The 57,671-nt window shown below is 53.8% G+C and carries 52 protein-coding genes (1 of these 52 running past the window's edge); 33 read left to right on the top strand and 19 right to left on the bottom strand.

Annotation, left to right across the window (positions count from 1 at the left end; all coding sequences use genetic code 11):
• From BLR44_RS26075 to BLR44_RS26110, 8 genes are all read right to left on the bottom strand, one after another.
• Nucleotides 1-503, bottom strand: a 503-nt coding sequence (locus BLR44_RS26075; RefSeq protein ID WP_176956219.1) for a CRISPR-associated endonuclease Cas1, incomplete at its 3' end; no start/stop codon positions are given.
• A gap of 67 nt (nt 504-570) precedes the next feature.
• A complete protein-coding gene (locus BLR44_RS26080) occupies nt 571-1,134 on the bottom strand; it encodes a CRISPR-associated protein Cas4 (RefSeq protein ID WP_089688005.1) in 564 nt (187 codons plus the stop codon).
• A 290-nt stretch (nt 1,135-1,424) separates the two neighbouring features.
• Complete coding sequence (locus BLR44_RS26085; RefSeq protein ID WP_089688008.1) at nt 1,425-2,480, bottom strand: CRISPR-associated protein Cas7; 1,056 nt, start codon at nt 2,478-2,480, stop codon at nt 1,425-1,427.
• Between the two features lie 25 nt (nt 2,481-2,505).
• Complete coding sequence (locus BLR44_RS26090; protein ID WP_089688009.1) at nt 2,506-3,840, bottom strand: hypothetical protein; 1,335 nt, start codon at nt 3,838-3,840, stop codon at nt 2,506-2,508.
• Nucleotides 3,841-3,843: 3 nt separating this feature from the next.
• A complete protein-coding gene (locus tag BLR44_RS26095; RefSeq protein WP_089688011.1) occupies nt 3,844-6,078 on the bottom strand; it encodes a CRISPR-associated helicase/endonuclease Cas3 in 2,235 nt (744 codons plus the stop codon).
• Nucleotides 6,075-6,635 carry a hypothetical protein gene (locus BLR44_RS26100; protein ID WP_089688013.1) on the bottom strand — a complete coding sequence of 187 codons (561 nt, stop codon included), beginning with the start codon at nt 6,633-6,635 and terminating at the stop codon, nt 6,075-6,077. The genes BLR44_RS26095 and BLR44_RS26100 overlap by 4 nt, the downstream gene beginning before the upstream one ends.
• Nucleotides 6,636-6,652: 17 nt before the next feature.
• Nucleotides 6,653-7,321, bottom strand: coding sequence for a CRISPR-associated endoribonuclease Cas6 (gene cas6 / locus BLR44_RS26105; protein WP_089688015.1), 669 nt, complete (start codon nt 7,319-7,321; stop codon nt 6,653-6,655).
• A gap of 72 nt (nt 7,322-7,393) precedes the next feature.
• On the bottom strand, nt 7,394-8,293 hold the full coding sequence (locus BLR44_RS26110; protein ID WP_218127197.1) for a helix-turn-helix transcriptional regulator: 900 nt from the start codon (nt 8,291-8,293) through the stop codon (nt 7,394-7,396).
• A 370-nt stretch (nt 8,294-8,663) separates the two neighbouring features.
• Here BLR44_RS26110 and BLR44_RS29445 point away from each other — a divergent pair, with 370 nt between their 5' ends.
• Complete coding sequence (locus BLR44_RS29445) at nt 8,664-9,023, top strand: DUF1016 N-terminal domain-containing protein (protein ID WP_218127198.1); 360 nt, start codon at nt 8,664-8,666, stop codon at nt 9,021-9,023.
• A 32-nt stretch (nt 9,024-9,055) separates the two neighbouring features.
• Here BLR44_RS29445 and BLR44_RS29100 read toward each other — a convergent pair whose 3' ends face one another.
• Nucleotides 9,056-9,499, bottom strand: coding sequence for a hypothetical protein (locus BLR44_RS29100; RefSeq protein WP_218127199.1), 444 nt, complete (start codon nt 9,497-9,499; stop codon nt 9,056-9,058).
• A 27-nt stretch (nt 9,500-9,526) separates the two neighbouring features.
• On the bottom strand, nt 9,527-10,066 hold the full coding sequence (locus tag BLR44_RS29230; protein ID WP_245706178.1) for a Riean_0653 family protein: 540 nt from the start codon (nt 10,064-10,066) through the stop codon (nt 9,527-9,529).
• Nucleotides 10,067-10,807: 741 nt separating this feature from the next.
• Between BLR44_RS29230 and BLR44_RS26125 the strand changes: the two genes are divergently transcribed.
• Nucleotides 10,808-11,668 carry a helix-turn-helix transcriptional regulator gene (locus tag BLR44_RS26125; protein WP_245706179.1) on the top strand — a complete coding sequence of 287 codons (861 nt, stop codon included), beginning with the start codon at nt 10,808-10,810 and terminating at the stop codon, nt 11,666-11,668.
• 7 nt (nt 11,669-11,675) lie between these two features.
• Here the strand turns inward: BLR44_RS26125 and BLR44_RS26130 are convergent, their stop codons facing one another.
• Nucleotides 11,676-12,176 carry a cupin domain-containing protein gene (locus BLR44_RS26130; protein WP_089688022.1) on the bottom strand — a complete coding sequence of 167 codons (501 nt, stop codon included), beginning with the start codon at nt 12,174-12,176 and terminating at the stop codon, nt 11,676-11,678.
• A gap of 320 nt (nt 12,177-12,496) precedes the next feature.
• Between BLR44_RS26130 and BLR44_RS26135 the strand changes: the two genes are divergently transcribed.
• The 4 genes from BLR44_RS26135 (at nt 12,497) to BLR44_RS26150 (ending at nt 16,819) form a co-directional block, all read left to right on the top strand.
• The gene (locus tag BLR44_RS26135) at nt 12,497-13,237 is read left to right on the top strand and encodes a helix-turn-helix domain-containing protein (RefSeq protein ID WP_089688192.1); all 741 of its coding nucleotides are present in this window, start codon (nt 12,497-12,499) and stop codon (nt 13,235-13,237) included.
• Nucleotides 13,238-13,286: 49 nt separating this feature from the next.
• Entirely contained in the window at nt 13,287-14,231 is a 945-nt protein-coding gene (locus tag BLR44_RS26140; RefSeq protein ID WP_176956223.1) for an NAD(P)-dependent alcohol dehydrogenase, read from the top strand.
• Between the two features lie 254 nt (nt 14,232-14,485).
• Nucleotides 14,486-15,382 carry an NmrA family NAD(P)-binding protein gene (locus BLR44_RS26145; protein ID WP_089688026.1) on the top strand — a complete coding sequence of 299 codons (897 nt, stop codon included), beginning with the start codon at nt 14,486-14,488 and terminating at the stop codon, nt 15,380-15,382.
• A gap of 186 nt (nt 15,383-15,568) precedes the next feature.
• Nucleotides 15,569-16,819, top strand: coding sequence for an alkene reductase (locus BLR44_RS26150; protein ID WP_218127200.1), 1,251 nt, complete (start codon nt 15,569-15,571; stop codon nt 16,817-16,819).
• Nucleotides 16,820-17,041: 222 nt separating this feature from the next.
• Here the strand turns inward: BLR44_RS26150 and BLR44_RS26155 are convergent, their stop codons facing one another.
• The 3 genes from BLR44_RS26155 to BLR44_RS26165 all read right to left on the bottom strand — a co-directional run bounded on the left by BLR44_RS26155 (nt 17,042) and on the right by BLR44_RS26165 (nt 19,750).
• Nucleotides 17,042-17,962: a helix-turn-helix domain-containing protein gene (locus BLR44_RS26155; RefSeq protein ID WP_089688028.1), complete on the bottom strand. Its 921-nt coding sequence runs from the start codon at nt 17,960-17,962 to the stop codon at nt 17,042-17,044.
• 93 nt (nt 17,963-18,055) lie between these two features.
• Nucleotides 18,056-18,862: an SDR family oxidoreductase gene (locus tag BLR44_RS26160; protein ID WP_089688030.1), complete on the bottom strand. Its 807-nt coding sequence runs from the start codon at nt 18,860-18,862 to the stop codon at nt 18,056-18,058.
• Between the two features lie 51 nt (nt 18,863-18,913).
• Nucleotides 18,914-19,750 carry an SDR family oxidoreductase gene (locus tag BLR44_RS26165; protein WP_089688194.1) on the bottom strand — a complete coding sequence of 279 codons (837 nt, stop codon included), beginning with the start codon at nt 19,748-19,750 and terminating at the stop codon, nt 18,914-18,916.
• Nucleotides 19,751-20,122: 372 nt separating this feature from the next.
• Between BLR44_RS26165 and BLR44_RS26175 the strand changes: the two genes are divergently transcribed.
• The 7 genes from BLR44_RS26175 to BLR44_RS26205 all read left to right on the top strand — a co-directional run bounded on the left by BLR44_RS26175 (nt 20,123) and on the right by BLR44_RS26205 (nt 25,926).
• A complete protein-coding gene (locus tag BLR44_RS26175; protein WP_089688035.1) occupies nt 20,123-21,037 on the top strand; it encodes a helix-turn-helix domain-containing protein in 915 nt (304 codons plus the stop codon).
• 96 nt (nt 21,038-21,133) lie between these two features.
• Nucleotides 21,134-21,874, top strand: coding sequence for an SDR family oxidoreductase (locus BLR44_RS26180; RefSeq protein ID WP_089688037.1), 741 nt, complete (start codon nt 21,134-21,136; stop codon nt 21,872-21,874).
• 37 nt (nt 21,875-21,911) lie between these two features.
• Nucleotides 21,912-22,664, top strand: coding sequence for an SDR family oxidoreductase (locus BLR44_RS26185; RefSeq protein WP_089688039.1), 753 nt, complete (start codon nt 21,912-21,914; stop codon nt 22,662-22,664).
• Between the two features lie 100 nt (nt 22,665-22,764).
• On the top strand, nt 22,765-23,088 hold the full coding sequence (locus tag BLR44_RS26190; RefSeq protein ID WP_089688042.1) for a nuclear transport factor 2-like protein: 324 nt from the start codon (nt 22,765-22,767) through the stop codon (nt 23,086-23,088).
• A 158-nt stretch (nt 23,089-23,246) separates the two neighbouring features.
• Nucleotides 23,247-23,990: an SDR family oxidoreductase gene (locus tag BLR44_RS26195; RefSeq protein WP_089688044.1), complete on the top strand. Its 744-nt coding sequence runs from the start codon at nt 23,247-23,249 to the stop codon at nt 23,988-23,990.
• A gap of 95 nt (nt 23,991-24,085) precedes the next feature.
• The gene (locus BLR44_RS26200; RefSeq protein ID WP_089688046.1) at nt 24,086-24,859 is read left to right on the top strand and encodes an SDR family NAD(P)-dependent oxidoreductase; all 774 of its coding nucleotides are present in this window, start codon (nt 24,086-24,088) and stop codon (nt 24,857-24,859) included.
• A 296-nt stretch (nt 24,860-25,155) separates the two neighbouring features.
• Nucleotides 25,156-25,926 (top strand): outer membrane beta-barrel protein, encoded by a 771-nt coding sequence (locus BLR44_RS26205; protein WP_176956224.1) that lies wholly within the window; start codon nt 25,156-25,158, stop codon nt 25,924-25,926.
• 580 nt (nt 25,927-26,506) lie between these two features.
• Here BLR44_RS26205 and BLR44_RS26210 read toward each other — a convergent pair.
• The 3 genes from BLR44_RS26210 to BLR44_RS26220 all read right to left on the bottom strand — a co-directional run bounded on the left by BLR44_RS26210 (nt 26,507) and on the right by BLR44_RS26220 (nt 30,732).
• Nucleotides 26,507-29,140: an FtsX-like permease family protein gene (locus tag BLR44_RS26210; protein WP_089688051.1), complete on the bottom strand. Its 2,634-nt coding sequence runs from the start codon at nt 29,138-29,140 to the stop codon at nt 26,507-26,509.
• On the bottom strand, nt 29,137-29,475 hold the full coding sequence (locus BLR44_RS26215; RefSeq protein WP_089688053.1) for a PadR family transcriptional regulator: 339 nt from the start codon (nt 29,473-29,475) through the stop codon (nt 29,137-29,139). The genes BLR44_RS26210 and BLR44_RS26215 overlap by 4 nt, the downstream gene beginning before the upstream one ends.
• 381 nt (nt 29,476-29,856) lie before the next feature.
• Nucleotides 29,857-30,732: an SDR family oxidoreductase gene (locus BLR44_RS26220; protein WP_089688055.1), complete on the bottom strand. Its 876-nt coding sequence runs from the start codon at nt 30,730-30,732 to the stop codon at nt 29,857-29,859.
• A 168-nt stretch (nt 30,733-30,900) separates the two neighbouring features.
• Here BLR44_RS26220 and BLR44_RS26225 point away from each other — a divergent pair, with 168 nt between their 5' ends.
• The 4 genes from BLR44_RS26225 to BLR44_RS26240 all read left to right on the top strand — a co-directional run bounded on the left by BLR44_RS26225 (nt 30,901) and on the right by BLR44_RS26240 (nt 36,479).
• Nucleotides 30,901-31,317: a winged helix-turn-helix transcriptional regulator gene (locus BLR44_RS26225; protein WP_089688057.1), complete on the top strand. Its 417-nt coding sequence runs from the start codon at nt 30,901-30,903 to the stop codon at nt 31,315-31,317.
• Between the two features lie 434 nt (nt 31,318-31,751).
• The gene (locus BLR44_RS26230) at nt 31,752-32,309 is read left to right on the top strand and encodes a TetR/AcrR family transcriptional regulator (RefSeq protein WP_089688059.1); all 558 of its coding nucleotides are present in this window, start codon (nt 31,752-31,754) and stop codon (nt 32,307-32,309) included.
• 12 nt (nt 32,310-32,321) lie between these two features.
• Nucleotides 32,322-33,197 carry an alpha/beta fold hydrolase gene (locus BLR44_RS26235; protein WP_089688062.1) on the top strand — a complete coding sequence of 292 codons (876 nt, stop codon included), beginning with the start codon at nt 32,322-32,324 and terminating at the stop codon, nt 33,195-33,197.
• 897 nt (nt 33,198-34,094) lie between these two features.
• On the top strand, nt 34,095-36,479 hold the full coding sequence (locus BLR44_RS26240) for an ABC transporter permease (RefSeq protein WP_089688063.1): 2,385 nt from the start codon (nt 34,095-34,097) through the stop codon (nt 36,477-36,479).
• Between the two features lie 865 nt (nt 36,480-37,344).
• On the opposite strand, the gene BLR44_RS26245 is transcribed toward BLR44_RS26240, so the two are convergent.
• Nucleotides 37,345-39,789: an ABC transporter permease gene (locus BLR44_RS26245; RefSeq protein WP_089688065.1), complete on the bottom strand. Its 2,445-nt coding sequence runs from the start codon at nt 39,787-39,789 to the stop codon at nt 37,345-37,347.
• A gap of 1,064 nt (nt 39,790-40,853) precedes the next feature.
• Here BLR44_RS26245 and BLR44_RS26250 point away from each other — a divergent pair.
• The 9 genes from BLR44_RS26250 to BLR44_RS26295 all read left to right on the top strand — a co-directional run bounded on the left by BLR44_RS26250 (nt 40,854) and on the right by BLR44_RS26295 (nt 49,273).
• The gene (locus tag BLR44_RS26250; protein WP_089688067.1) at nt 40,854-41,399 is read left to right on the top strand and encodes an alpha/beta hydrolase; all 546 of its coding nucleotides are present in this window, start codon (nt 40,854-40,856) and stop codon (nt 41,397-41,399) included.
• An 81-nt stretch (nt 41,400-41,480) separates the two neighbouring features.
• Entirely contained in the window at nt 41,481-42,032 is a 552-nt protein-coding gene (locus tag BLR44_RS26255) for a dihydrofolate reductase family protein (protein WP_089688069.1), read from the top strand.
• 307 nt (nt 42,033-42,339) lie between these two features.
• A complete protein-coding gene (locus BLR44_RS26260; protein WP_089688071.1) occupies nt 42,340-42,675 on the top strand; it encodes a hypothetical protein in 336 nt (111 codons plus the stop codon).
• Between the two features lie 96 nt (nt 42,676-42,771).
• Nucleotides 42,772-43,386, top strand: a complete 615-nt coding sequence (locus tag BLR44_RS26265) for a hypothetical protein (protein ID WP_143017484.1) — start codon at nt 42,772-42,774, stop codon at nt 43,384-43,386.
• An 851-nt stretch (nt 43,387-44,237) separates the two neighbouring features.
• Nucleotides 44,238-44,555 (top strand): hypothetical protein, encoded by a 318-nt coding sequence (locus BLR44_RS26270; RefSeq protein ID WP_089688074.1) that lies wholly within the window; start codon nt 44,238-44,240, stop codon nt 44,553-44,555.
• 530 nt (nt 44,556-45,085) lie between these two features.
• Nucleotides 45,086-45,592: a hypothetical protein gene (locus BLR44_RS26280; RefSeq protein WP_143017485.1), complete on the top strand. Its 507-nt coding sequence runs from the start codon at nt 45,086-45,088 to the stop codon at nt 45,590-45,592.
• 4 nt (nt 45,593-45,596) lie between these two features.
• Nucleotides 45,597-45,959: a hypothetical protein gene (locus BLR44_RS26285; protein WP_143017486.1), complete on the top strand. Its 363-nt coding sequence runs from the start codon at nt 45,597-45,599 to the stop codon at nt 45,957-45,959.
• Nucleotides 45,960-46,804: 845 nt separating this feature from the next.
• Nucleotides 46,805-47,452 (top strand): hypothetical protein, encoded by a 648-nt coding sequence (locus BLR44_RS26290; RefSeq protein ID WP_089688083.1) that lies wholly within the window; start codon nt 46,805-46,807, stop codon nt 47,450-47,452.
• Nucleotides 47,453-47,500: 48 nt separating this feature from the next.
• Nucleotides 47,501-49,273: a hypothetical protein gene (locus BLR44_RS26295; protein ID WP_089688085.1), complete on the top strand. Its 1,773-nt coding sequence runs from the start codon at nt 47,501-47,503 to the stop codon at nt 49,271-49,273.
• Between the two features lie 3 nt (nt 49,274-49,276).
• On the opposite strand, the gene BLR44_RS26300 is transcribed toward BLR44_RS26295, so the two are convergent.
• Nucleotides 49,277-50,554 (bottom strand): J domain-containing protein, encoded by a 1,278-nt coding sequence (locus tag BLR44_RS26300; RefSeq protein WP_089688088.1) that lies wholly within the window; start codon nt 50,552-50,554, stop codon nt 49,277-49,279.
• Nucleotides 50,555-51,090: 536 nt separating this feature from the next.
• On the opposite strand from BLR44_RS26300, the gene BLR44_RS26305 reads away from it, so the two are divergent.
• The 7 genes from BLR44_RS26305 to BLR44_RS26345 form a co-directional block, all read left to right on the top strand.
• Complete coding sequence (locus BLR44_RS26305) at nt 51,091-51,429, top strand: hypothetical protein (RefSeq protein WP_089688090.1); 339 nt, start codon at nt 51,091-51,093, stop codon at nt 51,427-51,429.
• Nucleotides 51,430-52,012: 583 nt separating this feature from the next.
• Nucleotides 52,013-52,540, top strand: a complete 528-nt coding sequence (locus BLR44_RS26310) for a hypothetical protein (protein WP_143017487.1) — start codon at nt 52,013-52,015, stop codon at nt 52,538-52,540.
• Between the two features lie 395 nt (nt 52,541-52,935).
• On the top strand, nt 52,936-54,117 hold the full coding sequence (locus tag BLR44_RS28755; protein WP_143017488.1) for a tyrosine-type recombinase/integrase: 1,182 nt from the start codon (nt 52,936-52,938) through the stop codon (nt 54,115-54,117).
• Nucleotides 54,118-54,198: 81 nt separating this feature from the next.
• Nucleotides 54,199-54,477: a type II toxin-antitoxin system RelE/ParE family toxin gene (locus BLR44_RS26325; protein WP_089688098.1), complete on the top strand. Its 279-nt coding sequence runs from the start codon at nt 54,199-54,201 to the stop codon at nt 54,475-54,477.
• An 84-nt stretch (nt 54,478-54,561) separates the two neighbouring features.
• Entirely contained in the window at nt 54,562-54,852 is a 291-nt protein-coding gene (locus tag BLR44_RS26330) for a HigA family addiction module antitoxin (protein ID WP_218127203.1), read from the top strand.
• 898 nt (nt 54,853-55,750) lie between these two features.
• Nucleotides 55,751-55,984 (top strand): site-specific integrase, encoded by a 234-nt coding sequence (locus BLR44_RS28995; RefSeq protein WP_176956225.1) that lies wholly within the window; start codon nt 55,751-55,753, stop codon nt 55,982-55,984.
• Nucleotides 55,985-56,841: 857 nt separating this feature from the next.
• On the top strand, nt 56,842-57,671 hold the 5' portion of the coding sequence (locus BLR44_RS26345; protein ID WP_089688107.1) for an ArdC family protein. Its footprint extends 340 nt past the window's final position; the window shows 830 of its 1,170 coding nt (coding positions 1-830); its start codon is at nt 56,842-56,844; the stop codon falls past the right edge of the window.

Below are 57,671 nucleotides of genomic sequence, written 5' to 3' on the forward strand. Positions count from 1 at the left end.
CCTTCCCGCTCCATCATCTCCAAAGCCAGCTCGGCCGCCGTCTGGGCAGCCCCGCTCAGGCGGGGCACGTAGTACTTGATCACCCGTCCGATGTTAAACAGGGAAGCCTCCACCAGGGCGCGAGCCAGAAACAAGCGCCAGGGTCCGCGGAGGTAATGCCGTACCTGCTCGACGCGCAGCCGCCCCGAGAGCTGCGATTCTCGAGGATAGAGTGCCGCCGTGAAATGGCCGTAGTAGTCGTAGAAGAAGGCCGGAATGCCGTGCTGTCCCAGGAAAGTGACCAGCTTGGAATTGAGGTCGATCTCGCCGAACAGGTAAAGGCTTTCTACCGCTTCTACCGGGAAGGGCACCCGATCGGTGGGATGGTCCGGTGGACAGGAGGGCAGGCCTTCGTCCTCAGGGGCATCGTCGGGAGCGCGCGCTCCGGAGGCTCGCTCCAGGGCCAGCGTGTTGTGCCGGCGTTTGAGGCGTCCGCTGGAAAACAGATAGTAAGGTCGTTTCATCGCGTCAAAGGTCTAACGTCTCAGGGCGCAGGAGACCATCGGTACCCCGGATCTCCGTCTCCCCGCTTTATGCATAGCACAAGTCTTCAAAGGCGCACTTCTGACAGAAGCGCCGGCGCGTCAGGCGGGCCGGGGGCGTGTGCTGCTGGGTCAAGAGCTGAAGTTCCCGTGTCCAGGTGGCCAGTTGCCCTTCCTGCGCGGCAGTGAGCGTGACCGGTTCGGTGCGGCGCAGCAGGGGATAGTCCAACTGGCCGGTGAAGGCCGCGCCGTCGGCGCGGGTCACCCCGTTGAGGCGTAGGAGCCAGAGGTAAAAGCGCACCTGCCACCGGTGAGCCTCCTCACAGGAGCGTCCCTTTTTGGTTTCGTGCAACACCCCCTGTCGCAGCTGCGCGCGGTCGAGCTTGCCCACCAGCAGGTGCCCGTCGGGCGTTTCCGCTTCCAGGTGCAGGTGTTTCTCGCTGCGGCTGTAGCTGGTCTGATCCAGCAATCGCCCCAGCGCCACGGTGTCGGACTCCTGTTCCATCCACAGGCCCCGCAACGAGAGCCAGGCTTTGCGGGGGCAGATCAGATAGTAGCCCAGCAGCATGCCCCCGATGCGGAGCGAAGAGGTAACGGTAGCGAACGAATTCATAAAGCTTCAAAGTCAAGAGAGACCGCGGGTGGTGATCACTTCTGTCTACGCATCGCCTCGATTTCCCTGACCACCGCTTTCCCAAACCGATCAGGTATCACCATGCGCAGGTGTGTTTCGGCTTGCGCCAGGACTTCTTCAACAGAGTTGGTATCCTCGTTGCCAACACATGCCCCCGGCATCTAGGGTCATTGTGAAGTAATCGACTGGACTATCCTCGTCCAGACCGAGTTGAATGTCGTCGTGGTTTACGCACCACCAGGCCAGGTAGGGATGTGGGTCGGAGAAGGTCATACCTCATATTCAAAGGCCTTCAATTGTTCCGTTAGATCATGTTCAGCGTTTGCCAGTGCCTCTGCCGAACCCATCACACCGGGTACGTAGCCTTTGGCAGAGAGCGCTATATACAGCTCCGCACCACGTACTTTTTCAAGTACTGGGTCTGCTTTCTTCCCCTCTTCCCGTAGATCGGCACGGATGGCCGCCGCCAGTAAGTTTGCGTTGTCCGAGATGGCTATGGCCAACGTCGGTTGCGGACTGTAGGTACGGCTCTGGTTGCTGGTGATGCGCCAGTTGATCAACGCGTGTGCCAAGGCGGGAATGATCTCTTCACGACGGTCCGCTGGGCACACCAAAAATTCACCCTTCTCGATCCAACCTTCCTCACGTAATTCCGCCTCCTTCGCTTCCGTCAGTTCTGGATCGTGACGGTTAGTCGACACTTTGAATAAACGCCGTAGATCAATAGCCACATCGTACACGAAGAGGCCTTCTGCGCGCGAGCCGACTTTATCGCTCGGAATCCAGTGACGTCGCGGAAGCGAACGGGTATTTGAGCGAAGAAACTCATTGACCGCTTCGTCGGAAAGCAGCTCACCCTCGGCGTTGCGCACCCTGACGGGGTTATGGCTGGGGTTTTCGCTGCGATCAAACGTCAAACTCTCTTCACTGGTCCGAGCCAGCGTAGGATGCAGAGGGCGCATGGCCGAGATAGAAAGCGGGCTGCGTCTTTTGAGAGTAAGTTCGGAGGACTGAGCCCGCATCCACCCACCGATTAACTGATCGGCATGAAGGGGATCGCAAGGACTCCACGGTTCCTTCTGAGCAAGGCTATCCTTGCCATCTTTCCCACTGGTGATTTGATAATTAAACGTAATGGGCGCCCGCTTTTCATCTTCCATTGTTTCCACCATTGCATCGAGGATGGATCGTTTGACCTGTTGACCGCTCGAATAGGGGAGACGATTGTTGAAAATAGGATCCCAATAAGTCTTCTGACCGTTCTCGACAGAAAACACCGTGTGGTCCATTTGGCGTAAGCCACGGAGATACAGATATGGTTTCATCAAAAATTACATTAAGGGTGATAAGTTATTTTGAAACGTAGACGAACTTAAAGCGTAACAGCGTGAGAAAAAGAGGTACGTTACTCTCCGGCATCGTAACCACCTCATGGACGAGGCGATTGAATAGCTCCTTATGGGTACCGTCTTCTTCCTCTAGGATGGGGGTGAGCGCTTCGACAAACTGCCTGCGGCCATTGGCCTTCAAAGCTTCTTCGACCATTGTTTTGTGCGTTTGTTTACCCCGTTTGGCTTGTTGGGTAAATTGGTGAAGTGCTTCTGCGGTTTGTTCCGTTTGTTTGAGTAAGTCTTCGTTGTTGTTCAGCATGGCGATGATCCAGGTTATGTAGATGTCGTGGGTGATCTGATCTGACTCCTTTTTAGGATGTTTTGGCAAAGTGATTCCGTTAAAACGGCTGGGCATGTGCTTGCGTAAGTCTTTCGGCTCAATAGCCCGTAGCCCGATCGCACCTTGCTGGCAAGCGGTGGTGAAGCCCAATTCTGTGTCATACAGGCGCTTTAAACTCCTCCGGTCACGGCCCTGGTGCGCTCCGAACAGCCGTTCGTAGAGCAGGGGCAACCGTCCTACTTCCGGGAGCTTGAGTGGGATGAAGCCCACCGTCGTATTCGTCTGGCCAAAAGAGTAGACATAGCTGATCAGGTCGCGGGCATCTGGCAAACTGGTCAGCGCGAATACCACCCGAATCCAGGGCGGTGTGCTATAGGCGTGCTTACCGTCTTTGGCGACTGGCTCACCCGACGCACCGAGAGGAAAATCGCGCAACGGATCAGTTTCATCAAACTCCTCGTCAAAGCGGTGAATTAGCCACCACCCGTTCCAGGTATCGATCTGGTAGGGCTTCAGGGTCGGTAGCGCCTCCATCTTACTTCGGTATTGCTTCCACCCTTCCAATAAAGCCAGCAATACCGCGTCGTGGTCAATCAGCATTGACATGCCCCCCTTTACTCCTACCCCGGCCGCTGCACCCATCCAGGTCAAATAGATCTCGTCGGCGTCAACCGGGATACATACGCTCGTGATTTGGCTTGACGTAGCCGCTTCCACCCCCCGGGCTGAGCCCCCTAGGTACAGATGTCCTTGGGGTTCATCGAGCCTTGCTACGTCTGTATGAAAGAGCAAGAGTGCCTCCCGACGTACCTCCTCCGTCAGCGGTCGCTTTTTCTGCTGCTTAGCAGCTTGGTCAAATTTTGAGTTATTCGCCAACATGAGGTACCGCTCGTGGTTGAAGACCAGCGGAAAGAACACGTCGTCAAAAAACTGACGCGGCGTCAGGGGTGGTCCTTCGCGGCGATGTTCGTTGTAAAGGGTCAGCAGGCGGCGGCCGATGTGTGCGGTGTACATGGTTTAAATAAATCGAGTGTCAAAAGCGGATTGATTTGTCGGCATGGCCGGTACTACCAATCCGAGCAGCAGCCCCCCCGGATGGTACCAGTCGTCGGGAATCACGTAGGGATAGGAACCATATTCCAGTGGTGCCCCGCCCGTACGGAGTGCGTAGCGCAACCGGTGCGACACCGGAATTTCCAATTCTACACGGGCATCCCACGGCCCTCGCCGGTAGGCTGCCACGTCCGATTGCCGCACGCAGGTAGCGGAGTCAATGTCAAGGGCTTCGAGCAGAACTGATTTTTGATGGTGTTGCAGGGTACGGATGCGGTACGTTCCATCTTCTCGCATGATAAAATGCTGCGCCTGGTCAGGTACTTCAACCGTAGGATACACGCCATCGATAAGGAGCTGTACGTCGCGTTCAGCCAGTACCTTTCCCTCATCGGGTAGAGCCGCGTAACTGGCACGGACCACGTCCGGCTCATACGGTCGTAGTGCGCGGACGTCTTCCGGTGGGGCCACCACATGTACCGGTTTATACGTACCGATGGTTGCCTCGTTCCGAATGCGGTTCACCCGTCCGAAGCGCTGGATCAACGCGTCCAGTGGGGCAGCGGCGGTCACCATCCGGTCGTAGGATATGTCCAGACTCACTTCTACCACCTGGGTGGCACACACCACACACGGCCCGGCGGCGTGTTGCAACTCCTTCACCCGCGCTTCCAGGGCTCGGCGTTCCCCCCGCCGGAATCGACTGTGAATTAGCAGCACCTCTGCCTTTGGCAGGTGCTGCGTTGCCCAGCGGTAGTTTTCTTGCGCGTCCTTCACGCGGTTCGATACCCAAAGTACGTGCTCGCCCGCGTCGACCGCTCGTCGAAGTACTTCGTGCACCGTCGTCTCGTCGGCCACTTTGTGTACCTGGTGCCGGTCAAACGTATCGAGCACAGCAGGGGGCAATCGTACGATGTCTACTTGGTCTGATCCACCCAGTACCTCCACCAGCGTATCCGCCAGCACGGTGGGAATGGTAGCCGACCCGATGTGCACCCGACAGTCCAACCGTACCAGGGTACGTACCATCTGCACCACCATAGCCCGCGCCTGCCCGTCGTACGTATGGATTTCATCCAGAATCACGTCCTGCCCTTGCAAATCCAGCATGATGGCTTCGTATTTCGGCGTCCCGAAGACAATCCCCGCCAATTGATGAGGTGTCATTACCTTGATGCCCGCACCCGGATGCATTTGAAGCTCCACATCTTCGTCGGCTTCGTCAGCCAGTTCCAGCCGCGAGGCGGCATGCAGACGGCGCACGTCGGCATCCGGTACATCCTCCGCCAGCCGTTGGTACATGGCGTTGATCGACGCCTGAAACGGCAACGTGTAGAAAATCCTGCCCCGACAGCGCCGTATCAAAAAGTCCGTTTTCCCCGCCCCCGTCGGAGCAATCACCAGTGTATGTGTAGCCGGGTCATCCACAGGCTGCTCGGAAAGCGGATACAGCTTGGCCTTCGGACCTTGGGCGCGTTGCTCGAACGTGCTTAGGTCGGGGGGGTGGTAAAGAGCGGTTCTTTTCGTGATCGTCTCATGTAGATAAGCGGATCCGAAATGATCGGCACTCATCAGCAACCCTTTCCAGGGCGACCAGCCGTCGACCATGCGACGCACGCGATCATACACCCTCTGAAAGCACTCGGCAACTTCCTCGTAAGCGAGGGTACGAACCGCCACGCCAAATTTTGCAGCGACATGGGCTGCCACGGGTGACCATTGCGGCCAAGCTTCGAAGTGACGCTCAAAGACCTCGTCCACTCCGTTTTCCTTGACCAGGTCAAGGAGGCCCCGCTGGGAACGATCGTTGCGAATCGACTTATGGTGAGCCACCACCATCTGAATCAGCACTTCACGCTCGGCGAGTGGAAAGAGCGGTAAGAATAATAAGGAAGAGAGTTCGTGACGGTGGTAGTGGTTGCGCCCAAAGCTTCGGTGTCGTAATTCTTCCTCAATGGCGTCGGCGGCGGGTAGCTGCTTCAACTTCATATCGCGCTCCTGGGCTGACTCTTTTTCAAGCAACATGGCTTGAAACGCCGGGTGTCCTTTTCCCAGATCATGCAATACCGCCCCTAGCCGCGCCACGCGCACGTCCAGGCCGTAAGCGGGTGCCATTACCTCGATGGCTTCCACCACGTGTCGGGTGTGCTCTTCCAATAACAGGCCCCCTTGTTTCGGACTTTTCGCCAGCAAGATCATAGCTCGTAGGAAATGACTTCGGTGGGATTGCCGGTGATCGTCAGGGTACCGTACATGGGTGCGTCGCCCTCAAAGCGGTTGTAGCCGACCATGAACGACCCCGGCTGCTCCCGTCCAAAGCGCAGTTCAAATCCATCGACTTGGTCGTAGGCTTCCCGTGTCATCTCACCCACCATCGTTGGCAACAGCACATCTTCATTTCGGCACAAACACACGTGTTGCTCCGCGGCCCACAGGGCCTCCGCTTCCGTCCCGAAGGCTAAATACAGGGTTGGGTTTAGCATCACACCTCGGTAAAGGATCGACTGTTCACGTGACATCTGCTTTCGTGTCTTGCGCCACCCGGCCGACTGGATCTGCTCCATCTGTCGACTGAACCCTTGATGCGCCAATCGGTGACGCAGCACGGCCGTAACTTCTAGTTTCTGCCGTAGCCCCTCTACGATGCTGGGTGTCAAAAACTGTTGGCTGTAGGTCTCCCCGTCGCGCACCGCCGTCCAGGGCTTTATGAACCCAAACGGACCGGAGTAGCGCACCACATAGTATTCTTCTTGCATAGTTTTGTAAGTAGCGATTAACACACGGCCCCGAATCCGCTGCCTGTCAGCTCCCCAATGCCTACCGTCCAGGCAAACTGGAGCGCTTCTGACGTGCCCTCCACAATGACGGGACATTCACTACCCCGGTGCTGAATCTTCTTGATCGTAATTGTGCGCGTGCGTGCGTCCGGGTATTCACGGTCAAAAGCGACCCTTACCTTCAGATGATCACCGGTCAGACCGGCAACTTCCAGTTTACGGCGCAAGAGTTGCGTCAGCGCCTCATCTACTTCGGGTTGATCCCAAAGAAGGTATTGACGAGAACCATCTTCTCTTCGACGGCGAATCACGATAGAAGAGCGATCAGTATAGAATCGCACTGAGTTGCTTAGTTCAGGAATGTCAATGAGCTGTACCTCATTGACATTCATGCCATAGGCCACCGTGGGTGATTGCATTACTCCATTCAGCGCCGTTTTCGCAATCTGTGGGTCAAAAAAAGATAGATTCCATACCGATCCATGGGGAAAGTGAAGCTGGTCTTTACGCCTTTTTGCGTTGTGCAGCCAGCCGAAACTGTACAGGCTCAGACCATCGTGCAGGTCGTTGGGACCTAACCATTTGTGCAGAGCTCCGGTGAGATGGTGCAGGTGATTGAAGGGAACGGGCTCTGTATTGGGTGTTAAGTGAAGTTGTAAGCGCATAGTGTAAGGCGTTTCGGTGAGCAAGTAAAGCAGGCAGACTGCCAAAATGCGGGAGTCTGCGGTCTAAGAGGTTTATTTTTTAGGAGTAAAGGGTTGATATCGTGTCAAAGCGGCTTCCAATCGCTCGGCCATCCGCTGCCGAAGTGCTTGGGGAGCCAGCACTTCCACGTACTCGGCATAGCCCAAGAGCTCGCGCTCTAGCTCGGGATTGAGGACCAGGTCCAGTTCTACGGTCAGCCCCGCCTCGTCATCGGCTAGTACACGTTGGGTGGCATGGAGCGGTAAGGTTTTTAGGTAGGGAACCATCGGAGTGGCAAACCGCAACACGACCCGTTCGATGTGTTGGTCTGCGCCGAAGTGTACGCCCAGCGCATAGGCCTTCTGGGCTCGGTAGTCCGCCCGCCGATCCTGGGTAAAGGTCTCCTCGGTCAGCTGAGGGTCGCGCATGCGCTCCACGCCAAACGTCTTGAGCTTCTGGTCTTTGGGCGACCAGGCCACCAGGTACCAGCGGTTGCGGTCTTCCAGCAGCAGGCAAGGCTCTACGTAGCGTTCCGTGATGTCCTGCTGTTGGAAGGGTTGATAGGCGAAGCGGAGGCAGCGCTGTTCGCGCAATGCCCGCCAGAGAAGGGGCAGGTGTTCGGCCCCCTGCAGCTCACTATGTTGCTCAAATTGTAAGTAGTGCGCGACTTGCCGCACGTTTCCCTGCAGAAAGAAGGAAAGACGTTCCCAGCGTTCGAGCAGCTCCAGAAACTGGTGGAAATCGCCGACATCCTCGTCGGGGGGACGGTAGAGGTAGTACCCTTGATGAGGTTTGCTGAAGCGCACTTGGAGGCCAAACTCTTCTTTGAGTTCTTTCTTGTCCCGCTCGAAGGTGGTCTCGGAGACCTCCAGACCCGCTTGCTGTAAGTGGTCGAACAAGCGCGCTTTGTCCGGATACGTATAGGGTGGGCTCGTCAAACGAAAAAGTAGCACGAGCCGACGCATTTGAGTCGGTTGCTTCATGGGTGTTGGGCCCGCCTTTGCAGGGAGTCGTTTTACGCTCGTCGTGTAAAACCCCCTCCTTGTAGAGGTACCACCGCTCAATATAGAGCATCCGTGAGATTCTATCAAAGAAATTCAGAAATTGATCGTATCGGAAGATCTCTTGAAGCATACGCCATCGGATGAAGCGGCTGAGCAGGCAGTCACCTCTGGATTTTCTCTTTGCGTCTCGCGCTCTGGTCGTCATCCCTGGGCGAGGTCTTAGAGCGTTTGGCCGCCTTACCTGTTTGTCTGAGCGACAGCTGCGGTATTGTCTTCGCTTTGCGGAAGTCGTAGCGGATCCGGAGATTCTGCACACACTGTGTGCAGAATTGAGCTGGGGGCGGGTCTCGCCAGGCCGGCCCCCGCGTCGCATTTACGAATACTCATTCAGATAGATGACCCGCTCAAACGCGACTTTTATACAGAATTGAGCCGTCTGGAGTGTTGGAGTGTGCGGACGCTGCAGGAACGCATCAACTCCATGCTTTATGAGCGTTCGGCGCTCTCTCACAAACCGGAGGAGACGACTCGTCACGATCAGGCGCAGCTACGTCAGCAGCAACGGGTGCAACCGGACCTGCTGCTCAAAGATCGCCGGGGCAACCCTGCTGGGCTACGCGGTGGATTAGGGTGCAACCGGACCTGCTGCTCAAAGATCCCCATGTACTTGATTTTCTAGGGCTATCGGACCGCTATCTGGAAATGGACTTCCTAGCTTTCAACGGCATCAGGCTTCAGACTCTGGTACAGGATGTTCATCACCGTCAGGTCGATGGGGGGATTGGCGTTGGTGGCGTAGATCGTTTGCAACGAATCCAGGCGGCGGTTGAGCGTACTGAGGTGGACCATTTTGCTTTGCGGGTTGATCACCGAGCTAAGTAAGGTGCCATAGAGGCGGTGCCAGGCGTCGGCGTCCATGTAGGAAGTGGCGTCCAAGCGTTGCCCGTCGAACGGAGCGGGATCCGTCAGGTCCAGACCAAAGTCGGTGAGAATGCCTGTCGAGAGGGGTGCCTGGTTGAGGGCACCGAATACCTGATTCATTTGGTCAGAGTAAGGCGTGGTTTGTGCACCGACCGCCTGGCTAAAAAACAAGGCGATGCCTAAGGCGGTCGTGAGCGTGAGGACGCTCGACCGTCGTCGAGAGAAGAAAAGCATATAGAGGGAGTTAGAAGGTTGCGAAGATTAGTGGATGAGAGGTGCATCGAAACGGCCCTCAGTGACACGTACCGTATCGCCCTCAGCATTGGTCATGGTGAAAGCAAACGTGCCGCTCACCACGCCTGCGGCTGGCTCATAGCGCGACAGGGTCACGTAACCACTCACCGGATCAGAAGATTTAAAATCTTTTTCATTCATGCTTAAAAGCACTTGATTCTGGGCCGACTGATTGTAGAGTGGATAAGTCAGTCCTGTCCCGAGGCTGTCCCACAACCAAAATGATACAAGGCTTCCTACGTCTTTTGAAAAGTAGGCTTGTATCGAGAGGGTACCCTCTTTGGAAGGTTCCGCCCAGCACCCAGAAGCGTTTTGTCCGCGGGGTGGACCTACGGTATAAGCAGCGTACCCATCTATAAGACAACCGGCGTTCCAATTGCCTTCCTGCGTTGGGGGCGGCAGTTTACTGAGCGGATCCTCGTCAGGGTCGTGTTTCCGGAACAACTCGCAACCACTCAGCAGGAGCAGGCTGATCAGTAGGGTAGTGGGTAAGCAGCGATGAGGCATGAATTACTGTGAAGAAGAGTAAGTCGAAAAATAGTTGTTTATTGAGCACAAGTACTATATTCCGTCAACATGTCACAATAGCCCATCTAAAAATTTATGCTATTCATCTATATATAGGGAAGGCAATATAGGGTTAGCAATGCACCGGCTCCTTTATTACCAAATGTGCAGAATCATGCTTTTGCTCTCTCTCCGTGCAGCCCCAAACTAGGTGATGATCATTTCCAATGGCCGAAAGGAGCGAGGGACCGCCCCTATTAGGTAAGCCGGTAAAAGTGAACGCCCAAGATACATTACAAAGCAATCCTTTCTGTGCAGCGATCCGCCTTTGCCAGGCGTTTTGTGGGCTAGTAGTCGACGAACGGTCCTTTCATGAATTTATTTTAAAGGAAGATCGGGTAGCGGAGTACAAGAGTAAAGAAATCTATTGTTAAGTAATGAATGGTTATGTTGAATGAAGTTATAGGTCTCTAGATAAATATTTACGGTACGTCATCGTAAGGAGAATTAATGTTGAAAGAAGATTTGGGTGATCACTGCTCGGAGAAACGTTTTATTTGAAACGCATTCGGTGCTTCTTTGTGGTTGACAACTCTTTTAGCTACTATCGTTTTGACTTTTATGGTCTTTCGGTTTTCCGCCACCCCGGATTTTGACTTTCTTGCGCAATTTGCCCTTCAACTCCAAGTCCCTGTAGCAAACGGCCAGCTGGTCATTCCTCCCTGGCTCGGTCAAGGCTATTTGCGAAAGTATCGCTTTGGGTCCGACTTCAAAGTGGTGTTTCATCACTACACTCTAAAGGAAGAGCTCACGATCCAACGCCAGGCCGCTGGGGACGGCAACGACCTGGTCACGATGTTTTTTTACCGCCATGAGCAACCGGTGGAGATCGCTTATAACCAGGACCCATCAGTGCGATTTTCACAACGGGATCATTCTGCTATCCAGGTCACGTCCAACGATCTTAGCTCGTCCATCCGCTTCCCGGCGCATCACACCATCCATTACGTCGTGGTCGGCGTGAGAGCCGCCAGGTTGAAGGCGCTATTAGCCGAAAGCACGCAACATCCGGTACTGGACACGATTACGCGCAGCGGTAGTTCGTTTCTCTACTACGAAAGGATGGATGCCGACACGAAGTGGCTCCTGAAAAAACTGGAGGAGATCGACATGAACGAGCCGCTCAGCGACTTCTACCTACAGGTTAAGGTGCAGGAATTGCTTTACCTGCTCTTCCGTACATTGGCGTTGCGGGGACATCGCACGTACCAATCCCTCAGTAGCGCGGATGTGGAGCGGTTGCTACAGGTACGCGATGCGCTGCTGCGTGAGTTGAGTGTGCCCCCCGTCCTGCGCGAACTGGCGCAAACGGCCGCTATGAGCGAAACTAAGCTCAAGCGACTCTTCAAGCAAACGTTCGGTACGACGATCTACTCGTATTACCAGCGGGCCCGTATGGAAGAAGCGGCGTTTCTGTTGAAACAGGCCCATTATTCGGTCGCCGAGACGGGCCATGCCTTGGGGTTCACGAACCTGAGCCACTTCAGCCGACTGTTCAAGCAACACTACGGAGTCAATCCCAAACGGTATTCTACCTCGTAAACGGGGCCTAGCCCAGGTAATCCGGAGGAAATACCTGTTGCCCGTACTTCGCCGCTGCGGCCTGCAGTCGTTGGATCTCTTTTTTATCGGGGTGGACGGGGGGAAGAAATTCGCCGAAGGCGATCGGCTGTCCGACTTCTTCGAAGAATTGCTCCAGACCGGCCGGCACGACGGTACAAAGCAGATGAGCGACCCGCTCGGTTTTGTTTTTGAAACCGTGGACCACGCCCCCTTTCAGAATGGTAACGAATGATCCTGGTGTGGCTACATAGGTGCCGTATTCGGATTTGACTTCGATCTCTCCTTCGATCACGTAAAACGTTTCTTCAAACGCGGCGTGGGCGTGGGGACCGGGTCCTCCCCCGGGTGGGATAAGCATGTCAATGGTCGCAAATGCGCCGCCGGTGTCTTTTCCGCCGACCAGGACGCGGTAGGTGTCGCCGACCAGAGAAAGGCTGGTGCCTTCGTTGGGTCCTACGGTGAGGGGGGCTTTTTTCGGGGTGTCCATGTTGTGGGAAATGGTGTGGCACCAAGGTTAGCACGATTCTCCGAAAGCGCCTATTCGGATCAGACCGAAAATCAGTCTGATCCGACAGCGTGGGTTTCGCCGTCGCTTCGGACTGATTTTCGGTCGCATCGGGCTAGTTCAGCACTGTTGCCCGCAGTAGGTTTGTCGTCCGAGGATGCCGTCTAGAACGGTAACGAAAGGCGACGGACCCGGCAGCGCAGGAGGTGCCGAACTCCCACTCGCCCTTTTTCACGGCGGTGTTCCAACGACTTTCTCTGCGTAAACTGGGTACCATTCGTCCGGTGAATACCTACCAATGCATGAAACAACCGCTTAGCAATCCCTTCATTCTGGCGCTGAAAGCCTACAATCTTTCCGTGGAGATTCACCACCATGCCGCCTACCAGATCGTGATGTCCGGCGATCATCCCTTCACTTCTGCCATCGATGGCACGTTGTATGAGCACCTTCACGGCTTTTTGATCAAGCCCCAGGTCACCCACTTTTGCCAGGCGGAGAAAGGGACGCTGAGTGTACTCAACATCGAGCCGTACTCGCAGGTGGGACGGGAACTGGCTCGTCGCTTTGCTCCCGATCAGGACCACGTCGTGTTTGCCGAGCAAGCCGAGCTGTGTGCCTTTTTCCAGGGGGAGGATCCGGCCCGTTTCGATCCCTATGCCCTCATGGAGCGATTGGTGGCCCCCCTGCCGGACACGCCCTACGACGAACGGGTGGCCACCATCGTAGCCTACATCAAGGCGCATTACGCGCAGGCGCACCTCACGCCCCAGACCTTTGCCGAACTCGTCTTTCTCTCCCCCTCGCGGTTGGCCGCCCTTTTTAAACAGCAGACGGGCAGTAGCTTGTCTCGGTACCTGTTGTGGACCCGGTTGCGACAGGCCATCTACCTGACGCTGAGCGACAAAGACCAAAGTTTGACAGAAATCGCCTACGACACGGGGTTCTACGACCTGCCGCAACTCAACAAGTACATGTACGAACTGTTCGGCATGCCTCCCAAGGCCTTGAAGCACAACAGTGATCTGATACAAGTTTTCTAGCCCGGGGGCTGCCACCTTTGTGCTGTCCATGAAACAAAACAACAGCGCCATGAAAGCAATCACCTATTCCCGGTTTGGAGACCTGAATGTTCTGCAAACGGTGGACGAACCCCAACCGGTCGCTCAGGCCGATCAGGTTCTCGTCCACGTAAAAGCCGTGTCCCTCAACCCCCTGGACTGGAAAATCAGAAAAGGGGAGATGAGGCTGATGTCCGGCTCTACCTTTCCCAAGCATACCGGTACCGATTTCGCCGGCATTGTGGAACGTGTCGGCTCCTCCGTTACGCACGTGGAGCCAGGAGACGAGGTGTTCGGCGTGGTGAAAAACGGCATGAAAGAAGGCGCTCTAGCCGAATACGTGGCCGTGGCTGCCAGCCACGTGTGGAAAAAGCCTACCTCCCTCGAGTATGCTCAGGCGGCCTCTATTCCTACCGTCGGCGCCGCCGCGGTGGCGGCCCTGGAGAAAATGGGACCCCTCCAGGCGGGCACTCAGGTACTGGTCAACGGGGCCACCGGTGGCTTCGGGATGTTTTTGCTGCAATTGCTGAGCAACACCGACGCCACCATCACCGCCGTGACCAGCACCAACGCCCTGGAACTGGCCAACGCCTGGGGGGCCGATCGCGTGATCGATTACAAAAAGGAAAACGTGCTTTCCCAGCAAGCGACGTACGACGTGGTGATCGATTTGTCAGGAAAAATGGGATATAGAAACGCGAAGCGGATCCTGAAACGCCGTGCCCGGTTTATCAATGTGATCCCACAACCCGCAGATATCCTGGCTTCGTGGGTGAACAATTGGTTTACCGGTAAAAAACACCTCGTCCTGCTCTCCGGTCCCTCTTCCGAAAACATGAACCGGTTAATCAAGGCGATCGACGACGGACTTCAGGTAGAAGTCAGCAAGACCTTTCCGTTTGCACAAGCCAAAGAAGCGTACCAGTACGCTGAGCGGGGCGGCTACGTAGGCAAAGTGGCGGTCACGGTCGCGTAAGTCAGCAGATAGGGGGCGCTTGAATCGCCATCCGTCGGACCTAATGTAAACGAAGTTGGTTTCAAGAAAATTTCTCCGGCGAGCCTCTCTCAAACTGAAAAGGAACAGATGCTTTGAGAAGCGTAAACCTACCTTAAAAAGTCACTAAAGAAGGTAGGAAGACGCTCTCTCTAAAACAGGGATTTGATACAAGTTTAGCGCGACCTGTTCGCCCACCTTTGCCTCATCATCACACAGAACCAAATCCTAAAAAGATGAAAAAGAAAATCGTTGTACTCGGCGCCACCGGAACGGTGGGCAGTAAAGTCGCAGAAATCCTTTTGAACGAAGGCCATCAGGTGACCCTGATGGCACGCCACACCGATAAGCTGGAAAAATACCGTGGGCAGGAGGCTACGATCCTCGCCGGTGACATCCTGGATGCGCAAACCCTAACCAAGGCGTTCCAAAAAGCTGACAGTGCCTTTGTGTTGTTGCCCGACAACGTACAAGCGGAAAACACCCGCGCGTACCAGCGGCACGTCACCAGCGTACTCATCGAAGCCATTGAAGCGTCGGGCATCCGCTACCTAGTCAACATGAGCAGCCTCGGTTCGCACATGCACGAGGGCAATGGCATCATGGCCGGAACCGGTGAGCAAGAAGTCCGACTCAACCAACTGGAACACGTCAATGTGCTGCACATCCGCTCGGCCTATTTCATGGAAAACTTTTTGCGAACCATGGGCCTGGTGAAGAACCGGGGGATCAACGGGACGCCGGCGGTAGGCGACCACGCCATTCCCATGGTCGCTACCTGGGACGTGGCCCGCGTGATTGCCGGGCATCTGGCTCGTCTCGACTTTACAGGCAAGCGGGTGGAAGCAGTGATGGGGCCTCGGGACTATACTTATCAGGAATTCACCAGCCTGATCGGAAAGGCCATCGGCCAGCCGGAACTGCCCTACGTCCAGGTTCCGGTGGCGCAGGCAAAGGAAGTGTTTCTGAGCAACGGATTTTCCGAAGATTTTGTCGACAACCTGATCGAAATGGGCACTGCGGTCGAAACTGGGTTCATGAACTACCAGCAGCGAGAAACGTCGACCGTCACGCCCACTCCTGCCGAAGCGTTTATCCAGGAGGTGTACGTCCCTATTTACAACAAACTGTAGCCCACACAAAAAAAACTTAGCCTTTCTCCTTAAACATCGGTTCGGAAGCAAGCAACGCGAGAAGCAGACTAACCCACAGAGCGCAGTGATGACCTGTCATCCCCGTGGGTGAAGATCCGCTTCCCCGTTTTGGGTGAAATCGCTTTGCCCATCCCCAAACCTCTCACCTCAAATCACGAAAAAAAAATGAAACTGTTAGAGCCCATTCAACTCAGCAATTTATCGCTCAACAATCGCATGGTCATGTCCGCGATGACCCGCAGCCGCGCCGACACTAACGGGGTCGTGGGCGAGCTGACGGTACTATACTACACGCAACGTGTCAGTGCCGGATTGATCATCACCGAAGCGATTAACATCAGTCCGCAGGCCATCGGCAGTCCCCTGACGCCTGGCCTCTACACGTCCGCGCAAATGGACGCCTGGAAAAAGGTGACGGACGCCGTGCACGCAAAGGGTGGGCGCATCGTCACGCAACTTTGGCACACCGGACGAGCCGGCCATTCGATCGATCGGCAGGGCGAGCGGCCCGTAGCCCCCTCCGCTGTGGCCATCACCGGCATGCAGCACTTTACCTCGCAGGGATTGAAAGACTATGAAACCCCGCGGGCGCTCACCGTGGCAGAAATCCACCAGATTGTCCATGACTACGGTCAGGCGGCAAAGAATGCCCTGGCGGCCGGCTTTGACGGGGTGGAGCTGCATGCCGCGAACGGCTACCTGTCCAATCAGTTTCTGGCCGAGAGTGCCAACCGTAGAACCGACGCCTACGGCGGCAGCATTCCGAACAAAGCCCGTTTTGTGCTGGACGTGATGGCGGAACTCATCGGTGCGGTGGGTGGGGAACGGGTGGGCATCAAGCTGTCGCCTTTTCATTCCTACGAAGACATCGTGCTGGACGATCCGGTGGCGACCTACACCTACCTAATCGAGGAACTCAACCACCTGGATGTTGCCGATGTCGAATTCATGAAACGCAGCCCTGCCTTTCCGGCGGTGCCGCACTACCCAGATGCGGACGAGATCGAGTTGTTTGGTCCGTTGGCCGCCCCAACGGTGATTGCTAACATGGGGTACGGGAGGGCCTCCGGTGAAGCAGAAGTACAGAAAGGCATTGCGCAGTTGATCTCCTACAGTACTCTCTTCCTGGCCAAGCCGGATTTGCCGCTACGGTTCGCGCAAAGATGCCTTGCTCAATCAACCGGATCGCGCCAGCATGTTTGGCGGCGGAGCAAAGGGATACATCGACTATCCGGTGTTAGCAAACTAAAAAATCAGTCTGCTTGCAGGCCACGGCCAAAGACCGTTGCTCTTCGCCATAGCCAAACGATAACACACGATTCACGTAGCTGCGTATCCTTCATGGTGCTGCCGCACGAGAAGCGCTTGAGACTCGCCTGCATGCTTCCATTCAAAGTTGCTCTATGCCAGAGTTGAGCTATCGCTGGCGGAGAGCAACTTTGTGAAGGCCGAGTGCTCTAGGATTGCATAGGGATTGTGTAGTTGCCTCTATGTTTAAAAACTCGCAATTTATACGCAGTTCAACGCTTGATAAGGGGGTGAAATAGCTATTGGAGAGGTTACTAGCCGCCATAGGGAGCTTATTTCGTAGCTATGATCGATATACATTGGCAAGCACTGCTCCTGTCTACAACTGACTCAGTTCAAGGAGTTGCGATATCCCAGCGGCGTGACACTGGTTTTGGCTTTGAAAAGCTTGATGAACGATTGAGGATGTTCGAACCCTAAGTCGTAGGCGATTTCTGCGACGGTCAGGTCGGTGGACGTAAGCTTTTCCTTGGCCTTTTCGATCAGCTTAGCATGGATGTGCTGCTGGGTGTTCAACCCGGTCACATTGCGCAACATGTCGCTCAGGTAGCTGGACGAGAGGTGGAGCCGATCCGCGAAGTAACCAACGCTGGGCAAGCCCTTGTGCAGTGGGTCAGCCGAATGGAAATAGTCGGCCAGGTAACTTTCGAACTTCTCGACCACCGTATGGTTAACAACGTCACGGGTGATGAACTGCCGCTTGTAGTATCGATCGCTGTAGTGGAGTAATACCTCAATGTAGGAAACGATCAGGCCCTGACTGATGTCGTCGATGGGGGTCTGAAGTTCCTGTCGAATGTCGTAGAACAGACCCAGTATCTTTTGCTTCTCCTGATCAGACAGGTGTAGCGCTTCGTGGATATTGTACGCGAAGAAACCGAATTTCTTGATCGTTTTACTCACCGGATAGGCCCGAAGGAGATCGGGGTGGATAAACAGACTGCATCCTTGGCAGAGGTCATCTTCGTCGACCACGGACAGGGCCTGGTTAGGCGACACGAAAATCATTCCCCCTTCATCAAAATCATAGTAGCCCTGGCCGTAGCGTAGCTTGCCTTTCAGGTTCGTTTTGTACGAGATCATGTAGAAATTGGGGATCATGTACCGCACCTCCGACGCCGGGGAGATCTCGTCGTGGTTAATCAGATGCACCAGGGGATGTAGGGGAGGGGAAACCCCCAGTGCTTTGCTCAGCTCCGAAATAGAATGGAAGTGGTGGAGCGCCTGTTTTTGAATCGATTTGTCTATCATGTTCTTCTACTTTTTTGAGCACCACCGACGTATGCGCCGTCATGGAAGTGTGCGGATGGTGCCGGGATGTCTCTTCGTGTGAACCGAGGGAGGCTACACCCCAAACTGCGCCGCAACGCCCTGGCGGAAGGGTTCGGGACCTACCTTCAATCGCTGTGCATACGTGGCCACGGCATCGGGCCCCGCCAGGTAGCGCAGTTGGTCTTTGCCGTCGGTTGCCGCTTCGTACACCACCTCTGCAATCGTTTCCGGCGGCGAAAACTGCAAGGTACTTTCTCCGCTGCTGAAACCGCCCATTAGTTTTTCAAACAGCGGGGCGTAGGCGTCGTGCTGGGCGGCGTCCAGCGATCGCCCCATAAAATCGGTAGCGATGCCGCCCGGGGAGATGGTCTTGATCCTGATGCCGTGCAGGCCTAGCTCGAACGACATGCTTTCGCTCCAGCCCTCCAGCGCCCACTTGGTGGCGTGGTAGATCGACGAAAGCGGGAAGGTAACCAGCCCCCCGATGGAAGTGGTGTTTAGAATCAGGCCGCTTTGCTTCTCCCGCAGGTGCGGCAAAAATGCCTGCGTGACGAAGATTGCCCCCAGTACGTTGGTGTTGAATTGCCGGGTAATCTGGTCGTGGCTGAGTCCTTCCAAGGGACCAACCAGGCCGTACCCGGCGTTGTTAAAGACCACATCGACCGGGCTGATGGCCACCGCCGCCTCCACTGCCTTCTGGATCGCTTCTTCGTCGGTGACGTCCAGCGGCAGGAGGCTGACGTTTTCTAACGTACGGAGTTCGGTTTCGTGTTCCGGATGGCGCATGGTAGCGATGACGTGCCAGCCGCGGGCGGCAAACAGGTGGGCGGTTGAGTTGCCTAGGCCCGTCGAGGCGCCGGTGATGAATATCGTTTTCATGGTAAGCTGAATTTTGTTAAAAATGTATCACTGTGGTTCAGGCAAGCACCCTTACGCCTCCGTGGAGACAAAGAGTTGGTGCGTGAGCGACTGGTAGGTAGGCTCCGACGTGCTGCGGCGGGCTTGCAACAAGGGCTGGATATCGTCGGTCGGGGCGTAGCGGAGCTGGTCTTTGCCATCCGTAGCGGCCTCGTACATCGCTTCAACTACTTTCTCTACCGCATCCGGGTCCGAGGCTGCCGACATGCCGCCATAGATTTGCCCGATGTGTTGCATAAACGGCAGGTAGTCTTCAATCACCGCTACCCCCGCGCTTTCACCGCCGACCCGCGCCATAAAGCCCGTTTGAGGGGCACCACCGGGCTCAATAAGTTTGACACGAATTCCCAGCGAAGCCAGCTCGTAACGCAGCCCTTCGGAGAAGCCTTCCAACGCGAACTTCGAAGCACTGTAGAGCGATGCCATCGGAAAGCCAATGGCACCGGCACCGGAACTGATGTTGAGGATGGTGCCGGCCCGGCGGGCGCGGAAGTGGGGAAGAATGGCGCGGGTCACGTCCATGGCACCAAAGACGTTGACGTCAAATTGTGCCTGAATGGCCTCGCGAGACAGCCCCTCGAAAATGCCGAACTGGCCATAGCCCGCGTTGTTGATCACCACGTCGATGTGGCCGAAGCGCTCGATGCCGTCCGCGATGGCGTCGTCGATGGTGGTGAGATCCTGCACGTCGAGGGTGGTTACCCAGACGTTGGGAAGGGAGCGTAGGTCGCCCGCTTTGCTGGTGTCGCGCATGGTAGCGATGACATGCCAGCCTCGCTCGGCAAATAAACGTGCGGCGGTGGCACCAAAACCAGAGGAAGTACCGGTAAGTAAGACTGTGTTTTTCATGTTGATCTTGTGTTTGTGTTGATGCATAGTATGCTGTTCGATCAGCGAGGGGGCGCAACCCACTTGTTTCCTAGGGATACTGACCTGTTCCGCGAAGCGCTATTGCCTGTCAGGTGGGGCGGTGTAAGCGCATTTGCTGGAGATAGGTGCCTTTCTTTCCTTGCGATGATGCAAACTTATGTAGCGGTCCAGCGGGAAGATGAACCAAAACGGGCGGTGCATAAGTCAAAATGAGGATGTGCGATGGAGGCGAGGTTGCGGACGTACTCCCAGTGTGGAGCACCCAGTGTGGAACACTCTCGCTTGGTAGGAAGAGCCGGGTGTGCGTTCTTTGTTTATCTTTAATCCGAAACCCTACTCCTCCCGTAGCCGATGGACCTGGTAGTAAAAGACTTGCACGAGCTCTACGAAGCCATGGGGCTGGCCGTCGACTCTTTTGATGCCAATTCTGGATTCACGATTCACTTTTTGCAGGACACGTTCACGTCCCTTCCGTTCACCTCGGTGCCCTTTCGTCCCAACTACTTCAGCTTTCTCTTCGTTGGCGAAGCCTTTGGGAAATACACCATTGACGACCAGCAGTTCACGATCCAGCCGGGAACGGTCTACTTCACCAACCCGGGGAACTATCGCATCTTCGAGTGGCAACGGATTGTCGATACCTGCCTGATCACGTTTAACGAGTCGTACCTCAAAGAATATGTGCACGACGACGTGTACCGGGAGTTTCCTTATTTACTGACCGAAACGATCGAACCCCAGGTCCTCACGGCCGGGCAGTTTGCGGTGATAAGAAACCTGTACGGGGAGATTTATCGGGAATACCACGGCGAGTCACCCTACAAGCATCAGATTGTCGGGAGCTTGACCGTCGCCCTGCTCCTGAAAATCAAGGAGTTCTTTTTTCAGGATTATAACCCGATCTACGAAGGCAACCGCAGCTCGCAGATCGTGAAAACCTTTAAGCTGAACCTGGAACATCATGTCCGGGACCTGGTCAGCGGCAAGACCGACAAGCTGCTCCGTGTGCAGGATTTCGCCGATTTGCAAGCGCTGCATGCCACCTACCTGTCCAATGTCATTTCCAGCAAAACCGGCAAGAGCATCAGCACCTGGATTGCCGATAAGCTCATCACGGAGGCCAAGGTGCTGCTCCAGGACCCGACGCTCTCCGTCAAAGAGATTGCCCATCGCCTCGGGTTTCTGGAAGCTTCGCATTTCAGCAACCACTTCAAGAAACACACCTCCCTCAGCCCGCTGTCGTACCGCAAAGCGCACCTTTTGTAGGGGTTCTTACAGATTTACAAGCCTTCCTGTAATTCTTGTACGTCCGTCGGCTCCAGTTCGGCTCACCTTTGTGTCATCACAAAAAGACAACAAATCATGAGTCAGTTATCTCAAAAAATAGCCCTGGTGACGGGTGCCTCACGCGGCATCGGGGCAGAAATTGCCAAAGAACTAGCCCGTGCGGGTGCCCATGTCGTCGTCAACTACGCAGGTGGTAAAGAAGCGGCCGACCAAGTCGTGGAAGAAATCAAGGCGGAGGGGGGCGAGGCCATTGCGTTGCAGGCGGACGTCAGTCAGTCCGATCAGGTGACCAAGCTTTTCGATCAGGTGCTGGCGCACTACGGCAAGCTCGACATTCTGGTGAACAACGCGGGCGTGATGCTCAATTCCCTGATCAAGGATACGACCGACGAACAGTTTGCCAAACAGATGGACATCAACGTCAAAGGTGTATTCTACGCCCTACGAGAAGCCGCCACCAAATTGGCCGATGGTGGGAGTGTGATCAACTTCTCTACGTCCGTCACCCGCATCATGCTGCCTACCTACGGTCCTTACGTAGCGACCAAGGCGGCGGTCGAGCAGTTGACGCGGGTCTTCTCCAAGGAGATCGGCAGCCGGGGCATCAACGTGAACTCCGTTTCGCCCGGCCCTACCAACACGGCGCTGTTCACAAAAGGCAAACCACAGGAAGCCATTGACCGGCTCGCCTCTTTGTCGGCCTTCAACCGCATTGGAGAGCCGGACGATATCGCCCGTGTGGTGGTGTTCCTGGCCAGTGACGAAGCCAAGTGGATTTCGGCACAAAATATCGGCATCAATGGTGCCATGGCCTAAGTAGACCTATTTTTTTTCATCCCTAACTTGTATTCTCATGAATTCTCTTAAAAATAAAGTAGCGCTCGTCACCGGATCGGCCCGGGGACTAGGCAAAGCCATCGCCGAGCGGTATGCCGCCCTGGGGGCCGACTTGGTCATCAACTATTCTCGCGATCAGCACGCGGCCGACGAAACCGTCAGCAACATCGGAGCAATGGGCAGCCGCGTCATCTCGGTGCAGGCCGACGTCAGCAAGGTCGAAGACCTCAAACGGCTATTTGCCGCCGCGAAAGAAGCCTTTGGCAAAATCGACATCGTGGTGGCGAACGCCGGGATTGAAATGGTGGAAACGCCCGTGACCGAGTTTACGGAAGAGCAATTCGACCGCTTGTTTTCTATTAATGCCAAAGGCTCTTACTTTACCCTGCAACAGGCAGCCCTGCACGTGGAAGACAAGGGACGTATCATTTACGTCGCTTCCAGCACCACCGCGTTTCCGGTACCGGGCATGGCTGTCTACGGGGGCAGTAAAATGGCACCTCGCTACCTGGTGGATGTACTCTCGAAAGAGATCGGGCACCGGGGCGTCACGGTCAACACCATCATCCCATTTGCGGTAGACCACTCCGGCATTTTCACCGACCCTGCCTCATATCCCGAACTGCGGAAGTCGCTCATTGACAGCTGCCCGATGGGTCGTCTGGCCGAGGTGGAAGACGTGGCCAACCTTGCCGAGTTTTTCGCCAGCGATCTTTCGTCGTTCGTCAACGGGCAGCACCTGCTGGTCAACGGTGGCGCTACACAATAAGCGCGTGGCAGGCGCTACCCCAATTGGTTTTTTGCTGCTCCTGTGCATGATGCAGGCCTATGGGCAGCTTAGCTCTCACCCACATAAAAACGTAACTCCCATGGATACGCATCTGATCCAAAATGAAATCGTCAGAAAGGCCTTTGAGGCCTGGCAACGGGCCGATACGGCCGCCTGGTTCTCGTACTTTACCCCAGACGCTACGCTGCTGGACGACGGCCACCCCCGTGATTTTCAGAAGTTCTCGACGGAAGCCATCGGGCGCGAGCGGTTCACCCGCCTCGACAAAGTGGAGGCGGACGGGACCCATCTGTACGGACAGTTCCATAGCGATACTTGGGGCAATTTCAAAACGTATTTCAAATTTCGGCTGACCCCGGAGGGAAAGATTGAGCAGTTGGAAATTGGGCAGGCTGATTACTGAACCACCCGGAAGAGAAACGCGTCGCGAGCGGCTCGCCGGTCCGTCCGCACGCTTCTTCCCTTCCGGGATGCCTTCACACAACACCGGCTTTTTTTACCAAGCGCAGCGGAAGGTTTCCCGTAGCGTTCATTACGTTTCACTTTATCATACGTACCATCATGGATTCTTCTTCAAAAGATAGCGCGTTGCAAGGCAAGCGCGTCATCGTCGTCGGCGGTAGCTCGGGCTTAGGGCTCGCTACGGCCAAATTGGCTGCCGCCGAAGGCGCGGCACTTGTACTTATCTCAAGCAATCAAGAGCGCATCGACAAGGCACTGCAGGAGCTGCCGTCCGGTTCGCACGAGGGGCACGCGGTGGACATGAGCCAGGAGTCGTCTATCAAGGCGTTTTTCGAGCATGTGGGTGCGTTCGACCACCTGATTTATACGGCGGGTGAAAACCTGAGCCTGATCAACCTGGAGGATATCGATGTGTCAGAGGCGAAAGATTTCTTCACCATCCGGTACTGGGGTGCCCTGGCCGCCGCCAAATACGGCGTACCTCATATGAACAAAGGCGGTTCAATCGGACTGATCAGCGGAACGGCCAGTCAGCGGCCTGGGTCCGGCTGGGCACTGGCCTCCAGCATTTGTGGTGCCATGGAAGGGCTGTGTCGTGCACTGGCTGTGGAGCTGTCGCCGATCCGGGTCAACATCGTCTCCCCTGGGGTGATCAAAACCAACCTGTGGTCGAGTATGAGCGAAGAAGACCGGGAAAACCTCTATAAGACGACCAGCGAAGCGAACCTGGCCAAGCGGGTGGGTGAAGCGGAAGACGTGGCCAAAACGTTCCTGTTCCTCATGCAGCAACCCTACGCCACCGGTCAGAATTTCACCATTGATGGTGGTTCCGTGCTGGTCTAAGTCGGCCAGCTCACTTTTTGCGAAGGCACCCGATGCGTGGAAGAAACCCCAAACGGTGCTTTCGCTTCTGTACATAGCTAAAATAAGAGCATGCGATGAAAAAGGTAGTTATAACGGGCTCTACCGACGGGCTCGGTTTGATGATCGCGACCGCCTTAATTAAACAAGGCCATCAGGTCGTGCTGCATGCCCGCAATCACGAAAAGGCTACCCGGTTGAAGGCGAAACTCCCCAATGCCTGGGACGTCGTCGTGGGTGATTTGTCCAGCTTTGAAGCAACTACCTCGGTGGCCGATCAGGTAAACAAGCTCGGCCACATGGACAGTGTGATTCACAACGCGGGTGTAGGGTACCGTGAGTCGAGGCTCATTAAAACCAAAGAAGGGTTGCCCCACGTGTTTGCGATCAACAGCCTCGCGCCTTATGTGCTAACCTGTCTGATCCAACCACCGGAACGACTGATCTACACCAGTTCCGGCCTGCACAATCAGGGCGAGCCCGACCTGAGCGATGTGAAATGGCAAAAGCGCGCGTGGGAGGGGTTTCAAGCCTACTCGGACAGTACATTGCACAATATCTTACTCGCATTCGGTGTAGCGAGACACTGGCCAAATGTCTACGCAAATGCCCTCGAACCGGGTTGGGTGGCTACCAAAATGGGCGGCTCTTCAGCCCCGGACAGCCTTACCGACGCGCCAAAAACACAGGAATGGCTGGCAGTCTCCGACGATGCGCAGGCGAAAGTAAGTGGCAAGTACTTCTATCATAAAGCACTGAAAAGCCATTTGCGGGCGGCCGATGATCCACAACTTCAGGACGCTTACCTGGCGCTTTGCGGAGAAATCTCAGGGGTACGTTTACCTAAGTAGAGGAGAAGCGGAGGTGAAGTGAAGAACCACAGGAGGCGTCTCACGTTGAGCGATGGAGGTGCGACCTCTCTTACTAGCTATTCAGGGGTCTAAACCAGCATTTAAAATCAGTTGGTGGTCACAAGAGGGCCGCCCTGTAGCTAGCTTCTTCTTTGGCAACTACTGCCTGAGTCGTTCCCACTGACGATCGGTAAATTCGTGTCCCGGCGGGGCATCGCTTCGCTGAATTTACCTAGTTTAGACTGCTTTTGAGTTTGCATACACGCCCTAGTCATTATGGATTAATCCCGACTCTCGTGATACGCTATCTTCTCTTCTTACTTCTGTTTCTAGGATCGGCACTGCCCAGTATAAGTCATGCTCAGCGTTGGCAAGCAGGAATACAAGGAGCCTTGACAGTTCGTCATGTCATCTATCGACACAAGTTTCCTCTTTCACAGCCTGATGAATATACAGAGCTAGTCAAAGAAAGGGGGCTTCCAGGATGGGATTTAGGCGGTACTGTACTCTATCACTTTAATTCCAGATGGTGTTTAAGGTCCAGCCTACTTTTTTCAAAGAAAGGATTTGTTATGGGCCCACTCACATTCTTCAATAACAGAGGAGAGCCCTTTGGGGCGGGCAATGCCCGTTATAATTTTCTTTTCTTAGAAGTTCCTATAACTATTGAATATACTTGGTCCCCAAAAAGGAAATATTATGCCTTAGCAGGCATAAGTCCTAACTGGCTTCTTGATGACGCACGCAATGCAGTAACTGTCTGGGGAAATCTAGGGGATCCACAAGTACAGTCTCTGAAAGAATTTGATGGACGGAATCTCTATTACCGTCATTTTAATTTAGGACTATGGCTCGGCATAGGCAAGCGTTTCTCCCTAGCCGAGCAAGTGAATTTATCCATAGCACCAACCTTTCAGCTACATCTATTAGATACCAACACGTTTGATAAACGATACCGCTATTACGAACCGGAGCGGCGTAATTTTTACGCTGTTGGCTTACAAATAGCGCTTACTTATGCTTTTCATAAGAAAGAAAAGCCAGAGGAAGATCCTTCTACTCAGTAAGTAAAAAAAGAGTTTATATACCGCTTTATTGCAAAAACCAGCACACTCCACGGCGCTGGTTTTTGCTTAATCGTCAGTTCCTCCGAGCTTCGATGTCGCTTACTTTGGTAAGCGACATCGACTGGTACTTTCTACTGAGTAGCGGCCAGGGCTTGGGTAACTTCCCAACCAATACTTTCTGTCACCCTGAACCCCAGCGATTTCAGTTTCTTTCTGCTGACCTGGTGGAAAGTACTCATACAACACTTGCCTTTCACTACCCAGATGGGTTTTGGTTTTGCTATAGTAATGGACGGTTAATACCACGTCCTTATAGGTCTAGGCTGCCTGATTGGTGACTGTACCTTTCGTCTCTCATTCTCCTACTAGGTTACTCCGATAGGTTCCGGTACTGGCCAGAAAATTGGCGGGCGTCATCTCCTCTTGGAATTGTTCGATAATTACTTTTTATGTCAACAACGCTGTTAGTAGTAGACTTCTTTTCCATCAGCAGTACGTGTGGGCGCGCAGCGGGAGACTAGAGGGGACCGTTGAATGCAGCATTCTAGAGTAGGCCAACCCCATTCTGCTTGCATTTTCCTCACTCATATTTCAGTGTCTTCGCGGGGTTGAGGACGGCCACTTTGTAGATCTGATAGCCTACCGTTGCGAGTGCAAACACCGCTACGACACCGAGCGCGACGATGGTCAGCAGCCACGGGAAGTCGATGCGGAACGCGTAGTTCTCCAGCCAGGAGCTCATGCCCCAATACACGGCCGGGATGCCGACCACTGCCGCCACGCTCAGCAACACCAGGAAATCTTTGTAGAAGCTGCCGATGATGTAGGGAATCGTGGCACCCAATACTTTGCGGACGCCCACTTCTTTGGTGCGCTGCACGGCCATAAACGAGGCCAGCCCGAACAGCCCGAGCATGGCGATGAAGATGGCCAGTCCCGAAAAAGAGCCGAATACCTCGACGAAGCGACGGTCCTGCTCATACAGCGCCGCGAAGCGCTCATCCAGAAACGTGTAGTCGAGGGGCGTGTTCGGAAAAAATTGCGTCCAGGTCGTCTCCAGATACCCCAACCCTTCTCGGTAGTGCTCCGGCTGCAATTTCACCACGCACTTGGACAGCCTAGGGTAATAAAAATAGATGGTCGGCTCCACCGCACTTTTCAAGGTCGTCCGGTTAAAATCCCGGACAATGCCCACAATCTGGTGCTTTTCGTTGTTCTCGTTTGTGCCGAACTGAAGGTACTCTTCCAGCGCCTGGAGAGGATCGGCGACATTGATCCGCCGTAAGAAGGCTTCGTTCACCAGTACCGCCGACGAGTCGGACGCGCGGGACAACTCAAAGTCCCGCCCCATCAGCAACTGCATCCCGACGGCATCCAGAAAGTGATCGTCGTTGTATTGCATGTAGTAGGTGCCTTCCAGCCGGTCAGTTTTCCCGACGATACGTACGCTGGAGGAGGTCGAATTGATGTCGGTCGCATCGCCGCCCGGTAAGTTCGACGTGCCCCCTACGACCTCGATGGCCGCATGCTTGCGTAAATCTTCCTTGAACGCCTCTATCTTCGAGGCAAGCGCTTGCTCCTCTTCCGGATTTTGTGCGTCCGGCAGGGTCAGGCCAACCACGTAGTCAGTATCGATGCCCAGGTCACGTCCCTGCATATACTGCACCTGCCGGTAGACGATAAAGGTGCCCGCGATCAGTACCATCGAAGAAGCAAATTGCACGACCACCAGGCTTTTACGCAGCCAGATGCCCCGGCGCGAGTGGCGGAACTTCCCCTTCAACACGGTCGTCGGTTTCAGCGCGGACAACACCAGGGCCGGGTAGAAGCCGGAGACCAGCGAGCCAATCAGAAAGAAAACCAGCAGACTCCGCAGAAAAGGGGGATGATTCCAGAGATGCGGCACCAGGGTTTTGCCGACCAGCTGGTTGAAAAAGGGCAGCGCCAGTTCGGCGAGCAACAGGGCCAGCAGCGACGCCAGCAAATTGACCAGCAGCGCTTCGAACAGAAACTGCCCCATCAGTTGTGACGGGTAAGCCCCGATCACTTTCCGCAGGCCCACTTCCTTGGCCCGTTCCACGGCGCGCGCGGTAGAGAGATTGATGTAATTGACCCAGGCAATGATCAGCATGAACACGGCAATCAACTGCACAAACGACACCGCCTTGGCACTGCCCGGCAGTTCGGGCTCGAAGGTGTAACCCGAATGCAGGTGGAGGCTTTGCACCGGACTCAGGGCAAACCGCGTGGAGGTTTCGGCACCTCTGTATTTCTTCACCAGCCGCTCCAGCTTCGGGTCCAGGGCCGCCAGGTCGGTGTGTGGTGCCAGGCGCACGAACGTGTAGTAGTTGAAGGAATTCCAGCTGTTGTAATCGGCCCGATCCTGTAGGCTTTTGTCCGACATCAGGATCTCAAACTTGTAATGCGTGTTGTCGGGCACATCTTCGATCACGCCCGTGACGGTGAAGGACTGGTGGTTTACCTCCAGGACTTGTCCCAGCGCGCTTTCTTCTCCAAAGTATTCGTGCGCTTTGCGTTCGGTCAGCACCAGCGTGTTTGGCTCGCTGAGCATCGTTTCGCGCGACCCTTTCAGCACCCGGTAGTTCAGCAGGTACAGAAAGTTGGAATCGGCCGACACCACGCCTTTTTCGTAGCGTAGCTGGTCGCCTTTCCGGAATACCATCGGTCCCGACTCATCGAATTTCAGGGAAGTGGTAGCCATGAGCACTTCTGGCAGCTCCTCCACCAATACCCGCCCCGCCGGGTAATACGACATGGCATCCTTCACGCCGACGGAGCCGTTGACGACTTGGATGGTCGAGAGTCGGTAGAGCTGGTCGGCCTGCGCGAAGAAGCGGTCGTAGCTCTTTTCAAATCGAACGTACTCCTGCATGAGCAGGAAAGCCGCCAGCCCCAGCGCCAGTCCGGCGACGTTGATGCTGGTGAACAGTTTGTGGCGCAGCAGGTGGCGCGAGCCGATGGTAAGGTAGTTGCGTAGCATGAGGGGATGGAGAAAGGCGAAGGGAGAAAAAGGACGGATCAGAGAAGGACGAAAGAGCATCACCACCTGCCAGCAGAGTTTCCAGGAGGCGTAGCGGGCCGACCGGCGGGCACGGTTCCGCTGGTAAAGTTCTTCCAGATCCCCCTGGATGTCGGCATAGAAGTCCGGGTGGCAGAACCACCGGAAGAAACGATCGGCCGCGCGCTTGATCATGTGATTTTCAGATCAAGGACGACCCGCGGCAGCGCTTCCCATAGGCTGACGCGGATGTCGCGTGCCTGTTGCAACGCTTGTTTGCCGTAGGCCGTCAGGGTGAAATACCGCTTGGGTTTGCCGCCCCGTTGTTCGGTCGGATCGCCGGTGCGGGACGTCAGGTATCCTTTCTGTTCCAGCCGCCGCAAAGCCGATTGGAGGGCGCCCACGCTCACGTTGCGTTGGGCCCGCTCCTCAATCTCGTCCTTGATCGCGACGCCGTACGCCTCGTCGTACAGCACCCCGACGGTCAGCAACACGATCTCTTCAAACTCACCCAAAGGATATGCTTTCATAGAATGCCCTATTTGTGGTATTGGCAAGAAAGACAATTCCGCAGCAATTTCCTAATCGTAGTATTGTGATTTTGGGGGACAGTTACAATCTCTCTCATCGCCTAGATTCTCCGGGAGTGTATTTTGAGGGCACCTATAAGAAAACTAGCGATCGTTGTCTGGCTTTTTCAACTCGTTATGTCCGAGAAATACCAGGAATTTACCTTTGGCCGACGTAGTCCCGCCCGATCAAGCCGATGGTCATAGTAGGCATAGAGGCAGGCGCGATCTCGCTAGAAAGCGGGAGACAGCCAAAGACGGCAAGGCTGGAATCAAACATGTGAGTCCGTGTAGGAAAGTCGCTAGCCTGGCCCGGCTTGGGCTACCAGGTATTGGCTGCCGCTACGAGCGGTCAATACCTGAGAAATACGTCGTTTTCAGATACTCCCGCAGCGAAGTTGGCTTGCGGCCCAGCAGCCGCTCGACGGTATTGTGCGTGCCCGCCAGCATCCCGTGCTCGGCGGCGGTACCCCACTGGGCCAAGAAGGTGGCGATGGTTTCGGGAATGCCGGCGGCTACTTGCTGGGCGATGTAGGGCGCCAGTTCGCTGCGTTGATAAGCGATGGGCCGGCCCGCTAATGCGGAGAGTTCCCGGGCGATGTCGTAAAACGAATAGGCTTCGCTCCCGGACAGAGTATACTCCTGGTGGTCATGCCCTTCACTGGTCAGCAATGCCGCCGTGGCAGCGGCCAGCTCCGTCCGCTTCACGAAGGCGATCTTGCCTTCTCCCGCCGTGAAGCGTATCTCTGTGTCCGGCACCTTGGTGCCAATCAGGTAGCCAAGACCTTCAAAGTAGTAACCGTTTTTAAGAATGGTGTAGACCAGCCCGGACGCTTTGAGGTACGCTTCGGTGGCCAGGTCGCTTTCTGTGACCTCCGGCATCATAAAATCGGAACTACTGCGCTGGATGCTAGTATAAAACAGGTGCTTGACCCCGGCTTCCTTCGCGGCGTCGATCACGTTGCGGTGCTGTTGCACCCGGTCGGTAAACGCTACGGCAGAAACCAGCAGCACCTTTTCGACACCCCGGCAGGCCTGCACCAGCGCGGGATAGTCGAAGTAGTCGGCTGGCCGGACGTCTACGCCACGCTGCACCAGATCTGTGGCTTTGCTTACGTCGCGCACCAGGGCGGCAATTTCCGCGGCCGGGGTGGTTGTGAGCAAGTAATCAATGGTTTCGTGGCCTAAGCCACCGGTAGCTCCAGTTACTAAAATCATATGAAGAAGAAAAGGTGTTGGTAAACAGCTAACAGGAGCCCTTCTGGTTCGAGCCGGAAGCGCCCGCTCTAGCAGCAGTGGCAAAATCCGCGTACATTTGCTTGCGATTTGCAAGTACAAAGATGAGGCAATTAACTTGCAAAAAGCAAGTTAAAAACAAACTTTTTTATGAAAGAGCTAAAACAGCGTTCTACTTGTCCTATCAGTACGTCGCTCGATGTGCTAGGGGACAAATGGACCCTCCTGATTTTGCGGGATATCGTGTGGGCTGGCAAGTCTACCTATGGGCAATTCCTGCGGTCCCCCGAAAAAATAGCGACCAACATTCTAGCTGACCGCCTAGCGGGCCTTGAGGCACAGGGGATCCTATCCAAGGCCGTGGCTGACGATAAGAAATCAAAATTTACCTACCGTCTGACGGAAAAAGGCGTGGATATCGTCCCCATCCTGGTAGAGCTTATCTTATGGGGAGCCAAACATGCTCCCACCATCGTAGACCCTGACTTGCTGGCTGAACTCCGGACGGGGAAAGACGCTGCCGTTGAGAAGTACCAACGGCTCGCCCGCGAAAAGGCTCTGGCGTAAACACAAAGCGATATATGTAATCGGCAGGCAAAAAAGCCTATCGATTGTCTATAAAGACTTTCTGCAGCAAGGACACTGCGGGCAAGACCTGGGCAAGAAAGGGTGCTCACAAACTAACGGGCAGTCTAACCCAGGAAGCAAAGGGGGCCGAGGAAGGTGACGACACGTGCGCTTTTGACCGCTCACTTCGGGTTCATACGAAGTAGGACTTCCAATGCATACTCACCCCGAAGGCATCCTGGTCTTGGGCCACAAGACGGGGTATTTCCATCAATACCCAGCAAGCCTGAAAGTCCTTTGGAGCAGCTCTCTTTATCCATTGCTGTAGGCCTTCTTATGGTAATCCTGAATCTCGTCAGGGTATCGGGGGATCGGCTTATTATCTTATTATTAAGCTTGTCACATAGTTGCGACATATTGCATACATTTGTGTCATGGTAGATACCAAAACTAAAATTATAGCGGCGGCAGTGAAATGCTTTCGCAGCCATGAATCGGAAACGTTGGAGAAGGTGGCTGAAGAAGCCGGTGTTTCTCGTAGAACGCTGCATCGTTATTTTGAAAATCGCCAAGACTTACTCGAATCCTGTAAGAACGAGATGCTCACTCGCTGTAATAAGGCGATGCATGAGGCCTACGAAAGCGATAAGGACCCGATCAATAAGGTAAGGAATATGCTGTTTGCTGCCATTGAGCAAGGAGCTAATTACGCTTTTATCAAAAGGATCTATGAGCGCATCAACTTTTCAGAGGTAGATCGTCAAAAGGAATTTGAATTCGATAACGTCAAATCGAACTGGTTAAAAATTATCAAGGGACTTCAAGAGGAAAAACGTATGAACGATGAGTTGACGATTCCCTGGATTTTCAATTTGTTCGGATCCATCATTGAAACGTCAATCCTTGCCGTAGAAGCGGGAGATGTTGCCAGAAATGATAGTAAGAAGTTCGCCTGGATTTCTTTTAAAGGAGCCATCGGATTAAAGGAATAAAGCCAACGCACTATGAATCAATATTCAACAGAAAGCCTCATTAGAAAAATGCCGGGTTTCTCCAGTCGTCTTCAACAAGTGAAGGATGTACATCTTCACTATGTCAAAGGGGGAAGCGGAGAACCATTCCTATTATTGCCCGGCTGGCCTCAGACCTGGTGGTCTTTCCGCCATATCATGCCGGCTCTGGCTAAACAGTATACCGTAATCGCAGTGGATCTGCGCGGCATGGGAGATAGTGCTAAGCCGGTAGCAGGATACTCCAAAAAGAATATGGCCCGTGACATTCGAGAGCTGGTCGTAGCGTTAGGATATGATAGGGTACATATAGCCGGACATGATATTGGCGCCAATGTCGCTTACGCTTTTGCGGCTAATTATCCGGAAACCGTCAACAAACTCATCCTTTTGGATACTCCCCCGCCCGATGAAAGTATGTACCGGCTTCCGATGCTACCTGTAGGCATGCCAGTATACCCCTGGTGGGTAGCGTTTAATCAGGTGAGAGACCTGCCTGCCCAGCTGCTGGAAGGACGTTTTGGATGGTTGTTGGATCATCTTTTGGATACGTTACTTGTTAATAAAGAAGCCATCAGTGAGTTTGACCGCGCTGTATATTGTCAACACTATAACCACCCAGAAAACATACGGGCATCCTGCGCTTGGTACCAGGCTTTTGGTCAGGATATTGTAGATCAGAAGACCTATTCAAAAATTAAGAATTCAACTATAGGAATTGTATCATCCGCTAATGTTGAAATTCTGAATAATTTTCTGTCTCATAATTTTTTTGAGTATAAAATGATGGAAGTAAAGGGAGCCGGGCATTTTCTTCCTGAGGAGAAACCCGAGCAAATTGCACAGGCGATCTCAGATTTCTTGAATTAAGCCTAAGTAACCCACTCTACCTATATGGGATATCCAGCCGCACCCTGGCGGAAAAGCGTGATGCATTTGATTTGCTACCCCAACAGATGCTGTTTCGGCTAAAGGAGCAGCCCGCACATTGCGAACGGAACCCTGTTTACAAGAGGACCTCGCGATGAATGTGCTATCAAGCATACCCAAGTTCTTGATGTGGTTCGGTTTAGCGGGACAGGAGTAGTGCTAAGTTGTCAATCCGCTTTGGTAATGTATGGTTTCAAATGCACTCGGGCCCCGATAGGCCAGAGCCGAACCTTCCTTTTGCGGTTGTAATAGCATTCGATGTATGGCCGGGCCACCCCGTCGAAGATCTCGGTATAGGCCTCATCTAGGCACCCGTCGGGCGTGGCAATGCCGGCCATCAACGAACGAAAGAAACACCTGATGCAGGGAAAATACGCGCAGCCCCGGCCGTGGCCAGTTTGCTCCTCGCCCGCATCTCCCGAAACGTCAGATGCTGGTCCCTTTCGCCTCCTTTTTAGGGGCACTCTGCCTTGAGCATGCGCAGGAGCCGTTCAACACTTTTCCTTTGCTCTCTACCCACTCTCTACGTTTCTTAGCGCTAGAAGCCAGGGATGGACAAAGAGACGCACCATGAAAGAATTCTTGCGACTACCCGTGCTCATTCACGGCTACGTTCTGCCTATCGGGTCAAGCAAGTAGCACCAGGTTCTCGCCTCGCCCTGGCGGCAGCTTTTCCGGACCGTGTAGACGTTGTAGGAACCCCGTAGGAACCCCTCACGTGAGGGCAGAAGCATTACTTTCTGCTGTACGCTCGCCTGGATAAGCCTTCACGCGTTGGGCAGAAAAATTGAAGACGCTGCGTCTCCTTATTGTTCAGCCACTTCATTCACTCCCGCTATGTTCAAAAATTACTTCAAGACCGCGGCGCGTAACCTGCGAAAAAATAGATTTTTCACGACCCTAAACGTTGTTGCGCTGGCCCTGGCCATGTCGATCAGTCTCCTCTACGTGGCCATGATGGTGTTCCTCTTCCAATTCGAGAACTTCCATTCGAACGCAGAGCACCTCTACCGGGTCATCACGCACGTGCGGGATCAGGACGAGAACCCCTCGTTCGCCTCTGTGCCGATCGGTACTGCCGAGCTTCTGAAAGGCAATGTCACCGGGGTGGAACAAGTGGTTCGTATTCATCAATCGCTTCCTCGTGAGGTTCATTATGGGGATAGAGCCATTCCTGTCAGAGGATACTTTGTGGATCCAGCGTATCTTTCGATGTTTACCTTTCCCCTGCTGCGGGGAAACCCCGCCACGGCGCTGGCCAAGCCTCGTACGATGGTGGTGAGTCAGGCGGCAGCGGCCCGCATCTTTGGGGAAACGGACCCGATGGGCGAACTGGTCTTCATCGAGCCCTTTGGGGAAGTGATGGTCACCGGTGTCGCGAAAGACCTGCCCAAAAACTCGCACCTGAAGACCGAGGTGTTGGTTTCCTTCGCTACGCTCACCTCGCATCATGGCGCGTCATTTACCGACGACGAAAAAAACTGGAATCACTTCTACAACTCCTACGCGTATGTGCAACTCGCGGACCAGGCGAATCCCTCGGCCGTGGAAGCGTTCCTCAACCGCGTGGCCAAAGAAAAATACCCGACCCCGGCGTTCCAGGCTTCGTTTGAACTTCAGCGGCTCGATCAGATTGTGCCCGGGCCTGAGCTCGACAATGACATGGGCAACGAATGGAGTTACCAGGAAATGGCGCTCCTGGGAATTCTACCGATGATCATCCTCCTGGCAGCCTGCAGCAATTACGTGAGCCTGGCCATCTCCCAGTCCCTCCAACGGATGAAAGAGATCGGGGTGCGTAAGGTGATGGGCGCCCAGAAGAAGCAGATCTTTCTGCAGTTTGTGCTGGAAAGCACCCTCATGATGCTGCTGGCCGTGAGCCTCTCGTATGGTTTCTTCGAGCTCATCCGCAACGAAGCGCTGGCGCTTACCGACTCGTATGAGTGGGTCGATCTGAATCCTACCCTGGGCACGTTTGCCGGTTTCGTCGTCTTCGCCCTCCTGGTGGGCCTGGCTGCGGGTATGGTTCCTGCGCTCCATTTTTCAAAAATGGGCTCCACCCTGGCGCTGAAAGGGAAAGCGCCGCACACAAAAACGGGCGGCTGGTTTTCGCTGCGCCACCTCGTGATCACCTCCCAATTCATCCTGTCGCTGGGTTTTATCATGGCCGTGGTGGTGATGGTGCAACAGCATCGGCACGCCATCGCGTATGATTTCGGGTTCGACCAGGAAAAAATCCTCAACGTAGATCTTCAGCAGGCGGATCCACAACTCGTCAAAGATGAATTTGGAAAGCTTTCTTTCGTTCCGCTGATCTCGATGTCATCGCACCCCCTTGGCGTCGGAAACGTACCGGGGGTGTACGTGAAGCGGGTGGCCCAGGCAGATTCCATCGCCGCGAGGCGGATGGCCATCGATGAACACTTTATCACCAACCTGGGCCTGCAGCTGGTGCTGGGCAGGAACTTCACCCACGACGCCGGCGAAAACGCACATCTCATCATCATCAATGAAGCCTTTGCCAAACATCTGAGCCCGAAGAACGCTTCCGGGGCCCTCGGTGAGGTGATCCTCCTGGCCGATCAACGCGAAGTGCACGTGGTGGGGATTGTAAAAGATTTCCACTACGCCAGCCTGCAATCACCCATCGAAAACTTCTTCTTCGAGTATGCGCCTGAGAAGTTTCACTACGCAAATTTTCACTTTCACGCTACCAACGAACGCCAAGCTTTTTTAGAAATGGAAGCAGCCTGGCAAGTGGTCGGGAACGGCGACACGTTGAAAGCCGAATTCCTGGTCGACCAGCTCCGCGAGGCCTATTCGTTTTACAACCGCATTGTGGAGATATGGGGATTCATGGGACTGTTGGCCATCACCATCGCGTGCCTGGGGTTGTTGGGCACGGTGGTGTTCACGGTGAAAAATCGGGTCAAAGAAGTGAGCATCCGGAAGGTGATGGGGGCTTCTTCCCCAAGCCTGGTGTTCCTGCTCTCCAAAGACTTTATACTCCTGCTGTCCATCGCCGCAATCCTCACCCTACCAAGCGTCTACTTTTTTATGACGTGGATGCTGCAGGAGGAACAGTATTATAGTGCCCCCATTGGCGTCTTTGAAGTCGTCATCAGCCTGGCGGTGGTGTTAACGCTTGGGCTGGCCACCATCTTCTCACAAACCTGGAAGGCGGCCAACACAAACCCGGTGGATCATCTTAAGGTGGAGTGAGCCCGGGAACCGCCACCGCGCGTGCGTACTAATTTCAGACAAAGGCCGGGTAATTTCCAGGCGGACGATGATGTTTTTACGTGTAAGAACGTCTCTACTCTTTATAACCGCCAAAAGACATCCTGAATGCTTGGTACGTTGAACCGATCGAAGCCTGGAAAAGCCGCTGAACTGCGCATCATGACTTACAGGCTTGCTAAAAGAGACTCACGTTACCCCAGACAGGAAGGGTCGTGAACGTGGAGAGAAGATTCTGTGGTATTAAGAAATATGGCACAGGAGCGTGGATTAGGGTATCTCATTCTTTTCACTACCCTGGCCGTCACCCTATAAACGGTAAACCGGGCTTTCCTCTGTGCAGACTAAACGGGTAGTGTCCATCCTGCCACCCTTCTGCCTGGGCGATCTTCACTCAGTTCTTGAATGATCTATTGGATTCGCAGGGGCCGCTTTCAGGGTTAGTGACAAAACGGTCGTAAGCCCTAAAAACAGCAGATGCATCAGACTAACGATGATTCCGATGAAACCGATCGCTAGGCTGTACTGCTGGAGGTCGGCCAGCAGAGGTGTGAACAGAAAACAGTCAACTGAGCGACATGCCCAGGGCCGGGCCCATGACGTTCAATACCGTGAAGAATTTTTGCTTGGACAGCGTACGGTAGGCAGTTTTGAAGTAATTTTTAAGCATCGGGATTGACTCGATTTATTGATTTCGGGTTTCCTTTTTCCCTTGATTGCTCAGGGGTAGGATGGCGTACACCAGAAGAGAAGTATTTGTAGCCTGGTGGAGTGGCCACTTCGCTCTATCGCGAAGTGACTACCTAAAGCCTCAGTGGAATAGGAGCATGACCCGGAGACAAACGCCTTATTCCTCCCGTAGACTATCTACGGGATTAGCAAGGGCTGCTTTCACCGCTTGCCAGCTCACCGTAGCCAATGCTATCAGGCCGGCGCCGGCGCCCGCCAGTAGAAATACTTCCACTCCCATTTGGATGCGATACACGAAGTTATCCAACCAGAGTTGCATGCTATACCAGGCGATGGGAATGGCTACGATAAACCCGATGAACACTAACAGGATAAAATCCTTGCTTAGCAGGGCCACCACATGCTCTACCGAGGCACTTAAGATCTTGCGGATCCCAATCTCTTTTTTTCGTTGTTGCGAGGTGAAAGCCACCAACCCAAACAAGCCCAGACAGGCGATAAAAATCGCCAGGCCGGCAAAGACACTGAACAGCCGGGCAAAGCGCACATCGTTGGTGTACTGCTGATCAAACGCTTCGTCCACAAACTGATAATGAAACACGTTGCGGGGAAATAGTTGGTGATAGACGGACTCGATTTGGCGGATCGTCTCGGGCAGGTCTTGGGTGGTGACCCGCAGGGAAAGGTGGTTCCCCTGGCGGGTCGGGCCAAACACAATGTTTTGCTGCTCGCCGTGAGCCGAGGACCAGCGAAAGTCCTGGTACACCCCGATAATCTGCGCGGTATACCCTCCGATATCCAGCACCTGACCGACGGCGTCCTCTGGCGAGGCAAACCCAAGTGATTGTACTGTTTTTTCGTTGGTCATGACGGTCCAGGGCGCATCTTCTGCCTCGGATAAAGTGATGTCTTCAAATCCCTGGCCCGCCACCAAGGTTAATTTATAGAGCCGGGCGAAGCTGGTATCGATGTAGGTGGCGACCCCACGAATAGCCTGAGCCGGATCCTGCGTGACTTTCCGAATGGCGGCCCCGTTCCAGTTGAAGCCTTGTCCGGGCAGCGTCGAGGAGGCAGCGGCCTGCGTGACGGCCGGCAAGCTTCTGAGTTGCTGTAAAAAGGTCGCCGTGGCGGTGGCTCGATCGGTGCCTTCCGGAAGGATACGCGGCCCTTCGACGGTGAGCACCTGCTCCAGATTGAGCCCCAGGGCCAGGCTCCGCATGTAGCGGAGTTGGTGATAAATGATTACCGTGCCGACCACCAGCACAATGGAGGCTGTGAACTGGAGGACGACCAGCCCCCGACGAAGCCAAAACGGGGAGGAGAAGGAGCCCACGTTTCCTTTCAGCACGGCGGTGGGTTTAAAAGAGGAGAGCACAAACGCGGGATAGAGCCCCGCCAGCACGGTCCCGATCAGGAGGGTGAGGAGCAACGCCGGCCAAAAGCCCGAGCTCATCCAGAGGGAAGAAGAGAGCTGGGTTTGGGCAAGTTGGTTGACCAGCGGGGTGAGCCAGGCCGCCAGCGTGACCGCCAGCACGGCAGCGGTCAGATTGGTCAGGGCCGACTCACACAGAAACTGCACCATCAACTGTCCGCGTTGCGCACCGATCACTTTGCGGACGCCCACCTCCCGGGCCCGATTAAGTGCTCTGGCCGTAGCCAAGTTGATGTAGTTGACCAAGGCAATGCACAGGGTGATGAGACCGATGATGGTAAAGAAATAAACCGTGCGGGAATCCCCGATCACTTCGTCGCTTGGCCCCGTGACGGCGGCATTGAGATGAATATCCTGCAGGGGCTGTAGGTGAAGGGCCGCCGTGAAGCCCTGCTGCTGCAGTAGGTCACTACGTACGTTCAAGTAAACCTCTGTCATCTTTTGCTCGGTAAGGACCGCCTCCGCAGACGGCTGAAGCTGTACATACGTACTGAAGTTATTCCAGCTCCACCCTCCTTCCGGCTCATTTCGGTAGTCTTCCCCGTTGAGCAGATCCTGTATGGAGAGCAACAGCTCAAACTGAAGATGGGAGTGAAGCGGTACGTCTTCGAAAACACCCACCACCCGATAAGCCTGCGAGACCTGCCCGGTTACCTCCAACACTTCGCCTAGGGGGTTGACTTGGCCAAAGTACTTCTGCGCCGCTTGCCTGGAAAGCAGCGCGGTCCCCGGCTCCAGCGCGTGCTTCTTATCGCCGGTCAGGAGTGGAAAAGAGAACATCTGTAAGAAATCGGGATCGGCATACAGCACTTCATCTTCCTCGAACACCTGGTTGGGCTGGGCCGCGTTGGCAACCATGACCCTGTCGGCGTGCAGCCGTGTGACGGCTACCAGCTCAGGCACCTCTTCTTTCAGGGCCGGGGCTAACGCCTGTGCCGTGTAAGCGCCGGAAAAATCGAGCGCTTCCCCGTTTCTAGCATACCCCTGTAGAATCCGGTAGAGCGTGGACTCATGCTGATGAAACGTATCGAAGCTCTTTTCAAAGGTCACATACTGAAAAATGAGCAGGCAGCAGGCCATGCCGATGGCCAGGCCCAGGAGGTTGATGCCGGCATAGACTTTCTGATGAAGAAGACTCCGGTAGGCGATTTTGAGGTAATTCTTGAGCATAAGAAATGAAAAGTTGTAGGGGTGTTGAGAAAAGAAAGCGCATGGACTAGAGCACTACGCCGGAGTTGTCTTTGCTGGATTAGGTTCGCTGTATAAAAGGCTTGTAGCGTCTTACGCGCCTCTCGCCTTTTGCTTCTATCCCCAGGGTAGGGCAGGTAGCAATAAGCGGATCGCTAACGTAACCCTCCTGGGGATAGGAGAGCCGTTGAAAAGTAGAAGCAAAGGCAGACATCATCTGTGCTATCCGTGGTGGAGATGGGTGGTTGATGTTTCAAATCAAAGTCTCTAGGGCCGGCAAGACGAAATCCTCACCTTGCCTGTTCCCCATGGCGTTGTCGATGAGCAAACATTTTACCAATTCCGTAAAATGGGGCACAGGGACATTTCGCTTGATTCTCCTCCGGTTGGATGTCCGTTGTTGGACAGGGCTTATCCGTTTATGGACACTTAAGGTGGCAAAGCGGCGGCGTCCCCAACGTGAAGTGCCCCGGGGTGTAGTCGCCTTTCCGGAGTTGAATGCTCTCCTCCACCCGGTTTCGGGGGCGTTGTTGGATTGCGTAGGAATAGGAGAAAGAAGGGGTGGGATTTCTTTCAGACGTTTTGCGGCCTGACTCGGGCCGATTACCTGACCCTGACAATTTACGCCAACCGAAATAACGCTACCTGGTGTATGGGCACATCTGCCAATCTCCCTGAGGGATTCATCGCACCACCTTTGTTTGTATTCCGTGTTTTGCTCACCAGGCGTAGAGAGGCTTTACTAGCCAAAGGGATTCAGTAAGCGGTAAGGTGGCCGATGAGCGATCCTTTGGCAAAGCATAGGCAGTACTTTCTCAGAATCACAGCGTCGTAACCACTGCAAAGTTGCACGGAGTATTGTTACATAATAAAATTAGTTATGTATAATGGTGTAAATGAGGCTTGTCGCAAGCCTAGTGAGTTCTAGCAACGTGCTTGGCGCGTAAGGCCGTGTCGCAAAACGACGCTACTTTGACTGATTCACCCCCGTCTTCGTTGCTGGCGGCGCTTTAGTTTTGAGCTCCATCACGCGACCGACAGGCACCATGAGCAAGCACGTGTTATTTATTCAAGGGGGAGGGGAAGAAGGATTCAAAGCTGATGCGACCCTGGTGGCGTCTTTACAGACCGCTTTGGGTGGCTCTTATCAGGTCCATTACCCACGCTTGACGTCTGATGAAACGCAGCCCGATTTCGGGTGGCCTCAGCAAATTGAAAAAGAAATAAGGGCGATGCCTGACCCCGTCTGGCTCGTCGGCCATTCCTTGGGGGCCTCCATGCTGTTAAAGTGTCTTACGGAAAGGCCCCTTCACAAAAAGATAACCGGCCTTTTTCTCCTGGCGACTCCCTTTTGGTCCGGTGAGGAAGCGTGGCAACAGGGGCTTGCCCTGCAGGAAGATTTCCCCGACCACTTGCCGAAACAGGTGCCGATTTTTCTCTATCACTGTCGCGATGATGAAGAGGTGTCGTTCGAACACCTCTCGATCTATGCCCAGAAGCTGCCCCAGGCCACGGTGCGTGCACTTGCCCAGGGTGGTCATCCGTTTCAGCACGCGCTAGCCCTCGTGACCCACGATGTCAAGTCCGTGTGAGCACAAACCCCCACGTCTTTGATGACGGGCTTGCCTGATGAGCGGGCCCCCTGGGGAAGACACTTCTAACTAAAAAATAGGATGAGGAAACTAATTGCCGCCCTCAATATGACCCTTGACGGGTTTTGTGACCATACGGCCGGACTACCCGATGCCGAAATCCATCAACATTATACCGAATTACTGGCGCAGGGAGATATGATTCTCTATGGCAGGACGACGTATCAACTGATGGAATTTTGGCGAACCCTGTTGGCAAATCCTTCCGAAGAAAAATCCATGAATGACGTTGCCAGGGCGATCGACAAGATTGAGAAACGAGTGTTCTCCCGCACGATGAAAACGGTAGACTGGGCCAGTGCAACCCTGGCCCAACAGGACTTGCACGAGGAAGTGTTGGCTCTCAAACAGCAACCAGGCAGGGCTATTTTTGTGGGTAGTCGCAGTTTGATTATACAGCTCCTGCAACTGGAGTTGATTGATGAATTCCAGCTTTGTCTTTATCCCGTGGTTGCCGGAAGCGGGTTGCCCTTGTTTGAAAACCTAAACGACAGGATGATGTTCAACCTTGTCAACCATAAAACCTTTACGGGAGGTGCCCTACTTCTGTATTATCAACCGAAAAACGAATAAAAACAAGAACCGGATCACGATGACCGGGTCACGGGTCAACCCTAGCGATCAGCCGAGGTGGCCAACGTGATCGAATGAACGTACCACCAACCCTACCTGAAATGTCGGGGAACATGCGGCCAGAACAGCACTGGGCGCTGATCCGCTGCTTTTCAAACCAATTACCCAAAAGAACCCGCCACAATCCTGGTAAGCACTCGTCTCTGGTAACTAAGTCTCCATAGACACACCTGGTTTTGGTAGAGTCCCGGATAGCGTACCTCCTGAACAGGTGTCTCCACAGACGGTCCATTCTCCGTAACGTCTGTTGACTATTGATACGGATCTAGAGGACAAGAAACGTGAAGAAGCGCGCGAAAAAGTGCTGCATTCGGTCTATAACCACTTCCTGCACTTCAGGCAGCACAAGTCGCTGCCTAAAGGCAAGGATGTGTTTTTCTGTACCAGCGTCGCGGATGTAGGCGTAAATGTCTATTCCCAGATGCAGGCCGTCGTTATCATCGACGACGCCAACACCCTCACCACGGATGAGGCGTTACAATTTGCAGCTCGCTTCCGAAAGGTGAAGAACCTACCCGTCCACATCTGGAAAACAGGTGAGCGCCCGCTTCTGCAAGTGGGTAGAACGAAACTAGCGCTATGAAGTAGACATCTGGCCATCCTAAAACATCTGGCGGACGATGACCGGCGCAGACAGTCTGGGGATTTGTTCTTTAGGCAGTCGGGCCTGGAAAAGCACGTGACACTGCTTTCCCCGCAGGTCGAACAGATCGAAGAAGATGCGACGATTCAGGCCGGTGACGAGCTGGCCAAGAGTGGAAATAAAAGGGCTGCTAGCCTTTTTCTGGCGCTGCTGGAAAAGGACGCCGCTCTGACTATGCAGGCCGTTTATTGGAAGCACGTGGACCTGGAGCTGAAGAACCGGATACGGACGACAGGCTGGATTGTGGGAGAGAGCATGAGTGAAGAGGTTTCGCGATGGCACGAAAGGTTCGGCAACACGTTCTGTCACGGAGATGTAGCCACGCTGACGGCGCGCTTCCTTACGCTTCAGGAGAAGGCCTTCAAGCCGGTAAAGATACCGGCCATCCTGCGGGAGAATGCCAGCCCCCGCCAATTTGGCGACTTGATTTTAGAAGTAGCTACGCTTTATGGACAGGAGCACCGCGAAGCGCTGGACGCCCCCCGTCGGAGGGATGCTGACCGAATTAAGCGGATTAGTGACGCCCTCGCCCAACTGGGTTCTATGCCACTTACGACCGACGAAATCTGCAAGCATATGAACCGCGCCGTGAGTCGCCGCGTAGAGGGGATGGATAAGCGGAAAGTTATGGCGCTACTGCGCATTTTTTGAAGTTTCGGACGGTCACGAGACGTGCGAAAGTGTGTAAAAATAGGACGGAAATGGCTTTACGCAATCGGCAAAAAATGGCGATTCAGTGAAGTTTGGGACGATTTTATCCGCATTTCAGAGGTAAAAAGTATGTCCTCGAATCAGGAAATTTTCTCTAAAATAAAGAGGGCTAATCCACGGACAGAGTAAACTGCCCAACTCGTACCCGAATCAGGCACAGATGCTGCCTTCTTTATTATGCCCGCTTCGCCGGAATCGGTACCTTTCTAGTCCACCCGGATTATGCTTACTCCACTTACCTGTCTCGGTATTCAGCGAATGCCACACACTCCCCTATGACCCTCCTAGAATTTACCAAAACTAACGACTACCCCACGGACCCGACAACGCTTGCCCGAGTCGGCGTAGTTGTCGCGGCAACGTATCGGCTTGTTTATGGCACCTCTCCCCAGAAGGGGATGAACTGCCAACGTGGCATCCCAATGCGGATAGCGATTTACCCGCCCGACTTCGCACCCTTAATAGAAAATTGTTTTAAGACCCACCTGAAAGAAGGAAAGGGCACCTAAAACCAGCAAAAAAGTGGTGCCCTCCCACATACATCCTTATTTATAACTGTCCCAGCCTGCCGGTTATTGGCAAACTTCTTAAAAAATCTCTTGCTACTCATCAAAAACCCTATTCACTTAGACAAAACTATGTGAGCGACCGACCTGCGTTATCGCAGCCGCCCCGAATCCATTGGGATTGAAGCGTGACCTTTCTCTTTTCCGATATCTTGGAAGCCTTTTCCGATGAAGTCTTAGCCACCGAAGCCGAGGCCAAAGCCGCCCGGCAGATCCTGACATGCCGTGCTGAGAATCCTGATTGCAGGCGATGCGATGCTTGCAAGTTCCCCCCTTGAATTGCTGGAATCTCTGGAAATCGTCGCGGCCACGATGCCCGAGGTTGACCGAAAAACGAAGCATCAGGTGCTGAAAATGTGGGAGTCTCAACATCCTATGAACGAAAACGTGCTCGACGGCTTGATGTGCTACATCGAGAGAGGTGTAAAACACTACCGCGATGAAGTGCGACGGCATCTGGAAGAGAAGGCTGACTGGGAGCGGAAGCGCGACGAATGGAACGAGCCTTATCTATCCATGCTCGCAGCGAGCGAGACGATATAAGAAGCTGACCGAAGTAATCCAAGGCTCGCCCCTAGTTGGGGGACTGGAAAAGAGGTGGGCGGAGAGTCTGTGGCAGGTCATCGGCATATCGCAGGTGACGCACCCTGAGCGGGATGGTATTATGTTCCGAGATAAGGGGCAGATGGAAACGTTGATGCGTGACGGTGAGTGGATGTGCCTCAAAGAGCACGCCGACCCTATGCAAGGCCGCTGGCTGATTAAGACCTACGATTTGCGGCTATGCCTCTTTAACGGGGGGCCGGTCGGCTGGGCAGCTACGAATCTTTCTTTTGCTAGTCTGTAGGAGGGGGACGGAAGTAGATACCCTCCCCCAAAATAAACTTGCTTAAAACACTCAATCTTCTAGGAACTGATCCATGTTTTTTGTAATCTAGTGGTATAGGGTGCACCTTTCTGTCCTTCGCAATCCCCTCGCGCAACCGCCCTGAAAACCCTCTATTTTCGCTGCACACCTAAAAGTGGGTATACAGCAGACTATATTCAGTTTACCGTCAAAAATTGAAATATTCATGGAATCCTACACTATTTCCATGCCCGTTGGGGAGTTCTACCCTCTGCATGTTATCGCCTGGTCACTGGCATCTGCGGCGCGACAAACTGGTTCAATCCTTGCGCCACGCTACGAAGCAGTTGAGGAGTTTACCCAGGTTGATCCAACCCAAAAAGATGTAACCCTTCAACTTACCCACGAGCGAGTAACCGATATTTTACTTGTATTGCGTCCCATTGAGAACTACCCCGTCCCCTCCCTGCGGCAAATGTTGAAAACGATGGAACCGGCACGGCACAGCCTTTATGAGAGGTTCCTTGATGTGGCGCTGTCTTATGGTTACCAGCATTCGCCGTTGGTCGTGGAGGAAATGACCATTACCCCCCTTATCTCTAAAAACATGCCTACTACCCCCGGTCACGTCGCGTTAGACGTCGACAATTCGGGCGCTGCTGCTGTTTTGTCTGGCGCAGGCGCTCCCCTTGAACCTCCTTCAGGAGCAAGACCACTTGCAGGACCAGTATAACCTAATGCTGGCCAAGAAGCGCGAAGCCGAGAAAGCGGCTGTTGATAAGGAACTAAGCGACCTGCTGAAGTACAAACTCGACCGAAGTGAATCACCTTGGGAAGACCAGGTGCAACACGCGGCCATCGATGTACTCAATTCCGATGTTCAACATTACCTCGACAACGGCGGCACGCGGAAAATGACGCCCGAGCAACTCCACATCATCAATGGGAAGATGCGGCGGGTGGAAGCCCTCAAGGCCAAAACCGATGTTTGGCTTCTAACAAAACAAAAAGGGGTACCCTCGTCTAAAGAGTACCCCCCTTTTTATATTTCTGTCATACCCATAGGACGGTATAATCCCAAAATACCTCTATTTTCTTAAAAAAGCAAAAGAAAGGGGGTGCCACCAGTTCAGGTACACGCCCCTTTAGAGAACACAGACGATTCCTCCCAAAATCGGCTGCATAGACATACAATTACAAACGCCCCGCAAGTTGCTTCGCAATGTTTGGGCATACAATGCGCTAATTACCAGATTCTTACCTACCTGCTTTCTCATCTTAGGGTACAAAAAAACCAGCGTTTGTGCAGACGCTGGCTAGGAGATTGCCTTTTCTTCGGATGGCTTGGTTTTTTTGACGGGAGGATAAATAACTATCCGAGAACTGGTGGCAGTGAACTTCAAAGATAGTAGTCTTTCTCCAGATTATCGTCCACAAAAAAGGCCAGTGCTCGCATCACTGGCCCCTCATAGACACTTCTAGTCAGCCTCGAATAGGGGAAACGCACACCCCCATTCAAGTAGTTAAATATTGCATTTTTATCTATATTACATACAATTAATGTGTTGCTGATACTACGCCGTAGCATTTCCTCTTCTCTTTCTCATGCCCGCATCACCCACCAAGCGCTTGCAAAAGATTCATACGTATTTGTTAGAATCCGGTCCCACGGATGTGCCGCAAGATTTTTCGCAATTCGAGCAAAAGTTTTATGCAAACGAGCAAATCCAACATAGTATCCACCGTTACTTGGTGGATCAGCAGACTGACGCCTCGGCTGATTTCAGTCAGTTGATGGGGCATTGTCTAAAAGAAAAGGTCCATCTTCCACAGGTTCTACCAATCCCTCGCCGCCGCCGTCCGAGCCTTCGTCAGCGAGTGGAACGGCTAATGTATCATCCGATTTTCTGCCGCTGTTGCAGGGGATGCTACCCAGGTAAGCCGCGTGGTCAAGCGACCGGGATCGGAAGTTGTACCCATCACCTACCGAAACGAGGATATCGGTTTTATCGGTGGCATTGCGGAAGGCATGGACCAGGCCCAACACGCCCGACGGGATGCCGAATTGCTGACCATTGCCAGCCTACCGCAGGCAGAACGCATTCGATTTTTCGAGGCGGAGTATTACCACGACACGCGACGAGCGCAGCGACTGGAGGAGCGGGGAGAAGCTGACGAAGAAACCGGACTGACCAGCGGCCGAGGCATCTGCAACTTGATTGGTGGCGTAGCGGGAGACATCAGCGCCGTGACTGCCGCCACGTTTGCGTGTGGACCTGTTGCCGGAGTGAATACCGCTATCGGTAGCGGTATTCACTCCGGCAAGGGGAAGGCTACCGGCAAGCCTATTTTTCAGGCTCGTAGTCAGGGGCTGACCCCGGAACAGGCGGATGCGATGCACATTGCCCTGAAGGCTTCGAACGTTTCAGCGGCCGCAGGAGGGCTAGAGGGAGCGGCTGGTGCCGTAACCGGTGGACTGAGTAAGACGGCCAGCAAACCGATTGAAAATGCCATAATTCGCAAGGGCGTGGAGATGGGCGTAAAAGCGGGAGTAGATGCCGCCACCGCGTCAGCCCTGCAAGCGGGAGAGTGAAAAGCACGATGATTTCCGGTCTATCTGACGGCGAAGCGGATAACGGAGATGCTGCAAAACCAGGCCATTGCCGACTACGCAGAGCAGATTGCCCGCAACCCCGACATCAAGATCAGCCGCACAGAAAGAAAAGGATATACCCAACTGAAAGCCGGCAACCGCCCGATCTATGGGGCGCTTACGAACAAATGGTCGCCCAACTTCATTGCTGAAGATTTCAAAGGCTTTTTCTACGGCAATGAGTTAATGAACACGCTTTACGACGCCTTCCGGATCTACGACCGCACGCAGTTGCGGCAGTTCCTCAAGCGCTATTACACAATATTTTCACCGATAGTGCAGCTAGGGAACGCGACCGGCAACTACGCCTTTGCATTTCTCGCCGGTATTGATCCGTTAAGCTTATCCTCCCACCTTCCTGAAGCCATCCGCCAGGTGCGCGGCCAGGGAACCGAGTACATGGAACTAGTAAAATCGGGTATCGTGCAAAGCGACGTAGTGACGGCCGATCTGTTGCCTTTGTCCGGACATGCGCGTAATGTGCTGACCAAAACCCAGGAAGCAAAGAACACGCTCCGTAGCACCGCCGAGAAGGCGGATAAAGCGATTGCTGACCTTTATCAGGGCAGCGACGATGTAGCCAAATTATCGGCTTACATCGCCCTGACGCGCGATTATCGATACAAGCCGGATAAGGCGAAAGAGCTTGTTTACCGTGCCTTTCAAAACTATGCAACGGTTGGTAAGGCGTACGACTTTGCCAGCAAAACGCCCATCGTGGGCAACCCTTATGTCAAGTTCGTGGCCGACCTCGCCCGCATCCTTAAGAACGCCACCACCACCCGGCCGCTTTCGACCATGATGTTCTTGATGCTGCTGCGAGGGGTGGCAGATCTGGCCAGCGAGCTATCAGGCGAGGCGGAGGAGAACAAGAAAGAGCGAGAAGCCCGCAAGTTCATTCCAAAAATTAAGCTCCCTGTTGAATTGCCCTATGTCGGCAACGAAATACCCCTCTTGTGGCAGACGAAATGGGGCGAGGTGAACGTGGCCAGGTTCTTAAGCCCGTATTATCTCTACGATCGAGGCGACGCAGGCAGCGCCGTAGAGGACTTCACCAAATTTATGCCGTACCAACTCCAAAGTACAGACACGCAGACGCCGGGTATTGAAACACTGATGCCGGAATTCTCCGACGTGCTATTAGGTCCGCTCGTGTCGCTGGCGTTTGACAAGGATTTCAGGGGCAAGAGCATCCGCGATCCGGAGGGCAATCGGTTTCGCTCCTCCGGAGCTACGACGGAAGAACAGGCGTTGAATGCAGTCAATTACATTGCCCGTTCCTACATTCCGCTCTTCCCCAGTGCGCAGGACATGTACAATGCTTACCAGGGCAACCCGGACTATTATGGACGCGAGCGGAGTTTAAGCCAGGCCATACTAAACAACTTCATCAAGGTGCAGGAATTCGGCGATAAGCAGTTACAAGAAACGGCAACGCGAGACATTGAATATCTGGTCAGCCGCTTCGAACAATTCAACCGGCAGATTTCAACGATCAACAACCAGGCGAAAGCCGAGGCTGTAGAGATCCGCAACGGCAAAGGAGATACGGCAACCAAGAAACGGCGGTTGGATGAGTTACTGCAACGGCGGAACAAGCGGATTGCCGACCAACTCACCGAACAGGCTGAAGTGGTCAAGGAACTGGAAGAGAAGGTGAGGGCATACCGCTACGACCGGCGTAACATCGGCGAGGCGATCCGGCAGGCGGGGAAGGAAGCTGAGAGGCGAGGGTGGGCGCTGGAAGCTGACCCCAACTAGATATTATTTGAAGAAATCACCGGCAGTTATAGGTTGCGATTCCATGTTTCCCCCTACTACCGGATACAATGTAATTTCGTATATGGAATAACCCTCTTGTGTCTGCTGGAGTCTTATGAGATCGTCGTATTGCGCCGATTGGCTGAAGCCGGGAGAGGTATCAAAAAAGCCGGTAATTCTACCCATTACTAAGGCATCTGGATTCCAATCATTGCCATAGAACGTTTTAATATAATAAGTGCCGTTGGGTATACTTGTCATTTTAAATGAGTCTCCGGCTCTTATGTATTCATTCCTGATTGTTTTATTAGAATTGTAATTAGTTAAGCAAACAACAACATCAGCATCTTGCCCATTCTGGATGGTTATTTGGTTGTAGTAATTCTTGTCATATATCCCTTTGCCAAAGTAATTGTCGTAAGGAGAATCACCAGTATTCAATTGATTGTTTTTCCATTTGCTTGCTAGCGGCTTATCGACAACATACATATTACTGTTATTTTCAACTGCATTGCCGATTTCGGTGGCCTTGTTGCTATTGGCCGAAACTTGGCTGGTCTCTGTTTTATATGGCATTGTTCTCACTTTCGGAAACTCTTCTTCCTTTGAGAAAATATTATAGCCTACTATTAAGCAAATGAGAAGCGCAGCGGCGATATATCTCATATTATTTCTAGTCCAATACCATCCATCGGCTCTCTTTTGCAGAGAGATTTGAGCCTTCAAGCACTGATGCATTTCCACTATTAGATCATTGCCCCGAGCTACTTTTACAAGCTGGCCGACATAATGATTTCTCTCCCTTGCATTCAAGAATCTTAATAAGGGGGGGACGCTGAGGACAAACTCTCTATTCAGGTGATAGGGAACATATAAGTATAAATCGATTAAATCATCATTCAGTACCCTCGAAAGATACTCAGCTATAGCCTCCGTCTTGACCTTAGCTGTTTGCAAATGCCGAACCCCATTACCCATCTGTCTGAGATTAGAGATAATTACAGTAATAAGTTCTTCGGGCGAAGGTTCCCGGCTTTCTTGTGCTCGCTTTTCTTCTCGTACAGCCCCCCTTTTATTGATCGCCTCATCATATGCCTCACGACTATATTCATCCATGAGAACGTCATACGCCTCCTTCACTTCCCTAAACATATGTTCGAAAAAGGGATCGTTGAAATTTTGATCAGGATGAATTTTTAGGGCCAGTTTTCTGTATGCTTGCTTTATTTCTTGCTGACTAGCGTTGCGTGAGATGCCCAGTGTGGAGTAATAATCCTTCATTGTCTAATGGTCATACTGAAAAATGCTATCACCTAATAGGTGGCTTACACACCTTGCAAGGACTATATCTCTTAGCTGCATTTGGTAAAGACACCGCCCTTTTACTCATCCGCAGGTACCGGCAGTTCTCTTTGTGATACTTGCTACCGGTGGCAGTGATATAGACGGTAGTTTGGTCGGTTACATCCTCGCACGCGACCAGAGATGTAAAAGCCAGTAAAAGAAACCATTTAAAGACCAGGTGTTTGTTCAACGCCGGTAGGTTTTGTGACTAATGTGCCTCCCTATATTTCTGCTTTGTATTCAAATGTGCAGAGGAGGCGGAAAGATATAGGATCAGCGTCCCTTCAGTCAATACCTATTTTTCAGTATTCTGTGCGCGTCTCACGGGGGAGTAACTGTCTAAACACCGGGGGCCATCCATCCCGCCCCCGAATTGATCTGACATGACCGGGTACCCCCGAAATTGAAAATCCACACCACCTATACCAACCACCAAACCCACGCTCCCCGATCTGCCCGCCGAAACTGCCCTCATGTTGTCGGCCGTCGTCTCTCCCAAAGTCGCCCGTGAACTGGGCAAGGGTACCCCCTTACGTCCGCTGGACTTCTCTATTCTATCTATGCTCTATGGTGCGGGCGGACATGGCGTAAAGCTGTACCTCATCCCCAAGACGGGCCTAGCCCATTACCGCAATGTGCTGCAACGTGTCGAGGTACTGGAGGAACAAAAGCTAATCGAAATCTATCGGCCGAATACCAAGACTGCACGCTGGGCCCGCCTGACGCCGACAGGAATGCTGCTAACCCACCGCTACTTCACCGAAGTACAAAGGGCGGTAAATCTAATGAAGTACGTGGGAGTAGCGGCGTAACCTAACCTACACGCACGCTAAATGCTAGAGATCCGTAATCGGTTAATTTGAGATCATTCTAACAATATTTTGGATCTTTCTTTTATTGAACTCGCGGCCTGCCTTTAATTGATCGGGGAGAGTGCCTATCTGCTTGATAAAGAGCCTTGTAAGTCCCACCCCCTCCGCTACGCGTCTTTTTGTTTTTGTCCCCCAATCCCACAGGGATAGTACATGATTATTTCCTGCTGCATGGTGATGGTTCATCGCCTTTAAGGCGTGTCTTGTGACACTAATCTTCTAAAAAAAATGCCTCTACGAAGAGACTTCTTACATTGTTAGCGTTTTTGTCTATCAGGAGACCATAGTTCATTGAGGCCCAATACTTTTGCCCCACAATTTTTATGGCTTCAACTTTTTAACCTATTAATGATATCCTTTAGCTTTTCAAATCAAATGTTCAAAGGTTATTATTTGGCTTTTTTTCATATTTATAGTAATGGGTTTTGTGAGTCGGGCTTATGCCCAGTACCCCTGTGATACTTTAATACACAGAACGAGTACGATCCCCAGGATAGCGCAAGTGGGCGCTTCCGAGGTGGTCATGGGAGTGGTAGACTTTCAGGTCCACGTGACGGAAGAGGAGGTATATGCCGAATGGCGGTTTTTGCCTTGCTTCGAGGTCAGCCGCTTTGTGTTGGAACGCTCCCGCAATGGGTTTACCTTTGAGCCGGTTGGCGAGGTTCAGCACCTGCCAAGTCGCGTGGCAAATAAATACCGGCTGACGGACCGCCATCGGTGGGGAGGCGTGACGTATTACCGCCTCAAACTAGTATCCGCAGTAGAACAGGTGGAATACACCTCCCCGGTAGCGATCCGGGTAACGAGGAAGCGGCTGGTTTTATCCCCGAATCCCTGGCAGGGGCAGGGGCGACTCTCAATCAATGCCTCGCTGCCCGGTCAAGAGTGTCGCATTGTTTTTCTTGATTTTAGTGGGCATCTGGTGTATGAGTCTCTACTGCAAGAGCCTTACTTTGCGCTACCGGAAGAACAGTTTGAGCCGGGTATCTACTATTATCGAATTTATACCCCCTTGGAGGTATTGGGACAAGGCAAATGGAAAGTAGACTGACGAACCAGGTGTTAACCGAAGAGGACACGCTAAGGAGTACGGCGTCTTATGATCGGGCCTTTCAGCAAGTGAGTCAACAACGACTCCCCTGGTGGCGCAAGCTGCTGTACTCCCCCTCCACGAATTACCAATGGCAGCACCGGCAGGCGGAGCGAGTCAGGAAGCGATGAAAGGCCACGTTGCCATTGGTAATTCATAGAAGTATCATAAACTAATAGTTGTAGTAGCATGTCGAGAAGAAAGGGGCGGCTTATGAGTTCGGCCCCCTTTTCCTTGCTCTTAATACGAACATTTTCGTAGTTTCAACGATTCTGACAAATCATCATTTGTAGACCTTTGAAAGATCAGGCCGTTTGAGTATCTTGCTATTATACCCCTTAGCAACACTATTCTCCTTGTCAGCAGTCCTCACCCCCGCCTCGCGTGACTCTCATCCACTCGCCCCAAGCCACACGAAGACGCTCACCACCGAGCAAGCTATTAGCTACTTCCGCGCTACGCTGAAGAAGCCGAACAACTACCTTTCCATTGCTAGGCGGTACGTCGAGTTCTGCCAGCAGCATGACTATGCGATTGATCCCATCAGCCTGAGCCTGTTCATCAAAGGGAAGGCGGGGCGACCTCTCGCGGCGAGCGTGGCCAGCGCCGCCCGCAAGTTTGTCCGCTTCTGCCAGGAGCATGGCATTACCCGCATCCTGCCGGAAGATCAGCAACCCAAATTTGCGGATGATCTGCATGAGTACGTACAGGCGTTTTTGCAGCACCATAGCAGCCTACGCGGGGAGAAGTCGGCGCAAACCTACTCGGTCGGCATCCGGATGTTTTTAGAGTTCCTGCAAGAGCGAGGGTTGCCGTTCCACGGTCCTACCCTGAAGCTGTTCCGCAACCAGGCCAGCGCCGAGGGCAAGAGCGCCTTCACGGTGAACAACTATCTCTCCGCCGTCCGGCAGCTGGCGAAGTGGACGCTGGACAACCGAGACAAATACGACTTCACCGCCGAGCAACTCGACGGCTTACGCGACGTGGCCAGCGTCAAGGGGCTGGAGTGCAATACGAAAGCCTACTACAAAGAACCCCTCACCGAGGCGGAACGGCAACACCTGCTGGCCACCGTGACCGCTCCGCGTGCGAAAGCGGCAATTGCCCTGATGGCCTACTCGGGGTTGCGGATCGTGGAAGTGGCACGCCTGGAGCGTAGCGACGTGAAAGAGAAGGAAGGAATTGTGATGGTGTTAGGCAAAGGCAAGCGCACCAAGCAGCCGGTTCGCCTGTTTGACGTGGCGGCAGACGCGCTCCACGACTGGATGACCGAGGTGGAGGGAAAGCGGCTGTTTGACGTGAGTACGGATATGCTCCGCAAAGAAATCAACCAGTGGCTACGCCGTGCCGATCTGAAACGCGAGGGCATCAGTGCCCACAGCCTGCGCCACACGGCCGCGCAGGTGTTGATCCAAAAGGGCGTCGATCCCATCTATGTGCAGCGCCAGCTACGGCATGCCCAGTTTACTACCACACAGGTGTACATCAACAAGGAGACCGAGAAGCAGTACCTAGAGGCGTTGCCCACGGGAATGTAGGCGCTGTATTTGTAGATCAAAGATAAATTGCTACCTTAGTGTATACTGTAACGATACGGTATACACTAACCCGTATATGTAGTGATACACAGTTTTAAAAGTAAACCGCTTCGAAAGCTATTTGAAAAAGGAGATGCCAGCGGTTTACCGCCTGAACAGGTGCAGAAGATACGACGTATTCTATTTAGATTGAATACAGCAAAGAGTCTCAAGGATTTAAATGCTCCCGGTCTAGGGCTTCACAAGTTAACCGGAAATCTGGAAGGATTTCATGCCGTTAAGGTAACGGGCAACTGGAGAATCATCTTCAGGTTTGAAGAGGAAACTACGTATGACGTTAATTATATCGACTATCACTAAATAACAGCCATGGCTTAGCGAGCTTACAATTCTGAACCTTTCTCTCACAATATCCCCGGTCTGACAATGTCCACTATTCACATAATGTATAATCCTCCCCATCCCGGAGAGATTATACGAGAAGACTACATGACCCCTCTTGAACTTAATGTAACGGAAACTGCCGAGGCATTAGGAATCACCAGGGCGAACCTATCTCGAATCCTGAACGGCCATGCAGGCATTTCGCCCAATATGGCATTAAGACTATCGATGGCCTTTAGTACTAGCCCCGATATGTGGCTGAACATGCAATTGCAGTACGACCTATGGCAGGAAAGCCAACATCACCCCGAGATGAAGGTCAAACAGTTATATAGTACTGAAGAAGCTTAACAAAGAACCCGGCCACACCAGCCGGGTTCTCTTTTACTTGGTACATGAGAGCGCTCGTGTGTTCATTTTATAGGGTAGTTCTCCTGTATCGCGCCTCGCTATAATATTATGACTAGGGTGTGTCTGCAAACTAAGCGAAAAGTTTGATGGCAGCTATAAAGATGACCGCTTCATAATTAGCGGCTCTTTTCTCGTATCCACTCGTCTGAACTGCTTAAGCCGTTTGATGACGCCGCCTTTAGGTTTGCTGTGTAGTACAAAAGCAAGAATGAGCGTAGCTTTAAAAACAATACCGGTTCAGGTGAACTATGGCCGCCGCTGGACAAGACCCAATCCGCGATTCAGTACCTGAGCTGGTTAATAAGGGTAAGCTCCAACCGGGTGGCCGGAGCCATAGAAATTCGGGTAAGACCCATTAATAAGCGGGGCGCCCCGTGGCGTTTTGAAAGTGCTCTATCATTCATTTTAACTTGATAGCTATGCAATGGCACCGGCCACCCGGTTTTGTTTTTCATCGGAGTGGACGTTAGCGGCCCTCCGCGCGGCAAAAACGCTCTTGACTTCGCTGTGAGAAATTGTCATCAGATGTTTTTTCATGTACAGATCAGTAACACTTCTACGGGGCTGGCTCGGCGTATCGATCAATACAATATCGTAGTTCTCGTCCGCCGCGCCGATGTATTCGCGGAACCGGAGTATGGGAAGGTCTCCCTCGTGTTCCGTCTCCCAACTGAAGGACCCCACCGGATAGAGACTATCCCCACCCTCTTTCACTTCTTGTCGGCGGATGCTGATGGCGGATTGCTGGGGATCGGCATCTGTCCTGCGGGTGGAAGACGTGCGGCTCGACTAGGGACAAATCTGAGTACTGGGCAAGGGCAAGGCCACCCGCAAGCCGGTGAAGTTGTTTGCCGCAGCGGCCGAAGCGGTGCGGTTGTACCGAGCGGCCGCCCCGGAGGGGGCCGGAGCGCTGTTTCCGGGGCTGACCATGGCGCAGGTGCGCAAGTGGGTGAACGGCTATCTGCACGCCTTGGGCCTGAAGTCGGCGCGGGTGTCCGCGCACTCGCTGCGGCACACGGCCGGGCAGGTGCTCATCGCCAAGGGGGTGGATCCGGTGCACGTGCAGCGGTAGTTGCGCCACGAGCAGTTCGAGACCACCCAGTTCTACATCCGCCAGCAGACCGAAAAGGACTACTTCCACCAGATGCCCGATCAGGTCTGACCCGGCTTTGAAATGTCTCTAGCCTACGCTATACTATATTATATATAATATATAGTGTATAATGTATAATATAAAATATAAAATATAAAATATAAAATATATGTTTTAGGTCGTTGCCACCTCAGTTCCGTAGTACGAAATGGGGAACCAGATGGATATGCATTGACCGAAAAGCCGCTTACGGTAACGCTAGCGGATGGACTTTGAGCAGCGGGGACGGGTGGTGTTTGGCGAGCCGGAAGCCTTCCCATCGCCCCCTCGGAGCATCAGGCATCGTTACGTTTTGCCTGCATGCCCTCCGGACTCTACCCCCTTCGCCTGATGGGAATGAGCCTGGCGCCGGTTGCCCGGTTGCGTTGACTGCCACATCAGCCCCACAAAGTCCACGTACACCTCATGCGTTTCTTCTCGGCTAACGAAGCGTCCCTGAGGATGCGTTCAACGACCTCTGCAGCAGCTGGAGGGGGCGTTTGATCGCCCTGGACGGAAGTGCTGAGGGGAGTGGAGACGTCAGCGGTACAAAGCCTTTCTACTTATCGTTGCAAAGCTATTCCGCGGGCCCGCACACCAGGCCTGCCCGGCGTGTCAAGGGTGCGCTGCGCGCCAGCCCCTTTTTAGCGTACCCTGAAAGCCCTCGCGCCGTAAGCCGGGACTGGCCCCTGGACACGCCTTTTTCCGCTCCATGAAGTGGCAACTACGTGAGAGAAGGCCCCCCTCACCGGGATTGCCGGAAGCATTTTTTCTTTCACAAAAACCCCCTTTTACCCATGGAGCGTACTTCGCAAAAAACCGATCTTTACCAACTGATCACCGACCTGATGATCGAAAAACTGGAAGCGGGCCAGGTGCCCTGGCGCAAGCCCTGGAGTAACTACGGCCTGCCGAAGAATTTCTACACCGGACGGGAGTACCGCGGCATCAATGCGTTTTTACTGCATAGCCTGCCCGATACGCCGCCCTACTACCTCACGTTCCGGCAAGCCAGGTTGCTGGGCGGTCATATTCGTAAGGGAGCCCGTGCGGTGCCCGTCGTCTACTGGAACCGTTCCTACCGGGAGGCGGAGAGCGGTCGCAAGCTGACCGAGGAACAAGCCCGGCAGCACCCGGCCGACGCGGTGATCGTGCATCCCTATTTAAAAGCCTACTGGGTTTTTCCCGTGACCGCGACCGAGGGCATCGCCTGGCAGGAGGCGCAGCCGCAACCGGCGTCCGCTCCGGTACTCGCCCCCTTACAGGCGGCCGAAGCGATCGTGAGCGGCATGCCTTGTCCGCCCCTGGTGCAGCACGAAGCGCCGCAGGCCTATTACCAGCCGGCCCGGGATCTGGTCAACCTGCCCGCCCCAGCGCTGTTCTCCCGGCCGGAAGAGTACTACAGCACGCTGTTTCATGAACTGATTCACAGTACCGGCCACCGCAAGCGGCTGCACCGGGTGGAACTGGACGAACTTAGCAGCGGCACGGCCGCCATGAAGCGGGAGAGTTACAGCAAGGAGGAACTTACGGCCGAATTGGGGGCAGCTTTCCTCTGTGGGGTGGCCGGACTCACCCCCGCGACGGTCGACAATTCCGCCGCCTACCTCGCCGGATGGCTCCGGGC

The sequence above is a fragment of the Catalinimonas alkaloidigena genome (genome assembly GCF_900100765.1).
GTDB classification, from domain to species: domain Bacteria; phylum Bacteroidota; class Bacteroidia; order Cytophagales; family Flexibacteraceae; genus Mooreia; species Mooreia alkaloidigena.

Bases quoted from the DNA above. Each gene is read 5' to 3' on its own strand.
- BLR44_RS26080 (WP_089688005.1), bottom strand. From the start codon at position 1,134: ATGAATTCGTTCGCTACCGTTACCTCTTCGCTCCGCATCGGGGGCATG.
- BLR44_RS26085 (WP_089688008.1), bottom strand. From the start codon at position 2,480: ATGAAACCATATCTGTATCTCCGTGGCTTACGCCAAATGGACCACACG.
- BLR44_RS26090 (WP_089688009.1), bottom strand. From the start codon at position 3,840: ATGTACACCGCACACATCGGCCGCCGCCTGCTGACCCTTTACAACGAA.
- BLR44_RS26095 (WP_089688011.1), bottom strand. From the start codon at position 6,078: ATGATCTTGCTGGCGAAAAGTCCGAAACAAGGGGGCCTGTTATTGGAA.
- BLR44_RS26100 (WP_089688013.1), bottom strand. From the start codon at position 6,635: ATGCAAGAAGAATACTATGTGGTGCGCTACTCCGGTCCGTTTGGGTTC.
- cas6 (WP_089688015.1), bottom strand. From the start codon at position 7,321: ATGCGCTTACAACTTCACTTAACACCCAATACAGAGCCCGTTCCCTTC.
- BLR44_RS29100 (WP_218127199.1), bottom strand. From the start codon at position 9,499: ATGCTTTTCTTCTCTCGACGACGGTCGAGCGTCCTCACGCTCACGACC.
- BLR44_RS29230 (WP_245706178.1), bottom strand. From the start codon at position 10,066: ATGCCTCATCGCTGCTTACCCACTACCCTACTGATCAGCCTGCTCCTG.
- BLR44_RS26130 (WP_089688022.1), bottom strand. From the start codon at position 12,176: ATGGACACCCCGAAAAAAGCCCCCCTCACCGTAGGACCCAACGAAGGC.
- BLR44_RS26135 (WP_089688192.1), top strand. From the start codon at position 12,497: ATGAAACAACCGCTTAGCAATCCCTTCATTCTGGCGCTGAAAGCCTAC.
- BLR44_RS26140 (WP_176956223.1), top strand. From the start codon at position 13,287: ATGAAAGCAATCACCTATTCCCGGTTTGGAGACCTGAATGTTCTGCAA.
- BLR44_RS26145 (WP_089688026.1), top strand. From the start codon at position 14,486: ATGAAAAAGAAAATCGTTGTACTCGGCGCCACCGGAACGGTGGGCAGT.
- BLR44_RS26150 (WP_218127200.1), top strand. From the start codon at position 15,569: ATGAAACTGTTAGAGCCCATTCAACTCAGCAATTTATCGCTCAACAAT.
- BLR44_RS26155 (WP_089688028.1), bottom strand. From the start codon at position 17,962: ATGATAGACAAATCGATTCAAAAACAGGCGCTCCACCACTTCCATTCT.
- BLR44_RS26160 (WP_089688030.1), bottom strand. From the start codon at position 18,862: ATGAAAACGATATTCATCACCGGCGCCTCGACGGGCCTAGGCAACTCA.
- BLR44_RS26165 (WP_089688194.1), bottom strand. From the start codon at position 19,750: ATGAAAAACACAGTCTTACTTACCGGTACTTCCTCTGGTTTTGGTGCC.
- BLR44_RS26175 (WP_089688035.1), top strand. From the start codon at position 20,123: ATGGACCTGGTAGTAAAAGACTTGCACGAGCTCTACGAAGCCATGGGG.
- BLR44_RS26180 (WP_089688037.1), top strand. From the start codon at position 21,134: ATGAGTCAGTTATCTCAAAAAATAGCCCTGGTGACGGGTGCCTCACGC.
- BLR44_RS26185 (WP_089688039.1), top strand. From the start codon at position 21,912: ATGAATTCTCTTAAAAATAAAGTAGCGCTCGTCACCGGATCGGCCCGG.
- BLR44_RS26190 (WP_089688042.1), top strand. From the start codon at position 22,765: ATGGATACGCATCTGATCCAAAATGAAATCGTCAGAAAGGCCTTTGAG.
- BLR44_RS26195 (WP_089688044.1), top strand. From the start codon at position 23,247: ATGGATTCTTCTTCAAAAGATAGCGCGTTGCAAGGCAAGCGCGTCATC.
- BLR44_RS26200 (WP_089688046.1), top strand. From the start codon at position 24,086: ATGAAAAAGGTAGTTATAACGGGCTCTACCGACGGGCTCGGTTTGATG.
- BLR44_RS26210 (WP_089688051.1), bottom strand. From the start codon at position 29,140: ATGATCAAGCGCGCGGCCGATCGTTTCTTCCGGTGGTTCTGCCACCCG.
- BLR44_RS26215 (WP_089688053.1), bottom strand. From the start codon at position 29,475: ATGAAAGCATATCCTTTGGGTGAGTTTGAAGAGATCGTGTTGCTGACC.
- BLR44_RS26220 (WP_089688055.1), bottom strand. From the start codon at position 30,732: ATGATTTTAGTAACTGGAGCTACCGGTGGCTTAGGCCACGAAACCATT.
- BLR44_RS26225 (WP_089688057.1), top strand. From the start codon at position 30,901: ATGAAAGAGCTAAAACAGCGTTCTACTTGTCCTATCAGTACGTCGCTC.
- BLR44_RS26230 (WP_089688059.1), top strand. From the start codon at position 31,752: ATGGTAGATACCAAAACTAAAATTATAGCGGCGGCAGTGAAATGCTTT.
- BLR44_RS26235 (WP_089688062.1), top strand. From the start codon at position 32,322: ATGAATCAATATTCAACAGAAAGCCTCATTAGAAAAATGCCGGGTTTC.
- BLR44_RS26240 (WP_089688063.1), top strand. From the start codon at position 34,095: ATGTTCAAAAATTACTTCAAGACCGCGGCGCGTAACCTGCGAAAAAAT.
- BLR44_RS26245 (WP_089688065.1), bottom strand. From the start codon at position 39,789: ATGCTCAAGAATTACCTCAAAATCGCCTACCGGAGTCTTCTTCATCAG.
- BLR44_RS26250 (WP_089688067.1), top strand. From the start codon at position 40,854: ATGAGCAAGCACGTGTTATTTATTCAAGGGGGAGGGGAAGAAGGATTC.
- BLR44_RS26255 (WP_089688069.1), top strand. From the start codon at position 41,481: ATGAGGAAACTAATTGCCGCCCTCAATATGACCCTTGACGGGTTTTGT.
- BLR44_RS26280 (WP_143017485.1), top strand. From the start codon at position 45,086: ATGGAATCCTACACTATTTCCATGCCCGTTGGGGAGTTCTACCCTCTG.
- BLR44_RS26285 (WP_143017486.1), top strand. From the start codon at position 45,597: ATGCTGGCCAAGAAGCGCGAAGCCGAGAAAGCGGCTGTTGATAAGGAA.
- BLR44_RS26295 (WP_089688085.1), top strand. From the start codon at position 47,501: ATGCTGCAAAACCAGGCCATTGCCGACTACGCAGAGCAGATTGCCCGC.
- BLR44_RS26300 (WP_089688088.1), bottom strand. From the start codon at position 50,554: ATGAAGGATTATTACTCCACACTGGGCATCTCACGCAACGCTAGTCAG.
- BLR44_RS26305 (WP_089688090.1), top strand. From the start codon at position 51,091: ATGTTGTCGGCCGTCGTCTCTCCCAAAGTCGCCCGTGAACTGGGCAAG.
- BLR44_RS26310 (WP_143017487.1), top strand. From the start codon at position 52,013: ATGGGAGTGGTAGACTTTCAGGTCCACGTGACGGAAGAGGAGGTATAT.
- BLR44_RS26330 (WP_218127203.1), top strand. From the start codon at position 54,562: ATGTATAATCCTCCCCATCCCGGAGAGATTATACGAGAAGACTACATG.